We start from the raw sequence: 57,671 nt of genomic DNA, 5'->3' as shown, positions 1-57,671 counted from the left end.
TATGAGGAAACAGACTATGCTGATTCTCATATAAACGTATTTTCATACTGGTTGTATCATTTTCTTTCGTTTTTTCTTCATGTGAGAAAAAGTGTTCCAGCAAAGCGTAGCAAGTAAACACGACCACCAACATCATAAAGAGAATCGATGACCAATTGACAGGCGAGTGACGAAGATGAAGGACATCCAAAATATAGATGAAGCAATGTCCGATTGCAGCAACGACCACCCATGGTGCACATAAGACATAAAAATGGTTCTTTTTGACTGCTTCATAAATCGCAGCAAAAGAAGTGATGAAGGTACTGGCGATATTCAGTAATAAAATATAATTCATCATATTTGGCATTTGCTGTGGATAGATGAGTCCTCCGGAAATGGCAGCAAGTCCAAATAAATAGTGGAACAAGACCCATTTTCCATAATACTTGCGACCATAGATCATTTTAGAAAAATAAAAACCAATCAAACACATCGGTGTGAGAATCATGAGTATGTTTAGTATCAGTGAATTGTAAGAAGAGCGAAACAACAAGCCACCTAACATATCGCCAAAACCAGCTTCCAAGCCAGCAAAAAGCGCAAAGCCACTGAAAAGCAAAGCGGACAAACGGATTTTCCTTTGACGCATATACACCCATAAAACATAAAAGACATTGAAGATACAGATCAGACCTGTCAGCAATAAGATGAAGATATTCGGAATAGAGTGCTGAAAAATATACGCAATCAATGCGTTGGCTGTTCCAAAATAAATCTCTGCTGGAAAACCAGCGAAATTGTCGAATGGACTGGATACATAGATACGCAACGTTTTTCCTTGGTAATCTTGAGGTAAGGTTACAAAGGACAACGTTTTACCTGGATGACTCGTCATAAAACTACCAGGCGTGTAATCGTTTGTATAAAATTGTTCGTCATCAAGATAAGCAGTGAGCCGTTGATGATCGCCAATCATCAGTAAGGTCGGATACTGGTAATCGCTGGTCATTTTTCGCTCCATAATAAATGTTTCGTTCGCTTTGACGTTTGGTAAAACATTCACATAATTACTGGTAAATGTCGCCTCAGGCTGCGAGTCGGTGTAGTAAAGCCAATCCTCTTTTTTTTCAATCGATGCTAAGTCAGCAGTAGGAAAAAATGCCTGCGCAATAAAAAAAATGATCAAACCCATAAATGTCATAGCCAAAAGAAAAAAAGGAAGAACCGATTTTAAATTTATATTGTTATTTAATTTACCCATGAAGGAAGCTCCTTTTTATTATTCATTTTTAGAATAATATAAAAAAGATGATAAAGTCAATTATATTTAGAAATTCAGAAAATTAAAATAACTCGTAGATTTATTTATAGTCATTTTTTATTTATTTTTCTTTGTTGTAAAAAATAATTATATGTTATAAAATAGAATAGACAAGTATCGATAGAGTGGGAGGATAAGATGAGACGTTTTTCCAAACAAAGCATCAAGCTCTCGTTTGCATGTTTAATGATCATGCTCTGTTTATTATTGGTGATTGTTGTACCGAAAGTGCTTGGTTTCACAATAACTGTGGTTACAACAGATGCCATGATGCCAACCTATGCAGAAGGAACAGTGCTTTTTGTTAAAAATGTAACGGAAGATAACCTAGTTGTCGGTAATGAAGTGACCTATTATATCAATCAAGGAAAAGAGATGCAGACACGCAGGATCGTGGCAATCGAAGATGATCAATCGATGATTTATACGATTGGTGACAATCAACATCAGTTGGAGCAAAGCGGCATCAAAAAAAGTCAATTGATTGGTCAACCCATTTTTTCTATTCCCTATGTGGGAGAATTGGTCCATCAACGAACCATCACTGTAGTCTTCATTTTATATGGGTTGTTCGCTTTATATGTTTTAGCGGCAACTATTTTTGTGACACTCTATCAAATCAAAACCGGCTGGTTAAAAAGGACCATTTCATATTGAAATGGTCCTTTTCATGCGCATGTCATTATAAGTAGATCGTGCCAATCGCACTGCCTGCCAAACAGCAAAGCAGAAAGACCCAATCTAACTGAGAAATCACGAAAGTCTTTGCGTAACTTCGTTTTGCTGCAGCATCAAAGCCTCTAGAGGTCATTGCATCAGCCAATAGTTCTGACCAGCGTACTGATTTGACGAGTAAAGGAATCAAGAAGGTCATAGAAAAAGGGCCAGCATTGATTCCTCTGGATTGCAGACTGTGTTTGATGTTTTTTGATTCAGTTGGCAAAATAGGCGCCATTTGAAAAGCCGCCATCAATCCGTAAGCAAAGACCGGTGTCAATCCCAGTTGTTGCTGCAGTGAATATATCAAATCGACGATTTCTGTGGATGCCGTGAAAGCCGTACCTAAGATGCCGAAGCAATACACTCTGGCTGCCATGGCTAACCCATATTGAATGGCCTGTTTTTGGTTGTCTTGGGCGGTTTGATCATGATAAAAAATCATGCCTGTAAAAAAAACGCCGATAGCAGACAGGGACAAAACAGTGAACAATAGAAGGAATCTCTTGGGGCTAAGATCTTTGAGAATCAACAACAAGAAAACAATCGTGACGATCACTGTCAGTCTGCTATTTGTTTGAAAAGAAATGACCAATGCGAGCGCTAAAATCACGAATAGCTTGACGGTTGGATTGAGTTTTTTCATAAGGTTCCTCCAAAAGATAGTGATTGAAATCAATGATCTGACTGCAAAATGCCTGCAGAAGATCCGTATCATGACTGACAATGAGCACAAGGGTGCCAGCATTGGCTTTTTCTGACAACATCTGCATGATTTGCCATGCTTGTTTGATATCTTGGCCATAGGTTGGCTCATCGACGAGCAGCACGGGTACTGACCGAGACAAAAAGCTGGCAACCGCCAATCGGCGTTGCTGTCCTTGACTCAACAAAAAGGGGGAGGTTTGACTTTTTCCTTGTAGATCCAGCTGGGCCAACTGTGTATCAAGGGGAATCTCTTGTTGGCCCGCCCGTAACTCATCAGCAACAGTTGCGGCAATAAATTGGTCTTGCGGATTTTGCATGATCCAACTCATTTGTTTGAAGGCTTGTTTGGTAGATATCACTGGTTTTTGATCAATAGACACAGTTCCTTCATATGGGTGTTCTTGCAGCAAGACTTTCAAAAAGGTCGATTTGCCAATGCCGCTTTTTCCAACGATCCCGATCATGCCGCCAGCAGGAAAAGCATAAGTGGGTAGACTGATCGTATGTGTTCCTGCTGGGAAACGAAGATGTTCGATGAGAAGACGTTCGTCTGAAAGATTTTTTTTCTGTACGGGTCTAGGAACTTCAGGTATCGACAGTGTCTGACGGATCGATGCTTCTAACGCAAGAATGGTTCCTTGATCAACTGAAAGGAACTGCTGGTCGATCAATAACCAACGATCCACCCATTCTGTCACATAAGCTATCTGGTGATCGATCAGCAAGATCCCAATATTGCGGGTACGCTGCAACAAACGTAATTTTTGGATCAAGTGTATCCGTGTTTGTTCGTCCAAATTGGCAAAGGGTTCATCTAATAATAAGTAGCTACTGTCCATCACCAAGCAGCACGCCAAAGCAACAAGTTGTTTTTGGCCACCAGATAATGTACGCAGTGGTTGATCAGCCAATGCTTCAATATCGCAGAATGACAGGGCTTCTGTGACACGTTGGGGCATATCCTCAGGGGATACAGCTCTATTTTCTAAACAAAACAGTAGTTCTTCTCTTGGTGTATGCATGCAAAATTGGGTGTCTGGATTTTGGAATAGTAAACTGATGTTCGAAGCGCGTTCACTGATCGATAATTTGTCCACTGTGTGACCATTGATTGTGTAGGTTCCAGACAAGAAACCTTCTTGGCTCAACCCAGCAAGGATCCGAAAGAGGGTGCTTTTTCCTGACCCGGAAGGACCATAGATAGCGATAGTCTCGCCGGGTTGCAGAGTGAAAGAGACTGTAAGTGTCTGTTGATCACAAGGAAACTGACAGCCGTCGACATGCATACTCATTGCATAGTCTTTCCATTGGCAGAAAGTGTGGGATCCGCTGCAATTGGGTAGCTGTTTAAGACACCCATACGTGCTAAATGATCACAGACGATTTTCACCAAAAAGGCGGAGAAGAACAGTGCAGAGCATAAACGAATTACAAAGATCGTCAATAATAGCTGCCATTGCAGATCAACAAAATTTGCCCGGATGATGCCCCAAATGAAACTAGTGATCGTGGCCCCAATCGCACCCGTAATCAAAGGAAACCAGCCATAGCGTCGATAACCGCCCAATGCAAAGCCAGCTTCGGTACCGATACCTTGGACAAAACCGCTAATAAAAATGATTGGTCCATAAAAATTACCCATAAAGACTTCCAGTAACGCTGCAATCATTTCGGTAATTGTGGCTGCACCGGGTTTACGTAAGACATAGCCCGCAAATGCTGCCGCCATGAACCAGACGCCAAATATACATTCATTGGCTAAGACGGAGAGACCCAATGGGGTGAGGAGCGTGCCCAATAGCAAACCGAAATGGACAGCGCCCAAATAGATGACACCAAAGATCAAAGAGGCGATCCCCACCATGATCACGTCTTTCAATGCCCATTTAAACATGGTCTGGCACCGCCTTTGAGGGACTGTTCACAGAAATCGTCGCTTCTAAGACATAATGAGATAGGTGCTTGTGGGCATAAGCCAAAGCTGCTTCAAAGTATTGGAACAACTGGCTGGCTGAGCCGGACAAGAGGGTCACATAATGGGCAGATTGTGGATGCAAGCCATATTCATCTGCTAAAGCAACGATTGCTGCGATTTCTTCCATATAGTTGTTTTCCCCAAATGCGTAGAAGGAATATTTGCAATCAACCGCAAATGTCCCTTTGTTTTGGTTGTTCACTATGTTAGGTGTTGCTTGTTGACCGTTTAGGTAACTATCCCCGGCATGATCACCTGGGCAACCTTTCGAAAAGGTAAATTCGCCAACGAGATGTGTCTGTGGATCCCGCGCATTGATAAAGAGCGCAGCCGCCGCATCAACTACGCTTGCAGGTTCACCTCGGTACAACGTGCTGAAAAGATCTGTTTGCTGCCAAACAGCACTGGTGTTGGTTTCGTTGATACTGGTTAAAATGTGGTTTGCGAATTGATCTTTCATCGGATAAAGACTCACCCGGCATCCTGTAATATCGATTGTTCCAGTTTGACATGTGTCCATTTAATATTCTCCTCTCATTTTGTTTCTGTCCGCAAAAAAAAGCGTTCCCCCTTTAACTATCCACATGCAGACAGAAAAATGGGAACGCAAAAAATATGTGCGCCGCCACTTCCCTACGTTGGTACTAACCAAATCAGGTTCTAAGGGACCAGACCAAAGTCTATCTCAGCAAAAAGCGCCCCTAGTGGATATCTATTCAATTGAATGACCACAGTGTAGCACATCTCATTTGAAAGAACAACTGCGGCAAGAGAGAAAGTCACATGTACAGCACCAAACGAAGTGGCCGTTACACGAAGGGTTATATGAAGATTCTATCATATAAAAAAACATGAAAATATATATTGACACTTATGAAATTGTTGTGTAAAGTAGGAATTCGGAAGTAAAACGTAATCTTTACGTTTTGTTTTTGTAAATCGTAATTGGTTTCATCGTATTTTCTATTGTAAACAAGAAAGAAGGAAAAAGAAAAAAGGAGTGTACAAAAAATGAAGAGGTTTTTTAAAATAACGTTACTTACTGTAGCTGCACTAGGATTGGCCGCCTGTGGTCAAGGGGGAACAGATAGCACGAATCAATCGGAAGCTGCAAGTACTGAATCAGCAAGTACTGAAGCTACAAGTGAACCGATCCAAGTGATTGCTACATTTTATCCAATGTATGACTTTACCCAGCAAATCGTTGGTGACGAAGGGGAAGTTACATTGTTGATGCCCGCTGGCACAGACTCTCACGATTATGAACCTTCCGCAAAAGATATGGCAGCGATCCAAGATGCCGATGTGTTCGTATATAACAATGAAAATATGGAAATGTGGGTCCCATCGATCGAAACGACGCTTACAGACGGGGATGTGAATGTGGTGAAAGCGACTGAAGGCATGATTTTATTGCCGGGAGATGACGATCATGATCATAGCCACGATCACGATCATGACCACGAAGATGATGGTCATTCTCATGAATTAGATCCACATGTCTGGTTGGCGCCAAGTTTAGCAATCAAGCAAGTCGAAGCGATCCGTGACCAATTAAGTGCGGCTTATCCTGACAAAGCCACAGCATTCAATGACAATGCAGCCGCTTATTTGGACGAATTGCAAGCGCTGCATGAATCCTATCAAGAAGCCTTCAGTGATCCCGCACAAAGTCATTTCGTGACACAACATGCTGCGTTTGGTTACTTGGCATTAGAGTATGGATTGACACAAGTGCCGATTGCCGGATTGTCCCCTAGCGAGGAGCCTTCTGCTTCTAGAATTGCTGAGTTGAAAGAGTTTGTTAACGAAACTGGCATCGAAACGATCTACTTCGAAGAAAATGCCAAAGACAGTATTGCACGGACATTGGCTTCAGAAGCTGGTGTGGATCTGGCAGTGTTAAATCCTTTAGAAGGATTGACACAAGAGCAAATGGACAATGGCGAGAACTATATTTCAATCATGGAACAAAACCGTGACGCGTTGTTGAAAACAACAAATGTTGCCAATGACAAAGAAATAGCTGACACGGAGAAGGAAAAAACGGTCTACAATGGCTACTTTGAAGATAGTGCAGTAGAAGACCGACCTTTATCCGATTGGGCAGGAGATTGGCAATCTGTTTATCCTTTCTTAGCAGATGGCACTTTAGATCAAGTCTTTGATTTTAAAGCAAAACAAACACAAAAAATGACAGCAGAAGAATATAAAGCGTACTATACAACTGGTTATCAAACCGATGTTGCCAATATCATCATTACCGACCAAACGATGACCTTTGTATTTGATGATGGGACAGAAAAAGAAGCAACGTATACCTATGCCGGTAAACAAATTTTGACTTATGAAGCTGGCAATCGCGGTGTGCGCTACCTGTTTGAAACGACAGATGAAAATGCTGCTTTCAAATATATTCAATTTAGTGATCATGCCATCGCATCAGAAGATGCGCATCATTTCCATATTTATTTCGGCAATGATAGCCAAGAAGCATTATTGGAAGAAATGGAACACTGGCCTACTTATTATCCAACTGAGATGGATGGATTAGAAATTGCACAGGAAATGCTGGCTCACTAAAAAAAAGATTGACATTTACCGCTCTTTTCGTCAAAGTAAAGCTGATAGGAAGGAGCGGTTTTGTTTTGGAAAAAACGTTAAAAAAATTAGCAAAAGTGATCGATCGAATGATGGATCATGTCGATCTTTATGGTGGACCCTCTATTGTCAGTGATGATAATCTGGAACACTATTTGGATCCGGTTTTTTATCTGATTTTTTGTGCAGAAACTGCTGGTGGTCTCAGTAAGTTGAAAGATAAGGCATTTGTGACGGAGATCTATACAGAGTTTCTGCCACAAGAACTTCCTTATAACTTGCGTTATATACCATTTGCAAAGAGTGTGATGGAAGATTTTTATTATTGTTTATACAAAGAAAAACATATAACAAAAGCACAATATTTAGAAATGGCGTTTATCTTCGCAGAAAAGCAGACGACTTTTTTTGCCCGTATGACGATCCCGCAATTTTGGTCAGAGGAAAAGCAAGATGAGATGATGGCTAGAATCATGGAGGAAGAACCAGAGGAGCATGATCTTTTACCCATTGACGATCCACGTATTGCAGCTGTATCAAAGAAAGTGGTTCCTTTTCCAAATCAAAAAACTGTTTTCGATGAAGAAGATGACCAACCTGCAGCGTATCAGATTCGCATCGATCTCGAAGGCTATCGTCCGCCGATCTGGCGACGATTGGTGATTCCGGCTGGTATTAGCTATGAGCAGCTGCATCTCCTGATTCAAATCGCTTTTGAGTGGATGAATGAACATTTATATCTCTTTTTTGCTGGTCAAAAATCTTTTGGCGTCGGTATCTCCGCTGCCAGCGAAAAAGCAACGATCGACCAAGATTTTCAAGAATGCAAATCACTGACCTATATTTACGATATGGGTGCTGATTGGACCCATAAAATCAAAATCGAGAAGATATTGAAAAAAGAAGACATCACCGTTCCTTATTATCCAGTTTGTATCAAAGCAGTCGGTGATTCACCGGTGGAAGATATGTTTGAAGACTTGCGGGAACCATTGGATCGGGAAATCTTAAATGAACAGCTCGCTGATTATTGGGAAACAGGTGAACTTTTCTAAAGAAACTGGCATACAAAAGGATCTGGCATACAAAGCGTATGCCAGATTTTTTGCGTATTCTTCATTTTCGATGGTTTAGTGGCTGGATGGGCTGATTTTGCGGACATAGTCAGAAACAGGTTTACTATACTGTGAGAAATCTGCTCTCTGCTGGCCGCTCTGATTGAATGAACTGGCAAGCAGGTAGCCGATATAAGGACCGGTGGTTAAGCCAGAAGAGCCCAATCCGCTAGCGGCATACAGTATACCTTGACCAGAGACATCGCCAAAAAATGGCGCAAAATCTGATGTATAGGCACGGGTTCCCACGCGAAAAGAGAGGGGTGTTTGATAAAGTAAGTTTGGCTCTTCTAAAAAATCATGTATACCGGTCATTAATTGTTGTTTGGCTGCTTGCGTTGGCGTCAGATCCCACTTGGCATCATTTTCATGGGTGGCGCCTAATAAAATATTGCCGTTGGCAAAAGGAATCAAATCGCCTTCGCCAGCCAACATCGCTACTGGCCAGTCATCAGTTTTGAACGGCGTTGCAAAAGATAAAAGCTGTCCTTTTTGCGGACGAACATCGACTTGGTAACCTAAAGGAGCCAAAAGCCCATGGACGCCGGGGCCGGCAGTCAAACACAGAATATCTGAGTGCAGGCTTTGTCCATTCACTAAGACATCCCAGCTACCAGAATATTTTTGGATCATTGCTTTTCCTTCGATAAATTGGACGTTTCTTTGTTTGGCGATCTCTCTTATATGAAGCAGATAGGCACGCCCATCTAAACGCCCGCCACCACTGATAAATAGGGTGGGGCGTGCTTTTAACAAAGGTAGAGCTTGTTTGGTTTGCGTCCTGTTTAAAAGCTGAATCTCACCGATTTCTGGGGCCGCTTTTTTGCGGGATTCTGCTAACGCTGCTAGTGCTAAAAGTTCTTCTTCTGGCCGCAGGATCAAGGTACCAGAAGGCGCATAAATCCTTCGGTCCAACGCAAAATCTTTGACCAATTTTTCGAAGAATGCCGCGCCATCTTGAGCCAGATGATACCATTTTTTGTTGCGTCTTTTGGATAGCCACGGAGAAATGATGCCGGCACTGGCGCTGGTTGCCTGACCAATATGTTGGTCGACGACTGTTACTTCATATTGGGTGGGATCGAGATAAACAGCGAGGGTCATGCCAATGATACCACCGCCGATGATTGTAATTGTTTTCATGTCTTCACTCCTTGTATCAATAGAGCTGCGAGCAAGTTCGTATCTGAGATGAACTTCTTCTCATAGCTATTTTCTTTGCGTACTTAATTGCGTATAATAAAACAGTGGAAAAGAGGGTATTATGGACATTCATTCAGTATTAAAAGAACATTTTGGTTACACGCACTTCCGAGAAGGGCAAGAAACCATTATCCAATCTATTTTAACACAACAAAATGTTTTGGGAATCATGCCGACGGGTGGCGGAAAATCGATTTGTTATCAGTTGCCCGCACTCTTATTAGACGGTGTGACCTTAGTGATCTCCCCGTTGATTTCTTTGATGAAAGATCAAGTGGACAGTTTGCGGGACATGGGTATCCCAGCAGCATACATCAATTCAACATTATCGAGTAGCGAAATCAATCAACGGATGCAACAAGCCAGAAATAGACAATTGAAGCTTTTGTATGTCTCGCCGGAACGATTAGATTCTGAGGCATTTCGTTTTTCACTGAAACAGGTGCCAATCTCATTGATTGCGGTCGATGAAGCCCACTGTATTTCTCAGTGGGGACATGATTTTCGACCAAGTTATTTACGTTTGGCAGAAACGATCAGTCAACTTGAAAGTAAACCAACGATCGTCGCACTAACGGCAACCGCCACACCGAAAGTAGCAGAAGACATTGAGCAGTTATTATCTATACCAGCACAAAATCAGGTCAAAACCGGATTTGCTAGAGAAAATTTGGCATTCCAAGTGGTCAAAGATCAAAAGGATACATATATTAGCACCTATCTTAAAATGAATCAAGGCCAGTCTGGCATCATTTATGCGAGCACTCGCAAGGAAGTTGAACGGATCTATCATTTGCTGAAGCACGATCAAATAGCAGTTGGGTATTACCATGGCGGTTTGTCAGAAGAAGAACGCTCCTACTTTCAAGAAGAGTTTCTTTATGATCGGATCCAAGTGATGGTCGCAACAAATGCCTTTGGGATGGGAATCAATAAGAGCAATGTCCGTTTTGTGATCCATGCCCAGATGCCCGGCAATATTGAGTCATATTATCAAGAAGCAGGCCGTGCAGGTCGGGACGGCGAACCCAGTGATGCCATCTTGCTGTATGCGCCGCAAGATATGCAGATTCAACAATTCTTCATCGATCAATCAGAGTCAGATCTTCATTATCGTCAAAATGAATACTTGAAGTTGCGAGAAATGAGTCAATACGGCCATACACAACTCTGCTTACAACGTTACATTTTACGCTATTTTGGTGAAGATGGTCCTGATTGTCAACGCTGCAGTAATTGTTTGGATGAACGTGAACAAGTTGATATCACCGTCGATACCCAAAAAGTTTTATCTTGTGTCAAGCGGATGGGGGAACGATTTGGTAAATCCTTAGTAGGTAAAGTCTTAACCGGTTCTGCTGACCAAAAAGTCAAGCAATGGGGCTTTGAAAAATTGCCAACGTATGGTTTGCTCAAAGACTGGTCGCAAAAAGATGTCAATCAACTGATTGACTATTTGACCGCTTCCGGGTATTTGCTGCCTTCAGAAGGACAGTACCCACTACTGAGCGTCACCAATGCCGGCGTCGATGTCTTGTTGGGGAAAATCCATGTCTTTCGTAAAGAAACCAAAGTCAAACAACTGGTTGTTGATGATGCATTATTTGATCAGTTACGAGCCTTGCGCTTATCCTTGGCCCAAGAGCAAAACTTGCCGCCTTATGTTGTCTTTTCGGATAAGACCCTCAGGGAGTTGGCTGAAATACAACCTAAATCACCCATCGAGTTTTTACAGATCAAAGGGGTCGGACAGAACAAGTTGGATAAATATGGCGATGCTTTTTTGGGGTTGTTGGCGGAGTACCGCGGCTAAAGGCATGTCTACTTTCTTCTTGAACATCTCTTATATTTTCAAAAAAAGCAGGTTTCATTCTAATCTGAAGGTGACCAAAGGATAAGAGATGTGTTACAGTGAAACCAGATGATAACTTAGGAGAGATCAACATGTCTTTTTTCGGAAAAATAGATTTTAATGAACTGTCGGAAACAGATCGAGCGATTTATCACTATATGGCAAGTCAAAGTGACAAGATTCCATACATGCGCGTGCGAGAAATCGCCAAAGAATCTCATACATCTGCTTCTTCTGTCATGCGCTTCATCAGAAAGCTGGGTTTTGAAAGCTTTACAGAATTTCGGACCCATTTTAAAGTGCCTGACTTTGAAAGTGCTGATTTTTTGAGTAGTTTAACTGTTTTAAGCGCCGAGCATTTTCCTAGAGACATTGAAGGGAAAATTACGAGAATTGCTGAAAAGATGATTGCCTGTGAAAATATCATCTTTTATGGAATAGGGGCATCGGCATCGATTTGCGAATATGCTGCGCGGCGGTTTGCGACCATTGGCTTTAATAGCTTTGCCTTGGTTGATCATACATACCCGATTGGAGCGAAATTAAAAAATACATCAGAAAATATGCTGATTGCTTTATCCGTAACAGGAACTACGACAGAAGTCGTTGAAGTTGTAAATGGTTTTCGTAATAATCCAGATTTTACAACTGTTGCGATTACTAGTGATGCGAATAGCACATTGGCAAAAATGTCTGATTACATGTTAGATTATTCTATAGATGTCCAAAGAATCAATAAACATGAAGATTTGACGAGTCAAATTCCAAGTATGTTTTTAGTGGAATCATTATCTGAGGTTGTCAGAAAAATAGCAAATGCTTGATCGAACACGCTCTGGTACACTACGTACCATGATGCGTGTTTTTTCTTTTTTTGTGATAGTGAACCAGTTTCAGCAAATCGACCAAAACTGAAAACGTTTTTATGTATACTGGAAGTAACAAGTTGAGAGGATGGGGAAGATGAACGATTTTCCAAAGAATTTTTTGTGGGGCGGCGCAGTAGCTGCCCACCAAATCGAAGGCGGCTGGAATGTTGATGGCAAAGGTCTCAGTATAGGCGACGTCATGACAAATGGAGGAAACGGTATTGCAAGACAAATAACAAAAGGTGTCGAAGATCAGTATTATTACCCAAATCATGAGGCAATCGATTTCTACCATCGCTATCGAGAAGACATCCTATTACTGAAAGAACTTGGCTTGAAGGTCTTTCGTACGTCGATACATTGGTCAAGGATTTTTCCATTAGGGGATGAGCAAGAGCCTAATGAACAAGGGTTGCAGTTCTATGACGACCTATTTGATGCATTGCTGGAAAATGGCATTGAACCAGTGATTACTTTATCTCATTTTGAGATGCCGTATCATTTAGCTGAAACGTATGGCGGCTTCAAAGATAAGCGCGTCATCGAATTTTTCGCGCACTATGCTGAAACTGTGATGCATAGGTATAAAGATAAAGTGACATACTGGATGACTTTCAATGAAATCAATAATCAAGCGGATGGGCAACATGACTTACATACCTGGACGAATTCTGGTATTTTGTTCGAGGACAATGAAACGGAATCTGAAAAAGAAGCAATCATTTTTCAAGCATCGATCAACGAATTGATTGCAAGTGCAAAGGCGGTCCAACTTGGCAAAATCATCAATCCAGATTTTCAGATAGGCTGTATGATGGCTTACGTTCCTATCTATCCTTATTCTAGTAAACCCGAAGATCAAATGGCTGCGCTAAAAGTCATGCAACGTCGATTTTTCTATAGTGATATTCATGTGCGAGGGACAGTACCAGCTTATGCGAAAAAACGTTGGCTGCAAAAAGGGATCAACATTGATCTGTCGGCTGAAGAAGAAAAGATTCTTCAACAGGGAACTGTTGATTTTATTGGATTTAGTTATTACATGTCAGGAACAACTACCACTATAGAAACAGTCGATGGCCAACCAATCAGCGATTTTGAACATAGCAAAATGCTGACTAATCCATATGTGGCATCGAGCGACTGGGGATGGCAGATTGATCCAGTTGGTTTAAGATACACATTAAATATTGTGTATGAACGATATGGATTGCCGCTCTTTATAGTAGAGAATGGGTTTGGAGCGTATGATGATGTACATGAGGAAATCATCCAAGACAACTACAGAATCGATTATTTAGCTGCGCATATCATCCAAATGAAGCTGGCAATCGTTGAAGACGGAGTTGATGTCTTGGGCTATACAACATGGGGAATCATTGATATTGTCAGTTTTGGCTCGGGCGAGATGGACAAACGCTATGGCATGATCTATGTGGATAAAGATAATCAGGGCCACGGTACTTTGAAACGGAAAAAGAAAGCATCATTTCATTGGTACCAGAAAGTAATCGCTACAAATGGGGAGGATATATAAAATGACAGAAAAACATTTACATGAACTAATGGAACAGATGACACTAGCAGAAAAAGTGGGTCAATTGGTGCAACTTATGCCTGATTTTTTTGCCCAAGGCGGTGAAATTACGGGACCCATGCAACAATGGCAGATGAGTGAAACCCAATCTTATCAAATCGGTTCGATTTTAGGCACGCACACTGCTGAGCAAGTCTATACGATCCAAAAGCAATACTTAGAAAACAGCCGATTGAAGATTCCATTGGTTTTTATGGCAGATGTGATTCATGGTTATGAAACGATATTTCCGATTCCACTCGCTATGGCTGCTTCATTTGATGAACAATTGGTCGAACATGCCGCGGAGTTGGCCGCAAAAGAAGCTGCAGAAGCAGGCATCCATGTGACGTTTTCGCCAATGGCAGACTATGTCAAAGATGCACGATGGGGGAGGGTGCTTGAAAGCAATGGCGAAGATCCGACCTTATCTTCAGTATTGACAGCGGCATATGTGAGAGGCTATCAAGGAGCGCAAAAGCAGTTAAGCAAAGATAAAAAACGGATTGCCGCTTGTGTCAAACACTTTATCGGTTACGGTGCTGCAGAAGGCGGTCGGGACTATCATACAGTCGATCTATCAGATCTAGAAATGTATCAAAATTATCTACCAGCATTCAAGGCAGCAATTGATGCAGGGGTTGCTTTGGTGATGACGTCCTTTAACACTGTTCATGGGATACCGGCAACTGCCAATCAACCGTTGATCCAAGATGTCTTAAGAAAAAAACTTGGATTTGAGGGATTGGTTATTTCTGATTGGGCTGCAGTGGCAGAATTGATGGCACATCGTGTAGCTGCGGATGGTGAAGAAGCAGCGAGAAAAGCTTTCCAAGCAGGAATCGAAATGGATATGATGAGTGATTGTTACCTGAATACACTCGCACAAATCATTACCGCTGCACCTGAACTGCAGCAACATTTAGATCATGCAGTTTACCATGTATTGCAATTGAAAGATGCATTGGGCTTATTTGATGATCCTTATCGCGGATTGGCTGCTGCAGATTTAGCTGTTCATTTAGATCCAGCTATTCGCAGGAGTACCAGAGAGGCGGCAGAAAGAACAGCTGTTTTATTGAAAAATGAAGGGGTTTTACCACTATCTACATCTCAAAAAATAGCACTGATTGGACCAAAAGCTGATTCTACGGATATTTTAGGCGCTTGGTCTTGGATTGGTAAAAAAGAAGAAGCAGTATCTTTAAAAGAAGGATTGATCGGGAAAAATCTAGATCTGTCAGTCCTTCCTTATGCAGATGAACAAGCCCTCTCTGATGAATATATTGAAGAAGCATGTAAACTTGCCCAACACAGTGATGTTGTTTTGCTTGCAATTGGCGAATCAAGTGAAGAGTCTGGGGAAGCTGCTAGTCTGACCAAATTGACCCTGTCAAGACGACAAGATGTACTGATCCATAAGGTAGCGAAAGTCAATCCGAATATTGCTGCAATCCTTTTTAATGGCAGACCTCTGGTATTATCAGATGTTGAGGAGTCTTGCAAAGCTATCTTGACTGCATGGTTTCCAGGTTCAGAAGGTGGACATGCGTTAGCCAATTTGCTTACTGGTGAAGTTGAACCTCAAGGACGATTGCCGATGAGCTTTCCGCGGTCTGTTGGCCAACTGCCTTTTACTTATGGCCAATTATCAACAGGCAGACCAAAAACGGCAGACAATCAAGACCAAAAGTATATTTCAAGATATATGGATGAAGATAACGATGCGTTGTATCCTTTTGGTTATGGTTTGGGGTATAGTTCATGTGATATTGAAGAAACAACGGTCTTGACCATATCGGCAGAACAAGGGATTTTTGAGGTCAAAGCACGCATAGTGAATCAAACAGATAGAGCGCATCATACGGTATTGCAATTATATAGTAAAGATTTGGTAACGGAAGTTGCAAGACCTGTCCGCGAGTTGAAACAATGGCAAAAAGTATATATCCCAGAACATTCTTCTTTAGATGTCACATTCAAGATCAATCAAGCATGTTTTGCTTATATCCATTCAGATTTGTTATTGAAAAATGATCCCGGGAAAATTGCCTTATACCTTGGATTTGATGCAAAACAAGCAAAAAAAATTGGAGAAATCTCTATTTAAAAGCCTTTTATAGGCTTTTTTTTATCTGGTACAGGTTGTTCCACGATGGTAACGTATACCAAATAGTTGGTACGTTAGTCAATCGACTTGCAACATATTGTTTTTGAAAACGTTTTTATATATAGTTGATTTATCGAAGGAAAACACAAATGTTCACTTCGACATTCTTATGTTTCAAAATAAAAACGTTTTTATGCGAGGTGAATGGTGATGGCAAATCGGACAACGATTAGAGATGTTGCCAAAGAGGCCAATGTATCGATTGCAACGGTGTCCAAAGCGCTGAACGGCATCGATGTTGTTCGTCCTGAGACAAAGGAACGTGTGGAAGCAGCTGCAGACAAATTGCATTACGTACCTAATCTAATGGGGAAACAATTAAAGAACAATCGTACCAAAATGATTGGGTTTTATACTACGAGTATTAGTGGTCCCTATTTCAGTATTTTGGTTGAAGCCATTGCCAGAGAAGCTGAAGCGTTTGGATATGCGGTGAATGTCTTTTTATCTACCGATAAGAGAGTGGTACTAAACAGTATCTTAGGCGGCGTGGTCGATGGCATCATAGGTTTTGAAGATTTTTTAAACAGTGATGATTTGGCAGCCATTCGGCGAGAGCAAATCAAGGCGGTCTTTATTGATCGTAATATTCAAGATGAGCATTTTGGCAGTGTCGTCTTTGATTCTTACAATAAAGGCAAAGCTGCAACCGACTATCTGCTGCAACTTGGTCATCGGAATATTGCGTTTATAACAGGAATCGAAGGTGTCTATGACAGCGACGAACGTTTGAAAGGATACCAAGATGCGTTAAAAGAAGCAGGGATTCCTTATTGTGAAGATGTGATTATCCAAGGTTTCTTTGAAGAAAACAGATCGAAAGAAGCAGTGGACGTCTTTCTTAAGAATAGAAGTGATTTACCCACCGCCTTCTTAGCAGGAAATGACTTGAGTGCAATAGGTGCGGTAAAGGCCATACAATCAAATGGCTTCGATGTACCACATGATTTTAGTGTCGTGGGTTTTGATGGCATTGAGTTATTAGATTACTTTACGCCGCATCTAACAACTGTATACAATCCAATCGCGGAGCAAGGGCGTCTTGCAGTGCAGCATTTACTGCGCATGGTTGAAAATCAGGAGAAGGGACAAGCCTATGTTTTAGAAGGAACATTAAGGATCAGTCATTCCACAAAAAGAATAGAAAAGTAATGAGGGTGAATACATGTATATCGGCATTGATGTTGGTGGAACGATGACCAAGTATGGAATCGTCAAAAAAGATGGAACAATCGTTGAAAAAGGGAAAATAGAAACAGCCCATGAAAAGGAGACATTTCTAAACAATTTGTTAGCTGTTATCCGAGATTTAGAACAAAAAGCAGGAACTATCAATGGAATAGGCATCAGCGCGCCAGGGATTATCCAAAAAGACGGGACGATGACAACAGCAGGATCAATCAAATCTTTATATGGCATAAATTTGCGGGAAGAGATTGAACACTATGTGCAAGTGCCTGTCATTGTCGAAAACGATGCAAATGCGGCAGCGATTGCTGAAAAATGGATCGGTCATGCCAAAGAGTATGAACATTATATTTGTTTGGTTCTAGGTACTGGTATAGGTGGTGGCATCATTATCAATAATCAAGTCTATCGTGGTGGACATGGTATGGCAGGTGAATTTGGCTGGATGTTGATTGATCAAATACCGAATTCAAGTGAGATAGAATCTGTTTCTTTGAATCAACGGGCTGCAATCGTTGGCGGTCTGTGTCATCAGTATCAGTTGGCTGCTGCACATCTGGAAAATCCAGTAAACGTACAAAGTGCCATTGATATTTTTAGACTAGAAGAACAAGGTGATGCGCTTGCAGCAAAAGTCATTGACAGTTTTTTTCAAGATCTGTCAGTAGGGTTGTTAAATTTGATCAGCAGTTTCGATCCTGAAGCGATATTAATTGGGGGAGCAATCAGTGAAAATGCTGCATTTATGAAAAGACTCCAACAAACGCTCGCTGATTTGAAAAGTCGTCATGAAAGTATTGCTTATTTGCAGCAACAATCGATCGCTCCAGTGATCCCCGCAAAATTAAAAAATGATGCTGGTATGATCGGTGCTGTCTATCGTGTGATCAAGTATATCGATGAAGCGTTGGTTTCATCATGAAAGGGTGGAGATAATGGAAACAAAAGCAATGATGGGAAATGGAAAGCCAAGAAAGCAAAGTTTCATAAATAGGCTGAAAGCACAAAGCTTTTATCAAGCGATGGTTTGGCCAGGTATCATCTTGATGATCATTTTTAATTTTATTCCGCTTTATGGCATTATCATTGCATTCAAAGATTATTCTGTTTTGGATACGATCTCGAATGCAGAATGGGTAGGCACAATGTATTTCCGAGAATTTTTCGGCGATAAAATGTTTTGGACGGTCATGACCAACACGTTAGGTATCAGTTTTTTTAAACTGTTGATTGGTTTTCCAGCAGCGATTGGGTTGGCAATATTGATCAATGAAATCGTCAATGTACGGTTAAAGAAAGTTGTGCAAACGGTTTCTTACCTACCGCACTTTCTCTCATGGGTTATCTTAGGTGGAATGTTTATTACATGGCTTTCTGATACAGGGTTAGTGAACAATCTGCTGATAGGGGCAGGGCTGATCGATCAACCAATCCGTTTCCTTACTGATCCGGATAAATATTGGGCGATTGCAGTTATTTCGGATATTTGGAAAGAAGTTGGCTGGAATACGATTCTCTATATAGCTGCAATGACAGGAATCAATCCAGCACTCTATGAAGCAGCACGAATGGATGGTGCGAATAAATTCCAACAAATTACACGCATCACGATTCCTTCGATCCGTCACATCATTGCATTGACTTTTGTTCTGTCAGTGGGGGGACTATTGGGTTCAAACTTAGATCAGACATTGGTTTTACAAAATCCAGTGAACTATCAGTCAAGTGAAGTCATCAACTCGTTTGTTTATAAGATGGGGATTCAACAAGGTGATTTTTCTTATGCAACAGCTGTTGGTTTATTCGTATCAGTGGTCTCATTGATTTTGGTTGTTGGCAGCCACTTATTGACCAAAAAAATCAGCGATGAATCTGTATTTTAAAGGAGTGAAAACATGAATCAGACATTTTCGAAAGATGAAAAGATATTCAATGTGGTGAACGTCATTTTTATGATTTTCTTTCTTGCGGTCATCGCACTGCCTCTATGGAATATCGTGGCGCTCTCATTCAACGACGCGACGGATGCTGCACGAGGAGGTATTTATTTTTGGCCGCGACAGTTTTCTTTAGAAAGTTATTATACAGTTTTTGAAGATAGCGCTATATACAGAGCATTTGTCATATCTGTTGCAAAAACACTTATCGGAGTTTTGCTGCATACGGCATTGACGGCAATGGTTGCGTACGGTATGAGCCGTAGAAACCTGATTGGTAGAAAGTTGTATATGAATATGGGGATCTTAACGATGTTCGTATCTGGCGGGATGATACCAACCTTTCTATTATTTAAACAATTAGGCTTATTGAACAACTTTTGGGTATATATCATACCGGTATTGTTTTCCTTTTATGACATGGTCATCTTAATGAATTTCTTTCGGAGTATCCCTTATTCGTTAGAAGAATCGGCCATGATGGATGGCGCTAATCCCTTTACGATTTTTGTGAAGATCATTCTGCCTTTGTCATTGCCAGTATTGGCAACGATCGCTCTTTTCCATGGCGTATTCCAGTGGAATGATTATATGACAGCCAATATTTATGTGGATGATCGCACACTATATCCACTGCAAATGCTGCTGTTCCGAATTGTTTCAGAAAACTTATCACCTGCGGTCGCTACGGGAACCAATGTCGTAAGGAATACAACTTCTCAATCGTTACAATTGGCAACAATGGTTGTTACAACTGTTCCTGTTGTTGTGATCTATCCATTTTTACAGAAGTACTTTATTCAAGGCATGACGCTTGGATCGGTAAAAGAATAACCTTAAATTTGAGTAAGAGGAGAGAGAAAAATGAAAGCAAGTAAAGTTTTTGCACTAACAGGTTTAACATTGGCATCGGTAATGGTATTGACGGCATGTGGCGGGTCAAGTGACAATACCTCTAAAGGAGAATCTGCTGCACAAGATTTACCGGAAGCACGCTTTGAAGCAGATAAGGACACACCTAGTTGGGAAAAAGACACAGAACACGAAGCAACCTTGAAATGGTACGTCAACTTCGATTGGTATGCACAACCTGGCTGGGGCAAAGATACTGTGACCAAAAAAATCAAAGAAGATATGAATATCGACGTAGAATTTATTTCTGGGAACGATGAAAACCTCAATACAATGTTGGCGGGTGGCGATTTACCCGATTTGATGACCTTTGATAAGAATTTATCTGCTGCCAACGAGGCGACTAAATTCGCGTTGCCTTTGAATATCTTAGCTGAAACATACGATCCATATTTCCTAGAACATGCAGCTAAACCAGAATCAGTCCAATGGTTCACGCTGGAAGATGGCAATATCTATGGATATCCGAGCTTTTCAACAACCGCACAAGATTATGAAGACGGCAATGTTGTCGGTGATCAGACCTTTATCGTGCGAAAGGATATCTATGAAGCACTTGGCGAACCAGACATGTCCACCCCAGAAGGATTCTTAGATGCATTGCAAAAAGCCCATGAACAGTTTCCAACAGCAGATGACGGGGCAGCATTGGTACCATTCGGTTCGACTGCTTTGGATATTTCCAATGGCGGTGACGGTGCATATGGTGGAACGCTACAAGACTTTTTAAGTATTGCACCAAGTGTAGATGGGGAATTTAACGATCGTGATGCTGATGAAGACTATATCACTTGGATCGAAACATTCCGTAAAGCATATAATGAAGGATACATCACCAACGATCAGTTTTCTGATAACGACAACACAATGAAGGAAAAATTAGGTCAAGGAAGATATTTCGCTTATCTACATTCAAACACCAAAGGCTTGAACGAATTCATGTCTGACAACAATGCAAGAAATGCAGACCAAACCTATATTGCAGTCGATGGACCCAAAAATGCCAATGGCGATGATTCAACGTTTACAGGCGGCAATATTGGTGGTTGGACGCAAACGTTCATTACAACTTCTACCAAAGAACCGCAAAAAGCAATGGAATTACTTACCTACCTAGCAAGTGAATACGGTACTATGGTGTCAACCTTTGGCGTAGAGGGTGAAACTTATCATATCGTTGATGGTGTCGCTGAATATTCTGAAGAAACTGAAGCATTACGAAATGCTGATATTGCACGCTTTGACAAAGAAGTCGGTCTAGGTTCTTACTGGTTTGTCAGCAATGACAACTATGCCATTCAAATGGGACAAAAACCTGCTACCTCGATTCGACAAATGGTCGAATGGTCGCAAGACAAATTAGCGCCTCGATTCGAAATTGAGGACATCGATCCGCGTTCGGGATCAGAAGCTCGTAATCTAACATCAATCAATACTTCCCGCGTCCAAGCATTGGTGAATTTCATCCAAGCTGGCTCAGAGGAAGAAGGGCGCCAGATTTGGGATGATTATCTTCAAGAACGTGAGAACAATGGCTGGTCAACGATCGTTGACTACCGCAATGAAAGAATAGCTGAAAATATCGAAAAGTTAAAATAAGGATGTGACAAACATGTTTGCTTTAGAGAGTAAGTTTTATCATATATGTGAAGTGCTGTATCGTGTGATCGTGTTGAATATTTTGGTAATGATAGTTGTATTTCCAATTATTACTTTTCCCGCAGCATTACGAGCATTAGCAGATATGTATCAATACCCTGAAGCAAAGATTTTGCGCCCATATTTGCGCTACTTCAGACAAGCACTGTTAAAGACCCTGCCATTAGGGGTCTTTAATGGATTGTCCTTTTACTTTTGTTTGATGCTTTGGCGTACAGCTATGAACAGTCAATTATTATTGATTCAGTTTATGACCATTATCTTTCTATTCTTTATCATTGCTTATAATTGTAATCTGTATTTTATACAATCAGCAAATAAGGATACACAATCATACATCTTACTTTTTAAACATTGTTTTATCCTCACCATCATGTATTTCCATAAATTGATCGCTGTGCTTATTGTAACAGGCATATTCTACTTTCTGACGTTCAATTATTTTCCGCTTGTTTTTCAATTATTTTCGATTGCACTTCCGCTGTTTTTTTATCAAAAAATACTTAACTTGTCGCCAAACACATAAAAAAAGCGAATCATTTATGATTCGCTTTTTTTATGCGCTTACATAGTCCAGCAATAGGTGGATGAAACAAATTCCAAAACCTGCAACATATTGATTTGAAAGCGGTTGCTCTATGAATCACGTATTTTATTCCCTATAATAAACCTACAAATACAAAACGAAGGAGTTTCATCAATGAAAGAAAAAGTGATGGATGCAATGCAGAAGTTTTCGAAGGCCATGTTTGTGCCGGTATTGATTTTACCAATTGCGGGGATTTTGATTGCGGTTGGGAATGTATTTACCAATGTCCGATTGATAGAGCGATTTCCATTTTTGGATAACCCAATCACGATTGGGTTCGGTAGTATTTTATCAGCTGCACTTTTACCTATTTTAACCAATTTAGGCATTATATTTTGTGTGGGGATCGCTTTAGGATTAGCGAAGAAGAAGAAAGCCGAGGCGGCATTTACTGCTTTACTAGGCTATTTTGTTTTCTTAAATGCCATGAACAAATTTATGTCATTGCGGGAAATGCTTGTGCCGGCGGATGCCTTGCAAGGTTCCGGTCAAGCGCTTGTTTTGGGGATTCAAGTGCTGGATATGGGTGTTTTCTTGGGCTTGATCTTAGGGGTCGTTACGGCACTGATCCACAACCGTTTTATCGATACGACCTTTTCAAATGCTTTTCAAGTTTATGGTGGTGCCAGATTTGTGTTCATCGTTCTAATTCCAGTGGTTGTCGGCTTAGCGATTCTTTCTACGTTTGTATGGCCAGTTGTCCAAACCGGCATCGATAGTCTTGGCGGTGTGATCCAACAGACTGGAAACTTTGGGATTTACTTATATGGGACTTTGGAACGCCTGTTGATCCCGACTGGTTTGCATCATTTGATCTATACACCATTTTTGTACACCTCACTCGGCGGAGTGGCGGAAGTTGGCGGTCAAGTATTTGAAGGCGCGCGTAATATTTATTTCGCAGAAATTGCCGATCCCGCAGTAAGTATTTTGTCCCAAAGTGTGATCTGGGATGCCAGAGGAATCTCGAAAATGTTCGGGTTGATTGGGGCTTGTTTGGCTATGTACCATACGGCAAAGCCTGAAAATAAATTTAAAGTCAAAGCAATTCTGATTCCAGCTGTGATTACTTCCTTTATTGCAGGGGTCACAGAACCTATCGAATTTTCGTTCATGTTTGTCGCACCAATGCTGTTTGTGATTCATTCGGGATTAAGCGGCTTGAGTATGGTTGCCTTAAATATATTCGGCTCTCGAGCGATTGGACCGAATGGCTTTATCGATTTCCTTTTGTACAATATTCCATTAGGCATCGAGAAAACCCGCTGGCCGATTTATCTGCTGGTTGGGGTCGCGTTTTTCTTCATTTACTATTTCTTATTCCGTTTCTTGATCACAAAAATGAATTTGAAAACTGTCGGACGTGAAGATGAAGGCAATGAAACCAAGCTGTATTCCAAAAAAGAATACAAGGAACAACAGGTAACAGGCAGTGGAGGGCTTGCTACGGCAACGACTACAAGCCAAGATTCAATTTCCGCATTGATCACTGAGGGACTTGGCGGAGGGAACAATATCAAAACCATCGATAACTGTTATACGCGTTTACGCTTACAGTTGAAAGATCCTGAATTGGTGGATGAAACATTGTTAAAAGAGCAAACCAGTGCCAAAGGGGTCATCAAAAATGGCGAAAATGTGCATGTGGTTTATGGTTTGTCGGTACCGAAAGTACGAGAAAATCTAGAGGCGTATCTAGGACGAGAAGGAGAGAATGAATAATGAAAAAATTTTCAGTAGTCATTGCCGGAGGCGGCAGTACCTTTACACCGGGGATTGTGATGATGTTATTAGACAATCAAGATCGTTTTCCATTACGTAAACTTACTTTGTATGATAATGATGAAGTAAGACAAGGAAATCTAGGCGAAGCGCTAGCAATTTTATTGAAAGAACAGGCGCCAGATATTGAGTTTGCTTTTACAACGGACCCAAAAACAGCCTTTACTGATGTTGATTTCTGTATGGCACATATCCGTGTCGGTAAATATGAGATGCGGGAAAAAGATGAGAAAATTCCATTAAAACATGGTGTTTTCGGGCAAGAAACTTGCGGGCCTGGCGGTATTGCGTATGGCATGCGCAGTATTACTGGTATGCTTGAAATCATTGATCATATGGAGAAGTATGCCCCAGAATGTTGGATGCTGAATTACTCTAATCCAGCAGCAATTGTGGCCGAAGCTTGTCGTGTGTTGCGACCTCAAGCAAAAGTATTGAACATTTGCGATATGCCTGTAGGCACATTGCGCCGAATGTCGCAGATCATCGACAAGCAGCCGGAAGAGTTAGAAGTACGGTATTTCGGATTGAATCACTTTGGTTGGTGGACGAGTATCAAAGACAAAGCAGGTCACGAATACATCCAAGAGATTCGATCATATGTTGCCAAAAACGGATATTTGACGCAAGTTGAAGTGGATACCCAACATACTGATCCAAGTTGGCAGGAAACCCACAAAAAAGCCAAAGACCTTTTGGCATTGACACCAGCGTTTTTACCAAATACGTATTTGCAATATTATCTCTATCCAGATGATATGTTTGATCATATGAAGGATCATCCAGAATATACCCGTGCCAATGAGGTAATGGAAGGAAGAGAGAAGCGCGTTTTTGCCCACGCCAAGAAAATCGTAGACAATGGCTCAGCGCAAGGGATTGCCTTTGAAATTGATGCCCATGCAAGTTTTATTGTAGACTTAGCCAGAGCGATTGCCTTCAACACCCATGAGCGTATGATCATGATTGTTGAGAACAATGGTGCAATCGCCAATTTCCCAGATGATGCGATGGTTGAAGTCCCTTGTATCATTGGATCAGACGGTCCTGAAGCTTTGGCACAAGGGAAAATTCCGTCCTTCCAGCAAACCCTCATGTACCAGCAAGTCATGGTGGAAAAGTTGGTTGTCGAAGCATATGTGGAAAAGAGTTATCAAAAGATGTGGCAAGCGTTAACCCTTTCCAAAACCATTCCTAGCGCAAAAGTTGCCAAAGAATTACTGGATGATTTGGTCTCGGAGAATGGCAACTATTGGCCTGATTTGCATTAAAATGTTTCACATTTGCGAAACATAAATTGTTTTATCGGAAGAAAAAAAAAGAAGGTTCCCCAGAGAATCTTCTTTTTGTTTATGATTGCTATGTAAACATGAAACTTTCCTTAATGAAGGATCATAGTAGTTGATTCATGATTCTATGATAAAATAAGAGATATTCTGTAATAGAGCAAAGGGATGAGAAGAGATGTTTTTAGGAATCGATATCGGCACAACGGCCATCAAATTTGGTGTAATCAGCGACCGTAAATTGCGTCACAGTCATTCGATCCAACTGAATACAATCATTGAAGGGGCCAAACAAACCCAATCGGCAGCCGAGATCAAGCGAGCGCTAATGTCAGGTGTTCAAGCGATCCCCCCTGCATTCAAGAGCCAAATAAAGACTATTGCATTCAGTACTGCAATGCATAGTTTGATGCCATTAAAGAATGGACAAGGTGACGACATTTACATTTGGTCTGACAACCAAGCAAGCCGAACGATTGAGAGCTTTCGACCAACGGCAATGGCACGCGCCTTTTATCAGGAAACTGGCACACCGATCCACGCCATGTCACCGTTTGCTAAATTACTACATTTGAAAGAAACGGCTAGCCTCTCAAGTTATGATCATTTTTACGGCCTAAAAGAACTGGCAATGGAGATGTTTAGCGGTACAGCGAGAATCGATCGCAGCACTGCGTCCGCCACAGGATTATATCATTTGCAGGAAAAGACATGGAGTGAAGCTATTCTTAACTACTTATCATTGACAGCGGATCAATTGGCGCCTATGTGTGCGCCAACAGACTGTTTTCCTATCTTGCCGGATATTGCGGATCAACTGGGGCTTTCACAACAAGTGCTGATTATGTGCGGCGCTAGCGATGGTTGTTTGGCAGCTTATGCCGGCTATCAATCGACAGGTATCCCAAACAGTTTAACAATTGGCACAAGTGCTGCAATCAGGAAAGTGACCTCTAGCCCGATTTTTGATGTGGAAAAACAGAATTTTTGTTATTACCTAAAAGACGGGGTCTATGTTGTGGGTGCACCGTCGAACAATGGCGGTTCGGTTTTGGCGTGGACCAAAGAGACGTTTGCCGAAAAAAGGACAGACTTTTATCAATCATTGCCCCATATTTTGGCTGATACGCCGATCGGCAGTCGTGGTTTGCGTTTCTTTCCTTACTTGAATGGCGAGCGGGCACCATTTTGGACAAATCAGATTACAGCTGGCTTTCACCATCTAACGATCGACCATCGACGAGAAGATATGATACGGGCTACAATTGAAGGCATGTTGATGAATCTGCGTTTGTTGAAGGACTTGGTTCAAGTGGAGGATCGCATCACAGTGAGTGGTGGTTTTTTTCAAACGAAGGAGCTGGGTCAATTGGCAGCGGATGTATTGGGCGTGGCTTGTTGTCTGTCTGAAGAGAATGAACCGATTTTCGGCTTATATGATCTGTATCATCAAACCGCGACGCGAACGAATGTTGGCGATACGATCATACCTGATACCCAAGCCGCTACTGCCTATCATCAGCTAGCAAAAACATATTTTCGATCATAGCCCAAAAACACCTCCCGATTCAGTCGTGAGGTGTTTTTTCAGTTGTTGTAAAGACATCTACGATATATTCCATGAGTAGCAGCAGTTTGCCAAAGAAACTGCTGTATTCGATATTTTGGGTGTCAAAAGGGCGCTCATCCGTTACTTCAAATGAGTAAGTCGCCAGTTGATTGGCACTATGTTCTCCGTTGCCGCAAAATAAAATCGTGGGTATGTGATGTGTTTGGGCCAATGCCATTTTTTCAATGACTTTTGGTGTTTCTCCTGATTTTGAGATCGTAATCAACATGCTGATGTTTTCGATATTGTTGCTGATGATGCCGCCTGAATCTGAGGCGCTGACTAATAGCGTTTTGATACCATTGACCAGCATTTTTTTGTGCAGATATTCAGCAATGATGCCAGAAAAACCAGTGGCGTAAATCGTAATAAATTTATCTGTATTGTTCGCGTAAATGCGTTGGATCGAGGCAATCATTTCATCGATACTGGTCGTATCAATTTGGTAATCGATCGTCGCTTCAGTGATCTGTTGATGTTTCAACTGATTCTTTAAAAAGAAAAAGAATTCAGTATATCCAGAAAATCCGAGTTTTTGCGCCAAGCGTACGATGGATGCAGGTGAGGTATAAATCGTTTTGGCAATCTCTCGTAACGGTCGACCATCGATCTCATCTGTGTTGCTGACGAGATAATCGATCATTTGCATTTCATTAGCAGAAAGTGTCTTTCCTTTTGTCAGCACATCCAAATCCATTCATCGGCACTCCTTTACAGTTCTTCTTCATCATACCTTTTTTAGGAAGCAATTGTAAATCAACTTCTTGAAGAAAATGTCAAATATGATTGTAGATTTCTCAAAAAGATATTATAATTTCTTATATAGAAAATAAGAGGTGGATAATATGACTCAAAAACCGTATGGAACAGTGCTGTTGAAAGCAGCATCGATTATGGATCATCTTGCAGAAAATCCAAATCAATCGTTGCAGTTGATTGCTTTGGCAACGGGGATGACCCCGTCAACAACGTTAAAAATTTTAGATACACTGGTATTAATCGGCTATGTGCAGCGAAATAAGGACAAAGACTATCGTTTGGGCTCTAAGCTGATCAAATATGCCAATCAAAGTATCGAAGAATTAGATTTAGTGGAAATCAGTTTGCCTCATTTAGAAGCATTGCAGTCGAACGCTGATGAAACGATCCATTTAGGGGTATTAGCAGCAAATGAGATCTTGTATGTCAACAAATTAGAACCCCAGCATCAAACGATCCGCATGTCGTCTAAAGTAGGCATCACCCGACCGTTGTACTCTTCGGCCATGGGCAAAGCGGTCTTGGCATTGTTTTCAGAAGAGGACCTGGCTGCATATTTAGCGGACACACCATTGACCGCCTATACAGAAAATACGATCACAAACCCCTTTAAGTTGAAAAAAGAACTGGCACGATCAAGAAAAGAACAAGTCGCATTTGATGATGAAGAGATGGAACAAGAAATTTATTGTATTGGTACGGCGTTGGTGCACAACGAAGCCATCGTAGGTGCGTTTTCAGTGAGTTTGCCGAAATATCGGTTAACCCCGTCCTATAAACAAACACTGATTGAAACTATACGAGAAACAAAAAAAGCCATCGAAACATCATTATAAAATGTTAGAAAGCCCTTGCAAAATTATCGGAGAAGGATATAATAAACTTGTAAGTTTCTTTATGATAAATCTTATTTTCCAAATAGGAAATTAAAGGAGGGGCAAGATGGAAAAAGTAGCGCGTTTAATGAAATTGCAAAAAAGTGGTGTAATCGCTGTTGTGCGAGGTGCATCTAAAGAAGAAGCATTCAAAGCGAGTCAAGCAATTATTGAAGGTGGAATTACGGGTATTGAATTGACTTTCACAGTGCCAGAAGCTGCAACGGTGATCGCCGAATTAAAAAATGCCTATCGTGACCACGAAGGAGTTGTGATTGGTGCGGGAACAGTATTGGATGCCGTCACTGCGCGATTAGCGATCATGGCTGGCGCTGAATATGTCGTTAGCCCGACATTCGATCAAGCAACAGCTGAAATCTGCAATCTGTATCAAGTGCCATATCTTCCGGGGTGTATGACGATCTCCGAAATGAAAGAAGCGTTGAAGGCCGGTGCGGATATTCTCAAATTATTCCCAGGCAGTGCCTATGGACCAAGTATCATTTCCGCATTCAAAGCACCGTTGCCTCAACTGAACATCATGCCGACAGGTGGTGTCAGTCTTGAGAATATGGCTGAATGGTTCGATGCGGGTGTCGTTGCCGTCGGCGTTGGGGGTAATTTGCTTGCACCAGCTGCAAAGGGTGATTTTGCTGCAGTGACAGAAGTGGCCAAACAATACGCTGCAAAACTTACAGAGATTCGAGGCGGATAATGATGGCAAAGATTGTGACTTTAGGGGAAATCATGTTGCGTTTATCAACAACTGTTGGCGAACGAGTAGCAAGCAGCAATCAATTTTGTGCCCACTATGGTGGAGGTGAGGCCAATGTTGCCATCTCTTTAGCCAACTTTGGGCATGCAGTATCATTTGCTAGTAAGATTCCTGAAAACGCTTTAGGGGAAGGTGTGAAGCAGCACTTGCAGCGCTACGGCGTCGACTGCCGCTATCTGCTAAGAGGCGGTCAGCGATTGGGCACGTATTACGTTGAAACAGGTATTGGTGAAAGAGCCGCCCAAGTCATTTACGATCGCAAAGGCTCAAGTTTTGCTGAGATGACCAAGAACGAGTGGCCGACGGATATGTTTGAACACGTGGAAATCTTTCATATTTCCGGTATCACACCTGCGCTGTCTAAACATTGGCAGCATACGCTGATCGAACTGGTCAAATCTGCCAAACAAGCAGGGGTCAAAATCAGCTTGGATATCAATTTTCGCGGCAAGCTTTGGACAATAGATGAGGCCAAAGAATATTTGAAACAACTTCTGCCCTATGTAGATGTTTGTTCAGCTGGAAAATTGGATGCACAAGTTTTTATGGATATTCCTGCACCAAAAGAAGAGACAGATGACCAGTATTATTATGACCAAATGAATCAACTGTATCCCAATATCGACCTGTTTTACGGCACCCATCGCGAGGTGATCTCGGCAAGTCATCATCTGCTTACTGGTAGGCTTTGGCATCAAGGTAATTATGTGCTGTCGCCAGTCCACGTCATCGATCCAATCGTTGATCGAGTAGGTGGTGGTGATGCATTTGCTGCAGGTGTACTGCATGGCATCGCCACACAGAGCAGCGATCAAGAATTGATAGACTTTGCTACCGCCGCTTCAGCATTGAAACATACGATCTATGGCGATTGTAATCTTTTTTCAGTATCAGAAATCAACGAATTTATGAAAAACGGATCAGGAAAAATTATCCGCTAAGGAGGAATTCAAACATGCAACATATGGAAACACGTTATACCCACAGTCCACTGGACATCAAGTATTACAGCACGGAAGAATTACGCAGAGAATTTCTAGTAGAGAAAATCTTTACACCGGGTCAGATCATGTTGACATATACCCACAATGACCGGATGATTTTTGGTGGTGTGACACCAACCGACCAAGGACTAGAGATTGAATTGAACAAAGAATTAGGCGTTGAATACTTTTTAGAACGGCGAGAATTAGGTGTGATCAACATTGGTGGGCCAGGGTCGATTTCAATCGAAGGCAATAAAGAACCAATGAAAAAACAAGACGGCTATTATATCGGTAAAGAAACGAAGCATGTGATTTTTTATTCAGATGATCCTGCTAACCCAGCTAAATTTTATCTTTCTTGTGTACCCGCACACAAAAAGTATCCAAATGTCAAAATCAGTATCGATCAAGTGAAGCCAATGGAGACTGGGGAAGGGTTGACGCTGAATGAACGGAAAATCTATCAGTATATCCACCCGAACGTCTGCGAGAGCTGTCAGTTGCAAATGGGCTATACGATTTTAGAACCAGGCAGTGCATGGAATACAATGCCGTGTCATACCCATGAACGCCGGATGGAAGCGTATGTGTATTTTGATTTTGCGAATGAAGACACCAAAGTCTTCCACATGATGGGGAAACCAGATGAAACAAAACATTTGGTCGTTGCTGAAGAACAAGCCATTATTTCTCCTAGCTGGTCGATCCACTCCGGTATCGGAACAAGCAATTATTCCTTCATTTGGTCTATGTGTGGTGAAAATATCACCTATACGGATATGGATATGATTGCGATGGATGACTTAAAATAAAAGAAAGAAGGGTTAAACATGAATTTTTCAATGCATGATTTTCGATTAGATGGCAAAATTGCCTTGATTACTGGCGCAGTATATGGAATTGGTTTCACTTTAGCACAATCATTGGCTAAAGCTGGGGCAACAATCGTGTTCAACAACTTGGATCAAGCCTCCGTGGATCAAGGATTAGCAAACTACAAAGAAGCAGGTATCGACGCCCATGGGTACGTCTGCGATGTGACGGATGAAACCGCAGTGCAAGCGATGGTCAAACAAATTGAAGATGAAGTCGGTGTCATTGATATTTTGATCAACAATGCCGGGATCATCAAGCGGATCCCAATGTTAGAAATGTCGGCAGAGGACTTCCGTCAGGTGGTGGATGTTGACTTGAATGCGCCATTTATCGTTTCAAAAGCGGTCTTGCCGTCAATGATCAAAAAAGGCCATGGCAAGATCATCAATATTTGTTCCATGATGAGCGAATTAGGTCGTGAAACAGTGGCAGGCTATGCAGCTGCCAAAGGCGGATTAAAAATGCTGACCAAAAATATCTGTTCCGAGTTTGGTTCAGCGAACATTCAATGCAACGGCATCGGGCCTGGGTACATTGCAACCCCGCAAACTGCACCATTGCGCGAAACACAACCTGATGGCTCACGTCATCCTTTTGATCAATTTATCGTAGCAAAAACACCAGCAGCGCGTTGGGGTGAACCAGTTGATTTAGCAGGTCCAGCCGTTTTCCTTGCGTCTGATGCATCAAACTTTGTCAATGGGCATGTATTGTATGTCGATGGTGGTATCTTGGCCTATATCGGCAAGCAGCCTGAATAAACTTGGCAAATCAGTGACATGTAAAAAAACGGATCCATTCATCATCTGATGAGTGGATCCGTTTTTTGGTTTTGCTTTGTCATTCAAAGATATCTAAATCAGCTTGCTTGAGCGCATCGGCAATGATTTGGGCGATCACAGTTGCTCCGTGATCATTTAGGTGGGTATTGTCATTGATGCCTTTGGGATAGTTGGGGTGTATCCCAGCAGGCAGATGTAAAAAATGACTTTGAGCTTCTGTCTCTGATAATTTATTGAAATGTGTTTGGGTTGCTGTAAAAATGTCTAAGCAAAGAATGTCAGATTGCTGAGCAAAAGCTTGCATCGCAGTAGGATAGTCGCCAACTGCCTTTGGATCAAGACGATTGCCTTTATAATAAAGGCGAGTGATGGATGTCAGTAGAATCGGGCGTGCGCCTTTCTCTTGTGCTGCTTGGCAATATCTGGCTAGATTTTCTTGATAATCTTTCAGCGAAGTACCTCGAACATCATGGACTTTTTGATCGTTATGTCCAAACTGAATCAAGAAATAGTCGCCTTTATCGATTGTAGCGATCGCTTTATCCAGCAGTCCTTCTGCGATAAAACTTTTGGTGGACGCACCATTTTTTGCGAAGTTGATGACTTTATAGGTAGAGGGAAGAAAGCCAGTAAGCTTTTCTCCCCATCCTGTTTCCGGGCGTGCCAGATTGAATTTATTGGCCGCCGTTGAATCGCCGGCAATGATTATATTTGTCATCAGCGCATCTCCTGGAATTGGAAATAGCGGGCTGCATTGATGTAGCAGATGTTTTCTATCAAGGGTTTGAGTTCTTGAAGATCTGTTGGTGCTTCGCCCCGAAGTACGATTTCCGCCAGCCATTCGCATAGAACCCGTCGGAAATATTCATGCCGGGTATAGGAAAGGAAGCTGCGAGAATCTGTCAACATGCCCACAAAATTGAAGAGGACACTGCCATCGGCAAATTTGGTCAATTGTTGGCGCATCCCAGCGCGGGTGTCATTGTACCACCAACCAGATCCCAACTGTAATTTGTTGGCCCCTTTATTTTGGAAACAACCCATCAGTGCCACTAAGGCATCGTAATCATTGGGATTCAATGAATATAGAATCATTTGCGGCAGCTGCTGAGAGTGATCGGCGTGATCCAACAACTGTTGCAAGTCTTTGGTGATTGGTTGATCATTGATGCCGTCGTAACCAGTATCCGGACCTAACGCCTGATACATCCGCTGGTTACAATTACGGTAGGCATGGAGATGCAATTGCATCGTCCAGCCTGCTTGATGATACGCCTTCATCAAGTCTAACAACACTGTGGTTTGATAGACTGCCACTTCCTTGTCGGTTAAAGGTGTCTTGGTCAAGGCCTTTTCAAAGACGTCAGCGGCGGATAGCGCTGTGGGGTCGATAAAAGTCAATGTATCGATTCCGTGATCAGCCAAGCGACAATGGTTGTCTGAGAAATAGCTGATTCGTTTGGCTAACGCATTCACCAGATCTTGATAAGTAGTGATGGTTTGATTTGAAGCAATGGCCAGTTTGTCAATGTAAGTCAAAAAATCTTTCTCGCCGATCTTGATTGCTTTGTCAGGTCTGAAGGTAGGCAAGACGGTGAATCGATCTTCTGTTTGGTGGAGTTGCTGGTGATAATATAGATCATCGATGGGATCATCCGTCGTACAAACGATTTTGACTTGACTATTGGCAATCAACCCACGACGGGTAAAGTCTTTTTTCTGCAATGCTTGATTGCATGTTTCCCATAACGTTGCTGTATTGGCTTCATTGACTGGCAGATCAATAGCAAAGAAGCGTTGCAATTCTAAATGAGTCCAAGTGTACAATGGATTGCCAATCAACTTGGGTACCGTTTGGCACCAAGCCGCAAATTTGTCATAATCAGATGCTGTGCCAGTAATTTTTTCTTCATCAATGCCGCAAGCCCGCATCAAACGCCATTTATAATGATCACCAGCAAGCCAGGCTTCGGTAATGTTTTTGAAAGGTTGATCCTCGTAGATTTCTTTCGGATCTAAATGGCAATGATAGTCAATGATCGGCAACCCTTTGGCATACTCGTGATAGAGCGTCTGGGCGACGGTGTTCGTGAGCAAAAAATTTTCCTTAAACAATGCTTTTCCTACTTTCTTTTGATTTATAAGGTGACACCATTTTTGAAAATAGCGATTTCCCGCACATTATTGGCTTCATTACGGGTAGCTTTGCCGCTGGCTGTTTCAATGATTGCTTGAATAAAATCAGCCAGAACAACCTCCATTGATTCTTCTAGTAAACGACCCGCATTAAAATCCATCCAATGGGGTTTCTTTTGATAGATTTCTTTGTTTGTGGCCACTTTCATCATTGGTACGTAGGCACCAAATGGTGTACCACGGCCTGTAGTGAACAAAACGAGTTGACAATCAGCGGATGCCAATGCGGAAGCAGCTACTAAATCATTCCCTGGTCCTTCTAATAAACTTAAGCCGGGCTTCCGCAATTTTTCGCCATATTTTAAGACGTCCACGACGGCCGACGTACCTGATTTCTGGGTACAGCCTAGTGATTTGTCTTCTAATGTCGTGATGCCGCCTGCTTTGTTTCCGGGAGAGGGGTTTTCATATACGGGTTCTCCGTAGGCCAAGAAATAGTCCTTAAAATCATTGATCAAATGTAGGATCTTTTCAAAGGTTTCTTCATCTTGCGCGCGCCCCATCAAGACTTGTTCTGCACCAAACATTTCTGGGACTTCGGTCAACACTGTACTGCCGCCTTGTGCCACCAAAAAGTCCGAAAAGGCACCTAACAAGGGATTGGCTGTAATGCCAGAAAACCCATCGGAACCACCGCATTTCAAGCCTATCTTCAATTCACTTAGCGGCACATCTTCTCGGTGATCATCTTTGGCTGCTTCCATCAGTGCTTCCAGCAATCCAACACCCACGCTGATCTCATCTTGACTTTCTTGCGCCACCATAAATTTCACACGCTTTTGATCATAGTCACCCAACTTCTTTTTGAACTCGGGCACCGTATTGTTCTCACAGCCAAGTCCGAAAACAAGGACACCCCCTGCATTGGGGTGCTGTACGGCATCAATCAGGATTTGCCGCGTATTTTGGTGGTCTTGTCCCAATTGTGAGCAGCCATAAGGATGTTTCAAGATCGTGACATGGTCGAAAGCCCCAAGATCTGGGTGAAGTGCTTTGAATTCTTCAACAATGATCTCAGCGATGCCATTGATACAACCGACAGTCGGGACGATCAATAAATCATTTCGGATACCGACTTTGCCATTGGCACGGCGATAGCCTTTGAAAGTCAAATCAGTTTTCGGATAATGCACGGGGTGCAAATCAGGAGTGTAGGTATAAGACAATGTCCCAGATAGGTTGGTTTTGACATTGTGGGTATGAAGCCAGCCACCAGGTAACACATCTGTTATAACATGACCAATCGGATAGCCGTATTTAATGACATGGTCATCTGCTGCTAAAGCGTGCAAGGCGATTTTATGTCCTTGGGGAATATCCTCTGCGATAGGTAAGGTATATCCTTCAAAAAACAGCTGACTATCTTTGGGGATGGGCTGCAAGGCAACTGCGACATTGTCCTTTGGATGTAACTTCAACAGCTGTGCTGGTGCTTCAATCAGAGCCTCTTTCATAGTGTTCTTCCTTTCTTTTTTGACGTGAACGATCATGCAGTAGACCCAATCCGACTAGATAGGTGTTGCATAGTCATTCTGTTCTACATAGTGAAGCAATGCACGAGGACCGTCCTGAGACAATAGTGCCACCATGTCGGTGATTTCAGCAGTCAAAAACCGCAAGTCTGTTTGCCACAGTGCGTCACTGCCTAACAAAAAGTCTATTTGTTGCGAAGGCGCCATCTCTTGGGCCTGAGCGAAAATCGCAGTAACAGAGGCATCATCTTCGAAGGGACAGGTTAAATAACGATAGAGTAATGCCGCTAGGGAAGCAGTGATCCGCTTAGGGAACTGTTGCTTCTTTTGGGAATAGCGCATCAATACGGGCAGCAATCGCGCGGTGAACTTGGACACACTGTTTAAAGCAATCGATTGTAGCTGATGATGAACATAAGGGTTTTTGAAGCGTTCCTTGATTTCTTCAGCATAGGCTGTTAATTGCGACTCTGGTAAATCTAGCATAGGGATCAATTCCTCTTGGAATAAATGATCAAGGTACAAGGCAAAATCAGGATCATTCACGACATCTTCAACGGTTTCAAGTCCTGCAAGACGGCCCAATGAAACGATGGCGGTGTGGGGACCGTTGAGCAAGTGGACTTTTTGTTCCCGATAAGGGGTCATATCATCTGTAACGATCACGTTAAGACCAGCTGCTTGCAGCGGTAGTTTCTCTTCAACCTTTGTCCCTTCGATCACCCATAGCATGAAGGGTTCCGCAGTCACCATCAATTGATCATGATAGCCTAGCATGGCTTCATATTCGGCTGCCGTTTCTCTAGGATAGCCAGGTACGATCCGGTCGACCAGACTGCAGCAGAACTGATTGTCTGTGTCGAGCCACTCGATAAATGCAGCAGGCAACGCCCATAGGCGGGCATAAGCCAATACAGCTTCCTTCAATTTCTCACCATTGCGATCAATCAGTTCACAAGGAATAATGGTGAATCCAGGTTTTTCCAATTGGAACCGACGATATAAAAGGGCAGTCAATTTTGCTGGAAAACTGCTTGGCGGTGTATCCATGAAGGCATCTGATTCATCAAAGCGAATACCAGCTTCTGTTGTATTGGATACAATCACGTCTAACTGTTCATTTTCCGCTAATGCGAGAAATGCTTGCCATTGCTGATAAGGATTGATGACACTATGAATGGTGGAAATGATCTCAGTTGTTTGAACAGGTGCGCCTTCGACTAAACCTTCCAGAATCACTGTATACAAATGATCTTGCTGATCCAAAAGCGGTTTTAAGCCCTGTTCAATAGGTTGGACAACGATGGCACTTCCTTGAAAGAGTCCTTGTTTGTTCATTTGTGCCAATTGCCAGTTAAAGAATCCCCGCATAAAATTTCCTTCACCAAATTGGATCACACGTGGTGGGTAGGTGGTGACAGGTTGTTTATTGATGGTTTGCATGCTTTCGCCTCCGTTGGTTTAAAATATATATGCACACGTTAACATTTTAAGGCAGCCCTTGAATCGTTTTACAAGGACTGACGGATCGTTAACGATGTATCCAAAAAGAATTGTGTGGGACTATCTGCTTCGGTTGAACTTGACAAAAGAAGTTCTGTCGCCCGTTTGCTCATCTCATAGACGGGTTTGCTGATTGTTGTTAAAGGAGGGTAGGTGAATTGAGAGAACGGAATATCGTCAAAACCGATCACTGCGATGTCCTTAGGAATAGTCAAACCTGCCTGCAAACAATAATTGATCGCCCCAATGGCCATATCATCATTTGAACAAAAAATAACTTCTGGCGGTTCAGCAAGAGCCAGTAATCGTTTCGCCCCTTTTTGCCCGCTTGCCAATGAAAAATCGCCTGAGACGATATATGCTGATGGATAAGTCAGGCCTGCTTCTGCTAATGCCTGATCAAAACCTTTCCTTCTCTCGATACTCGATCGAAAAGAAGGGATTCCCTCAATCATAGAAAATTTGGTATAGCCTTGCTCAATGGCATAATTGATCATTTGATACACGCCTTGGGCATCATTGCTGGTGACATTTTTGAATTGAGGTGTGTCTAGTTGTCGATTCAAAACAACTAACGGAATCTGCTGTTTGGCCAAAGTTTCGATAAAGGCATCGTCTTGATCACTTTGGCTCATAACGATGGCACCGTCGATTCGATTCAGGTTATCGAGGTCTTGGGCGACTTCTTGTAATTCATGTACGGCCAAACTATATTCTTTAGGCAATGTATCATTGATCCCTTTGATCACATCTCCCAAAAAACTGTTAGATGTTCCTTTAGAAAGGTGTGAGAAAAATAATTCAATAATGTAGGATTTTTGATTCACCAAACTTTTTGCATTGACATTTGGGATGTAATTTAATGTCTCTGCGATCTCATGTATTTTCTTTTTGGTTGCCGGTTTGATCAATGGGCTGTCATTCAGCGCTCGGGAGACCGTGGTATGAGACACACCAGCTACCTTCGCAATATCTTTGATTGTGACCATGAAACTGCTTCCACCTTTCATTTGTTTTAGCATATATCTTTATTCGATAAATGTCAATATACCAATCATGCACACGTGAAAAAAATAAATAAGCCATAGGCATTGTATAAAATCTATGATAGTATAAAAAGAGGATGAAGTGAGATGGGGGAGGGCTTATGAGATTTATGACTAGGCTCAAAAAAGAGAGTACATTGTTCAAACAAATATTTTTTTCAGTTTTTGTAATTGGAAGCGTTTTAATTATCGGATTCGGTTCCGTTATTTATCAGCGCACTTATACGAATATTCAACAAACTTTTTTGCAAAAACATCGAGAAGCTGTTAACCAGGTAAAGTCAAATCTGGAACATAAGATACAAATGGTTGAATATGCCTTCTCGACCTATAGTAATACCCAGCATTTCAAAGCGAATTTGCAAGCAGATTACGCAGACATGCAATTTCGAGATGTGCAAACAATCAATTCGCAATTGGCGTATATCAGTATCATGGGGATCGAAGAGGCCAGTTATCAATTGATCAATGTGGAAAAAGCATGGAGAATCGATCAAGGATCCTTGAAACGTTTGTCGGAAGAAGAGGTTTCGATGTATCAGGCAATGGGAAATCAAGACCGTTATATCGATTGGCAGTCAGAGGAGAACCACTTAAAGATGGTGATGACATTGCCTGTATTTAGTCAAGATACACACGCTTTGGGGATTGCTGAAATCAATAAACAAGCCATTGCCCAACTGGTGGCCCATCAATCTGATTCTTTTCTTAACATCATCAATACCGAAGGAACCGTATTATTCAATGATGGTGATACGATCGATGGGCAATTAGCCAAGAAAATCATGGATGATCATACAGCCACAGGCATGATTAAAGGTACTGACCAGCAGTCATATGTTTATACGCAGTCTGAATATAACAATTGGTTCTATGTCATGCGCTTAGCACCAAAAGAAGTTTCGGCTGCTATGGGCTCATTTCGGATCAGTTTGATAGGCATCGCAGCCTTCTTGGTCGCTTTACTTGCTTTCTTAGCCTATCGTATTGCCAGAATCGCCACATCACCCATCAACCGGATCAGTGATGTACTGAAATCTAAGCAGGTCGGCGAAAAAGTTGAAGTCAATCAAGTCATCTCTGAAATCAATCAGATTCTAAGCCATAATCAAGTGCTATCAGGGGAGATGGACCGCCAGAAACCCGAATTGGCTTCATTATTTTTGTTGAATCTTTTTCGCGGCTGTATTGCAGAAAAGGATATTCCAACGAAAGTACAGCATTTTGGCTATCAAGTTTCTGAGCATGATCATTTTCGTGTCATGTTGATCCAAATCGACGATTTAGGCAACAGAGACCCAATCAATGGGGATGTCTTTTTATTGGCGCTGCAAAACTTAGTTGCTGAAATCATCCCTGACACGTTGCGCTTGCAACCAATCATGTTTAGACAGGATATTCAAGGGACACTTTTGAAGTTTCCAAATGAAATCAGGCAAAGTGATATTTTCGACTATTGTCAGAAAATCAGAAAAGCTGCGAAAGACTATTTGAAAATCAAAATCAGTATTGGTGTATCTGATAATTATCAATCGTTGCATCTGACCAAGGAAGCAGTCAAAAATGCAGAAGAATCGCTGCGGTACCGATTAAATTTAGGGGAAGAGGTCATTATTTTCTTTGATGACATTGCCACACGTTTTGATAAATCAGCTGTGATCCAGTATCCCACTGATGCTGAGACGATCTTTTTAGATGCGATGCGCAGCGGTGATCTGGCGTTGATCAATGAAACTTACGCACAAGTCGTGCAGCAAATCATTCATGACAATAAGAACCCAATGACTATTGAGAGTGCCTTCTTTCAATTGATCAATAATATCATTCGATTAGGTCAACTGTTAGGTGCTGATTATACTAGTTTGGAAAAAAGCCGCAAAGTGTATCAGCAAGTGCTGAACCAAAATCATCTATTTAAAATCGAGCAAAGTATTTATGATGAACTTGTGCTACCAATCGTTGAAACAATTCAGATCAAGACTGATCGAGAGATCCGGTCATTGTCGGACAAAATCGTTGTCTTGATCCATCAGCAATATGATCAGGATTTATCATTGGACAAAGTGGCAGAGCAGCTTCATTATAATGCTAATTATTTGAGTAATGTTTTCAAAAAGGAAATGACAGTCACCTTTGCAGATTATCTGCAAAATTATCGATTGAAGATCGCGAAGAAGTGGTTAGAAGAAACAGAGATGACTATTAAAGAGATCGCTACTCGGTTAAAATATACCAACTCACAAAATTTTATTCGGTTTTTTAAGAAGAAAGAACAGGTCACACCGGGTGAATATCGGAAGAAATTTAGCTAAAAAAGAAACCTTTCCGCTGTGGAAAGGTTTCTTTACGCTTATCCTTTGACCGAACCAACCATTGCGCCTTTGACAAAGTACTTCTGTACAAAAGGATACGCAATCAGCATGGGCATCGTTGCCACCATGATGACGGCCATTTTCACGGATTGTGCTGGCGGTACAACATCCACGCTGGTAGCATCCGCATTCATACCGCTGGAAACAATCACGATTTGGCGCAACAATACTTGAATCGGCCACTTAGCCGAATCGTTGATGTAGAGGATCGCTGATTGATACGTATTCCAATAACTGACTGCATAAAAGAGAGAAATCGTTGCGATCGATGGCAGAGACAGCGGCAGGATGATTCTAAAGAAGACGCCCCAATCAGAGCAACCATCCATTTTTGCGGACTCTTCAAGACTATCAGGAATTCCTTGGAAAAAGTTACGCATGATGATCATATTATAGGCGCTGACTGCACTTGGCAAAATCAATGACCAAATGGAATCAATCAGACCTAAACTCTGCACAAGAATAAATGTTGGAATCATGCCTCCGCTGAACAACATCGTAAAGACAACAATAAAATTAAAAATTCCCCGTCCGTGCAGGTATTTTCGCGAGAGAGCATAGGCCATAAAAGCCGTCAGGACCATTGATAGAAAGGTACCAGTGATTGTAACAATCAATGAGACGCCTATACTTTGGAAAATGGTCGGGGTAGAAAGAATATAGCGATACGCATTTAAAGTAAATTCTCTCGGAATGATAATGAACGTCCTCGTCGCAATCTCTGCCGGTGTCGCAAAAGAACTACCTAGAATATTCAGAAATGGAATCAGACACATCAAGGTGAATAACAATAGAAAGCCGATGATAAATCCTTGTACGAGTCGATCACTTTTAGAATGGTACTTTTTTTTCTTTGCTTGTTGCATAGTTGATTTCCTCCGTCTCTTATTGAGATTAGTAGTAACTAAAACGTAACATGAGGGAGTGAGAACGTATATAATCAGTTTTACATGTAAGCGCTTTTGTATTTTTAGATATAATCATGTGTTGATTTTCACAAGTGTAGAAATGATTATATACGGAATAATGCTTTCAAGCTACGATATAGACATCAAACAGACATCAAACAAATCAAATGTCATCGGAGGAATAGCTATGGAAACAAAAATAGACACTGCTTTCTCGCCACCGACGGGGAAAGAACTGAAAGAACGAATGAAAAAGAAGAAGTGGGCCCAAATCAGGAAAAATAAAGCACTCTATATCATGCTGCTTCCGGGCATTTTATACTTCGTCGTCTTTAAGTACATCCCAATGGGCGGGTTGATTATCGCGTTTCAAGATTACCAGCCTTTTTTGGGTATTTTAGATAGCCCGATGGTGGGGATGACCCATTTTATTCGTTTGTTCACGGAAGATACCTTTGTGATGCTGATGCGCAATACATTGATCATGTTTTTCTTGAATATCACCATCTCATTCCCATTCCCCATTTTATTGGCGCTCTTGTTGAATGAAGTCAATAATCGTCGTTTGAAGAAATCGATCCAAACAATCATTTATTTGCCTCACTTCATGTCGTGGGTCATCGTTGTGTCTATCTTTTACGTTCTATTAACGACGGAAGGCGGCGTGATCAACAATATCATTGAAAGTCTTGGCGGAGAACGGATTGCCTTTCTGACGAGTAAGGCCTGGTTGCGGCCAATGTATATTTTCCAAGATCTTTGGAAAGGTGCGGGCTGGGGAACCATCGTTTATTTAGCAGCAATCACCAATGTCGATGAACAATTATATGAAGCAGCCGATATGGACGGTGCTGGCAAGCTGCGTAAAATGTGGCACATCACCTTACCTTGTATTCGACCAACGATCGTTACGTTACTGATCTTAAAAATCGGTTCGATCTTAGATATGGGCTTTGAGCACATGTTCTTGTTAATGAACTCAATGAACCGAGAAGTGGCACAAATCTTTGATACCTTTGTCTTTACTGCAGGTATCCAAAATGGACAGCTAAGTTATTCGACAGCTGTTGGATTGTTTAAAGGTCTTGTCGGGTTGATCTTGGTGGTATTTGCCAATCGATTGGCGAAAAAAATCGGTGAGGATGGTATTTATTAAGAAAGAGGTGTTCCCATGGATCTTGACAAAATGTTACGGGTCAATGATTTCTTACTCGCTGTGTTTAAAGTGGTTCTGCTGCAAATACTTTGGCTTTGTATAACGTTGCTGGGGGGTGTCATCTTTGGCATCGGGCCTGCGACATATGCGCTGATGAAAACCTATGACCGCTGGTTGCGTTTGAAGGAACAGCCAGCTGTGATTCGCCAGTTTTTTCTTTATAGCAGAGAACGTTTTCGTCAATCTGTATTGATCAGCTGGCTGATCGGGATTTTATTGGGTATCGTAGTCACCAATCTCTTCACAGCAGGATCGTGGTATGTTCAAATGGCCAATTTGCTGTTTCTGATTGCGTTGCTTTTCATGTTTACAAATGTTTACAGTGTCATGGCAGCAGTCAAATATCCCTCATTAAAAGATATTTTGAAAGGCAGTTTGTTGCTAGGGTTTGGCTATTTGCATTATTCAATCATCACTTGGACGATTTTGATTGTCGGCTATTTGCTGATTGCGACATACTTGCCGATCATCATTGTGGTTGCAGGTGTCAGTATGTGCGGATTCGTTATTGCAACTTCCGCAAAAAAAATATTCAATGATATTCATATCAAGGAATCTCACACAGCAGATATGACTATCGGATAACAAGAAAGGAACAAAGAGAGTGATGACAAATTATGCGCAGATCGCGTTAGATACACTATTTGAACGCTATGATCTTTTACCAAAGGAAAAAAGATACCATGGCAAATGGTCTTATGATATTGGCGTGGTGTTGCTAGGGGTCAAAGCAGCCTATGAACAAACCAACGAAAAAAAGTATCTAGCGTATATCAAAGAAACGATGGACTTTTACATTCAATCCGATGGAACGATTCGTGGCTATTCTTTTGATGCAATGAATATTGATTATATCAACAATGGCAAGCTTTTATTTCTATTATATAAGGAAACAAAAGCAGACAAATACAAGGTAGCGTTAGATCTTTTGTATCGGCAATTGCAAGAAATGCCCCGTACAAAAGAAGGCAGTTTTTGGCACAAGAAAATCTATCCGAATCAAGTCTGGTTAGATGGCTTGTATATGGGGGCGCCTTTTTTGGCAGAATATGCGGTCACCTTTGATCGTCCGGCTGATTTGACAGACGTGGTCCAGCAGTTTACGCATTGCTATCAACAGACCTGCGATTCCAACAGCGATTTGCTTTACCATGCGTGGGACGAGGCGCGAATACAGCCATGGGCAGATTCAGAAACGGGTTGCTCCGCGCATTTCTGGGGTCGATCGATTGGCTGGTTTATGATGGCATTGGTGGATACGATTGCTTTGCTGCCAGATGAAGCAGCAACATCATCGCTGTCGCAGATGTTTGAACAAACGCTCAAAGCATTGGCCAATGTGCGTTCTGCAGAGCATGTCTGGTATCAAGTGTTAGACCAGGGAGAGAAGACGGGTAATTATCTTGAAGCATCTGCCTCTTCAATGATTTGCTATGCAGCAGCAAAAGCAATCAAATTAGGCGTGATTTCCCAGGAATGGCAAGGGTTTGTCGATGAAACATATCAAGGAATCATCAACGAATTTGTCTTTATCACAAATGAAGGCTGGCTCAATTTGATTCGCAACTGCGAAGTTGCTGGACTGGGCGGTCCGGATAAACGAGATGGTTCATTTGTCTACTATATTAGTGAGCCGATCATTACCAATGATTTCAAAGGATACGGTGCCTTTTTACAAGCAAGTTTATTGCTGCAGCCGTTATCAGAGGAAGGATAAAACATGGACATTCAATTACAAGCAGAGCAGTTAATAAGAAAAGACGGGCAAATGACCGCAGCCATCCAAAAGCAGATCGAACACCTCTTCAACAATGGCGGGGGGCGACTGACTTTCACCGCCGGCACGTATCAGACAGGTGCGTTGTTTCTAAAAAGCAATGTTGAACTGCATGTGATGAGTGGGGCACGATTGGTCTTCTCAGATGATCCGAAAGACTATCCGGTTGTGACTTCCCGGTGGGAAGGTGTCAAACGGTCAGTCTATGCGTCGTGTATTTACGCCGAGCAGGCGGAAAATATTGCAGTCACAGGTTTTGGCACAATCGATGGTCAAGGGCAGAAGTGGTGGGCGCTTTTTCGACAAAATCCTGAACAGTTGGACTATCCGCGACCGAAGTTGATTAGTTTCGATGATTGTCGCCGTATTCATCTGAAAGATGTGCATCTGATCAACGCACCTAGTTGGACGGTCAATCCGATTTTATGTGAAGATATCACGATCGACAATCTACGGATCAAAAATCCAGCGGATTCACCAAATACTGATGGCATTGATCCTGAGTCTTGTAAAAATGTTCGTATCATGAATTGCGATATTGACGTGGGGGATGATTGTATTGCAATCAAAGCTGGAACAGAAGATACCATTGAACGGGTCTCGTGTGAAAATATCACGATCAGTAATTGCCAAATGCGTCACGGACATGGAGGGGTTGTTCTAGGCAGTGAAATGAGCGGTGATATCCGGAACGTGACAATCAGCAATTGCATTTTTCAAGACACCGATCGTGGCATTCGATTGAAATCCCGTCGTGGCCGGGGCGGCATCATTGAAGATATTCGTGTCAGTAATGTGGTCATGGATCAGGTGATTTGTCCCTTTACTTTAAATCTATATTACTTCTGTGGCCCTCGGGGCAAAGAAAAATATGTTTGGAATAAAACACCGTATCCAATCACGGATGAGACACCGCATTTCAGACGTATCCATTTTGCCGATATCACCGCGCGGAATGTTCACGCAGCGGCCGGATTTATTTATGGCTTGGCAGAACGATCGATTTCAGAAGTGACCTTCCATGATATAGCAATCTCGATGGCCGAAGATCCGATCCCTGGCAAACCGGCAATGATGACTGGTATTGAAGATATGACCAATGAAGGATTTTATCTTGGCTTTGCCAAAAATATTCACTTCGATCGGGTGGATCTACAGGGGGTGAAACAAGGATTCCATATGGAACATACACAAGACATTCAGGTGAGCCGCTGCTATGCGAATGGTCAATTGCTCAATACAGAAAGTGCTGTATATGATGAAACAAATAATCGTTGACTGTCTCGGTCCAGAGATGAAAACAACACCTGAAGTGGTGCATCGAACAGTCATTGTTTATGACCAATACACATTAGAGCATTTGCTGCTGAGACTCAATCAAGAAGAATTGGTTCCTGCCTATTTTGCCTATCCCCATGGTTTGAAACCTGTACCCATTGTCTTATTCAATCATTCCCACGGGGGAGATTTTACTGCTGGTAAAACAGAATTGATCTCAGGCGCGGACTATCTGCAATCTCCCAGTTTTTTGGAGACGCTGATTGCAGATGGCTATGCGGTCGGTTGTATCGATATGTGGGGCTTTGGTGAACGATCGCAAGGTGAAAGTCAGTTGTTCAAACGATTTCTTTTGCAAGGGAAAACGTTGTGGGGACAACGTGTCTATGACAATCAGCAATTTCTAACCTATTTGCTTTCCCGTCAAGAAATCAACAAAGAAGCAGTTGCGACGATCGGTATGTCAATGGGCGGCTTGATGAGTTGGTGGTTGGCGGCTAGCGATCCGCGTATCACAGCAGTGGTGGATATTGCTGCCCAAGTCGACTATCAAGCACTGATTGAAGAAGATTGTCTCGATAAACATGGATGTTACTATTATCTTCCTGCATTTTTGACAAAATGGCGGACCGCCGATATCCAGCAATTGATTGCGCCAAGACCGAGATTAAGTTTGGTGGGGATCGCGGATAAAGGCTGCCCAGCAAGTGGTGTCAAAAAACTTGATCATTCTCTGAAAGAAATCTATATCCAAATGGGGCAACCAGCGCACTGGCAATCCTTGCAGTTATCGGGAGGACATGAAGAAACAAAGGAGATGAGAGGTTTGTGGCGCAGCTTTTTGAAACAACAGTTAGGGCATTGACGGTTACTGTCGGTAAAGATCCGCAAAAAAATGATTTTGTCACATTACAAGCAGCGGTTGATTATGCGGCAAACACAAAGGGGAGTTGCCGAATTGAGGTGGGAAGCGGCGTATATCAGGAAACTGTCAAAATCTATCATGATCACTTAACGATTATTTGTGAGAAAGATACAGTGTTGCAAGGGCGTTTATCAGCCAATCAACTGATTGCGGGTAACCCGAGAGGGACCTTTCAAACCGCGACGCTTTTCATCAATAGCAGTGATGTGCTAGTTGAAGGGTTGACAGTCAAGAATACTGCTGGTTCGGGGGATCAAGTGGGACAAGCAGTAGCTGTCTATTTGGAAGGCAATGATATGTATTTCAAAGATTGTCGCTTCGATGCCTATCAAGATACCCTTTGTTTGGGACCTTTGCCCCCACAAACCAAAGAAGGGATGCCACTGATCAGTCCATGGTGTCAAAAAATCTATTCGCAGCAAAATCGCTTCTTTATTCATTGCGTCATCAGTGGTACCGTTGATTTTATTTTTGGTGGCGGAGATGCCTATTTTGATCATTGTCAGCTTCATTGCAAGCATTCACCACAACATAACTACATCACTGCGGCTGCCACATCAGCGGAAGCGGGAGGGTTTGTCTTTGCGAACTGTCGGATCACTGGCGAAAAAGCCTATGCACTTGGCAGACCTTGGCGAATACCTGCAAAAGTCCGCTTCAAAAGGTGTCATTTCGACGAGGCACTGGTTGAAGTTGGCTGGTCTGATTGGGGAAAAACGCCACAACGAGACCAAGTCGTGTTCGCAGAGCATGATTGTACGTATACCAAACCGCAGCAGCGGGCAGCTTGGATCGATATGAAAGGAATGAAGGTAGAATGAAACAGAGTATTGAACAATGGCTCGGCTGGATCGGCATGGGATTGTCTATTGTGTTTTTAGGCGGATTTACATTGGTGATCAATCAGATGACAGTGGATCAGTTTAGCGACCTATTTTCAGAAGTCTTCCCTTCGATTTTTAGTCAAATGACAGATGAAGATGCCTTCGTACAATTTCAAACCTTAGGTGCTTGGTTCGGCTTTACTTTACTGTTACTGATTGTTTTGATCGTGGTGGCTAATTTCTTGATCACCTATCGCAATTATCGCAAACCGGCTGCCGGCGTTTTTGTTCTTACTGGTTTGGTCTGTCTGATCGGTACCCAATATTTGGCTTTTCCGATCGCCTTTTTGTTCTTTGCAGCAGCAGCCTTGTGTGTGGTCCGCAAACCTAAACCACGAAACATGCATCCGCAAAAGGAGTGTTTGAATTAATGGGCAAAATCGAAAACCCTATTTTACCAGGGTTTAACCCTGATCCTAGTATCTTACGTGTTGGATCGGATTATTATATCGCTGTTTCTTCATTTGAATGGTTGCCAGGAATTCGAATCTACCATTCTACTGATTTGGCACAGTGGCAGTATTTGACTGATATTCTGCATGATCAAGTCGATCTGAGAGGGAACGCTGCGGACGGCAGTATTTGGGCGCCGCAAATCAGTTATGATCAAGGTGTATTTTACTGTGTTTATACCAATGTAAGAAATACGACCCGCCCATTCAAGGATTGCCGTAATTATCTGATGACCGCACCAAGTATCACTGGACCATGGCGCAAGCCAGAATATTTGAACAGCAGCGGATTTGATCCCTCGTTGTTTCATGATCAAGATGGACGGAAATGGCTCTTGAATGCCTTGTGGGATTACCGCATGGCGACACCCAATAAATCAGCGGGCATCGTGATGCAAGAATACAAGGAAAATCAAGGACTTGTCGGGCCTGTCACTCAGATTTTTTCTGGGACTGAATTGGCCAAAACAGAAGCGCCGCATCTCTATCGTTATCAAGGATATTATTATCTGTTAACAGCAGAAGGCGGCACCGGCACAGGACACGGGGTGACTGTTTGCCGTAGTCAAGACATTAACGGTCCTTATCAAGTTGATCCTGAGTATCCAATGATGACGGCAAACGGTCGCCCAGATTCCCCCTTTCAATGTACCGGTCATGGCAGTTTGGTTCAAACTGAGGAAGGAAACTGGTTCATGAGCTACCTCATGACGCGTCCAATTCAAGGTGCCGCAATATTAGGACGTGAAACAGCGTTGCAAGAAGTCTTTTGGGATGATCAAGGGTGGTTACGATTAAAGAATGGAGATACGATTCCAGATCGCTATTTGCAGGTACCCGGCACAATTATCGAGAACAAGAATCAAACGTCCTTCAGTGATGATTTCGATCGAATATTGCATCCAGAGTGGAATGGCCGCAGACTGATACCCAACGAAGCATGGTGTCGATTAAACGAGCGGCCGGGATATCTGAGATTGATTGCTGGCGAGTCATTGCAATCAAACTTTGACAATCATCTATTGGCTATTCGGCAAAAGGATGTTGACTGTGAAGTTGAAACGCTGATGGACTATACACCAATTCATTTTAATCAAATGGCAGGGTTGGTTTTATTTTTGAATGAATACAATTACATCTATTTGTTTGTAACGCATGACGAAGATCAAGGCGTTGTTTTAAGAATGATGCACTGTCAAAAAGGGCAATTTACCCTTGATGATGCCTGCTATCCGCTGAAGAATCGACCGATTCAGTTGAAAGTGGTCATTTCAAAGGGAGAAGCGCAGTTTTTATGGCGCCAAGGTCAAGTATGGCAGACATTCGCCTTACGATCGATTCTCTTTTTAGCAGGGGGATTCACAGGCAATTTTATCGGATTGTGTGCACAGGATTTAAACTATTTTTCAGGCAGTTATGCTGATTTCGCTTATTTTAGGTATCAAGGGGGGCGTCAATCGTTTGACGATTCCATTATATAAAAGAAAGAAGGTTAATGTATGAAAAAGAAACAGTTAGCAGGGTTACTATGTGCAGCAGGCTTATTCATGGCGGCTTGTGGTGATAGTAGTGGAGGCAGCGGCACAGAAGAAACGGCAGCAGCGGAAGAAAAAACCAGTATCTCTTGGATGGCGATGCTGCATACGGCGGCACCACCATCGGGAGAAGTGACGGAAAAGCTGGAAGCATACACAGGTGTTGATATCGACTTTACTTGGGTACCTGATGCATCCAAAACAGAACGACTAAACGCCGCTTTGGCATCAAAATCATTGGCAGATATTGTCAGCTTAGCTGAAATCACCAACACTACCGTCCGTAGCTCTTTGGCTTCCGGTATGTTTTGGGATGTAGAACCATACCTGAAAGACTATCCAAATCTAGCTAATATCTCAGAAGACCGATTAGAATCCTCACGAATCGATGGGAAAATCTATGGCGTACCTTACCAAAAGCCAATCGCCAGATATGGTGTTTTGGTCCGCAAAGATTGGTTAGACAATTTGGGCTTAGCAGTTCCGTCGACTCTTGAAGAACTTGAAAAAGTAGCACAAGCATTTACGGAAGACGATCCTGATGGCAATGGAGTTGATGATACCGTCGGATTTGTCGAACGAGACGAATCATTCAATGTCGGTTTCCGTTCACTATCTGGCTATTTTGGCGCAGATAACTGGTTCACGGTCACTGATGACAATGAAGTGATGCCGTCATTTATGCAACCTGAATACAAAGAAGCGATGGAATGGTTCCGTAACATTTATGCCAATGGCTGGATGAATTCAGACTTTGCTGTGATGGCGAAGAATGACCAGAAGAACTATATCGTCCAAGGAAAAGGCGGTATTGTATTGAGCGGATTGCAAGAAGTTCGGAATTATGTTGATGAAGCAGCAGGTACAGCTGAAGAGCATATGGAATGGGAATTGATCAACGACATCACATACGGCGATATAGAACGCCGCATTCTTTCAGACACCAATGGTGGAATGGGCGGTTGGTTAGCAATTCCGAAAGACAATGTCAAAACGGAAGATGAACTGAAAGTCGTGTTGAAATTTATCAACGATTTGATGGATGAAGAGCCATTTACATTGATGACCCAAGGGATCGAAGGCGAACATTATGAAATTGACGATGATGGCGTATATGTCCGCTTAGATGACACGAAATGGCAGCAAGAAGTGCAACCATTCTCTTCTTCACGGCCATCTGAATTGGTCACAGTATTCCCATCAAGCAATCCTTATGTCAACTTAGCCAATGATAAAATTTCTGAGAATGAAGCTTTCGCAGTCATCAATCCAGCCCAAGCATTGACTTCTGAAACTTATGACAAATCATGGTCTAGTTTGATCGAGGGCGTAGCAGATGCCTACTATCAGTACATGACTGGAGAAATCGAGATGGATGGCTTTGATAAAGCGGTGGAAACATTCCGCAAAAACGGCGGCGATCAAATCATCGAAGAATATACGGCTGATTATCAATCACAGCAATAGAATCAAGAAACATTGATTGACAATGAACGCATGGGTTTGCAATCAGGCCAATTGGGGAGCAATCACCATTTGGTCTTTTTTGCATAGCTGCCAAAATACATCAACGAGGAGAATGACTATGTGCCAATTTGCCGTTCGCGGACACGATATGAAAGATTGTCAAACACCCAAGGAACTTGCCCAGACTATTGCCCGACACCAACTGACCAATGTTCAGTTTGCACTAACGAAATCTTTTCCTGATAGCGGAGATATAACCTCATTGAATCCTGGTATGGGTACTTATTTCAAACAAACATTCGCAGCAGAAGGAGTTCAGATTGCCTTATTGAGTTGTTACAGCAACCTGATCCATCCAGATGCCAAGAAACGCGAAGCAATTTTGACACGCTTTGAACGATACTTGGCACATGCCAAATATTTTGGGGCGGTCATGGTTGCCTCAGAAACAGGCTCAGTATTGCCGCAGATGGGATATACTGAAGAAAATTTCAGCGATGAAACATTTGAGGACTTGGTTGGTGTGATCCAACGATTGGTGGCTTATGCAGAAAAGCATCATATTTTGTTAGGTATCGAGGCAGGATTGAATCACCCCTTGTATTCTCTTGACCGAATCGCGATGCTGCTAGATCGTGTACCTTCAGAATGGTTAGGGATCATTTTCGATCCCACGAATTTGATTACAATTAAAGACTATCAGCAGCAAGTGGCACTAACTGAAGAAGCCTTTGCGCGGTTTGGCGATTCGATCGTTTGTCTGCATCTAAAAGACTACCAAGTCATCGACAATAAAATAGACGTGGTACCGTTAGGTGAAGGCTGTATGGATTATCAAAAAATCTTGCAAATCACCGCACGCCACAAGCCATACTGTTACGTGGTGCTTGAGGGAACCACAGATGCAGCTTTGCCGCGAGCGCTTGCGTTATTGCAAAAGGAAGATCATTGAGCAAATTGAACGTCAGAATCAGTGATGAGCATTTTTGTTTACTTACAAAAAGTTAGTGTTACAATATAAGTAACAAGTAAGGATAAATAAGAATGAAAAGAGGACACACAAATTGACGACGATTATACCAAACTTTCAAATCAATGAGACAACTCATATAGGAATCGTGGCTTTAAAAGTAGCAAATCTATCGAAGATGCGTGATTTTTATACACAGATCATCGGATTGACCCTGTTAGACCAAACCGAAGATTCAGTGGCATTAGGCACGAAAAACAATGTTTTATTAACGTTACAAAAAGTCGAACACCCATTGCCAATTACACGAAAAACCGGTTTATTTCATGTGGCGTTTTTATTGCCAAGCCGAAAAGATCTCGGCAATACATTGATTCATTATATTGAATCTAACGCACCACTAGACGGTGCTAGTGACCACGGATATAGTGAAGCACTTTATTTAACCGATCCAGAAGGCAACGGCATAGAGGTCTATCGAGACAAGCCACGTTCAGAATGGGATATTCGCGAGGATGGCGAAATCGTAGGTATCACGATCGAAATGGATGCCCAAGGGGTCGTCGACACTGCAGATCGTCAGCAAACCCATTTTCCTGAAGGAACCACAGTTGGGCACGTTCATTTGAAAGTGGCTGACTTGCAAAAAACAGAAGATTTTTATACCCAAGTCTTAGGTCTGAACCTGACCAGTAATTTCGGGGCACAAGCAAAATTCTTCGCTGCAGGTAGCTATCATCATCATATCGGCGCAAATATTTGGATGGGTCAACATACCCCGCCGATGGCAGAAAATGACCTTGGCTTAGCCTATTATAGTTTTGTGGTCCCAGACACAGCGGCATTGTCGGAGTTGAAAGATCATTTGACAACTCTATCGGTTTCATTTAAAACAGAAACGACGGAGCAAATGAGTTTATATGATCCAAACGGTATATTGATCAAAATCTCTGTCGAAACGAACCGTTAGAAATCAGTCTAAAGGATGAGGATATGGATCAATCGATATGAGAAGATGAAACAAAGCTTATAAAGGAGCATCATTATGGCGCGTAAAATGCAAAGGCTTCGCTTATTTTTATTGATCCTATTGGGTCTATATCTACTATTAAAAGGAATCCAATTGTTTATGTTGGGTGTTTCCTCATTGGTGTTGATTGCTTATGTGGCTTTCGCAGGCATCGTGGGTGTGGGGATCTATGGATCTATCGCCTTGTTTCGTCCAATGTGTAAGAAAGTGCTTTGTTCTTGAGAAATGAACAAATGTGCCCACAGCATAAAAAAGGAATGGAGAAATCCATTCCTTTTTTGCGTCCAACGAGTGCGCCAAAAAAAGACCAAAATGATCAATACAGTTGAAATTTTTCGATGATCAACGCTGCGGTAGCTTCAGGTGACAGTTGCGTATTATTGATTTGTAATGTATGGACATGAGGGAAACAGGCTGCCAATTCGTCCTGTTCGCTTTCTAAACGATTGGCTGCGTAGGAGGATAGTAGCTCAGATTCTGAGAATGCTAGATCTCTTTTTGAAGGTTTGGCTTGCAAGCGGCTTTCATGGGCATTGCGCTGTAAGCGCACATCAAGATCAGCGACCAATTCTATGAAATAGACATCTTCCTGTGCTTGAATAAAGGTAGATGCAATGCTATCCAAAAATGCGATATCTTCAGTTGCTGCAAAATCGATCAACACTGTAAAAATCAGTGATTTGATTGGATTGTGGGGAATATTTTCCACAAAGGCATCAAAGAGGTCCAAACGTAATTGATTGGATAATTCAAACGCTTTGGGAATAAACCCTACATATTCAGCAAAAATATCAAGTGTTTGGTGATTGAACAATAATTTGGCATCCATTCTTTTTTCTAATTCGCGTCCAACGGTCATTTTTCCAGTTGCTTGGGCCCCGATGAGTACAATAAAAGCCATGTAATCACTCCTTTGTTGGTGATTTTGTATGAAAAAAAATTTAGCGTATGTCCGTATGTTCACCTTCAACGATCATCACTTGATGATTGCTAAGGGGAATCAACTCATAGTCTGCTTGATAGGTACGTAAAATCGTTTCGGCAGCTTCTGCGAAATAAGCTGCTTGATAGTGAGGGACGATTGCAAATGGTACTACATTCAGTGCTGGATAGGTGTCAGCTGCAGGGACTTTTGTTTTGTCGTCCATTACTGCGATATAATCGATGGATTCCGCGGCGATAACACTGCCTGCAGATTCGCCAACATAGATTTTTCCTTCAGCAATTTGTTCCAAGATCAACGCAAAAGCACCTGATTGTTTCAACACATCCAGCAAGTAAAAAGTATTGCCACCAGAAATATAGATAAAGTTGTTTGATTGTAGCGTCTCCGCAATCTCAGATGGTGTACTGGCGGCCAAATCAAGGACATCAATGGAGAAACCCAAACGTTTGAACAGCGCTAACGCTTCGCCAACATAAAAAGTCACGTCCTCTACTAGGCTGGCTGCTGGGATGAAGGTTACACTTTTTGTGTGAGACTTATTGTTTATATATTCAGTAAATTGCGCCTCTACATCTGTAAAAGAGGAGGAGAGGAATAATTGTTTCATAGGACACCTCGATTTCTTTTTTATTATCATAGCAGTTGTAGGGGGGACGGTCAAACGTATGTTCTGAAACGCCAGAATATACCCAATTATTCATCTTAACTATGTATCGCCGTTTAGTGTTTTCTCAAAATAAACAAAATGCATACCTGCTGTATCGGAGGACGCACAATCTGTGAGGACATATCCACATGATTCATAAAAGTGAACCAAATGCGCCTCCTCTTTGATGGTGCTTAAAATGGCTTTTCTAGCAGGAAAGATTGATTCAGCTAGGAGTAAGGCTGTTTTTCCATACCCTTTTCCTTGATTAACAGGGAGTAGGGCGATTGGCGCGATTCTTATCGTTTCCGTTTCAATATCCATTGTAATTTTGATGAAGCCAATGTTTTCCTCTTTTCTCTGGATCAGAAAGTAATGATAGTTGGGTTGATTAAATTTTCTTTGTAGTTTCTCCAAGGTTTCTTTAAACGGAGAGGTTCTTTCATCTTGATAGGTTTCATATAATGAACGGAAGGCTGCTTTTTGAATGAGATAAATGATAGACAAGTCTTTTGCATTTGCCTCAATCAGTGAGATGGTCATAGGGATAGTCCTTTCGATGGTATGGCGTAAATAACAGATCAATAGATAAGTGTCTCTGTCTTTTATTTTTTAATTACTGTTGTGAGTATTTTTTTGTGGTTTTTATAAAAAGATCATTCGCTCAGGTGTTTCAGTATAGTAAAAATAAATTTGTTAATTGAAGTGTATAGCTAGTTGATTATACAAAAAAAAGCCAAAAAATGGCTTTGATCATTACAAGTTTTCCCAAAATCCTTTAGCCAACCCGCTAAAAAAGGCAATGAGTGCCGGTACGGATACAGAAATACTTAGGAGAATAAAACAGACTTTCTGGATGGAATTGAATGTTGAAAAGAACGCTTTTTTTTGTAGAAACAAGACGATTAAACTAATCACGCCAATCAAACTGAGCACTTCTTGAAATAATAGCATGTCTTCACCTCAATTAATGATATCATAAAAAAATGATACGATAAATATTTATTTTTAAAGTGAGCGAAAAAATTTTTACATGCCCTCGATTATGATCGGATCTCTTAGATTTTCTAATAACAGATAAAGAAAATAATCTAAGAATAAAAGATACATTCCTGTGCTGACAATCATGATTGCAGCAGAACGACTGACTTTGGAAAAATCAGCCTGCAATGAAATGTGCCCACTTTTGATGATAAAATTGAAAACAAGATAGCTTATAAATCACTGTTATCTCCACTTACGCAATTTATTGGATATTTGTTTTTTTGCGATGAGAATTTTAAATAAAAAAAGAGTAAACTACTAAAAGTAATCTACTCCAAATCTATATGCAGACGATGGGATTTGAACCCACACGAGCTAAGCTCACACGCCCCTCAAGCGTGCGTGTCTGCAACTATCTGTTAGAGGGTGTGTGGAAATCATAGCATTTCAACTGTTATTAATCGTTGGTTATCAAAAGTCAATTTAGCTATCAAAGACTGCCAGAACGCCTTTTTCTCTATTCGAGACATATCAGCATAGTAATGATTTAAATCACAGTTAAGAAGCTTTTCGTAGCCTTCGATTTTCTGTTTTTCTACATTAGGTTTAGCAAGGCGAGTCAGTTCTTTTTCAAATTCAGCTTTATCTATTTTGTATTCTTCTAAAGTTATTATCTCGTTTAGATATGCTAATTTTAGCCGTTCAATTTTCTTTTCAAGAGTTTTAATACGAGTCTGAGTATTCTTGGTGGAGTTCTTTTGTTTCTTCAAAGAGTTGATCGTCAATTGAAGCAATGCTGGTAGATTCTCAATTAAATATTTTTCAAGGAGATGTTCACGAATAACTTTTGTGTTTTCGCATTTAGGTAATTGATAGGCGTATCTGCAGGTGTATTCAGGAAGTGGGGGATAAACGATACACGTACCGTCCTTTCTTTTTGGAGATCGATTGGATTTCCTTCCAGAATTCATTTTACGAGAACAGTTTCCGCAGCATAGTAAACCTGAAAAAAGATAGTCGTGCTTTACATTTGATTTTGTATTCATTTTTAATTTCCTGTTGACTGATTCAAATAAATCTCTTTCTATGATAGGAGGGTTGTAGTTTTTATTTTGGCGATACTCACCAATGTATTTTGTATTCTTAAGCATACTTCGAATTGACTGGGGTGTTCTCAGGATTCCATGTTTATCTGCTAGAAATTTAGTAGTTTGATTTAAATTTGTATGGAGGTCATAGTAGTTAAATACCTCGATGGCAATGCGAGAGTCCTCATTAGGTATCAACTTTTTGTCTTTGATTGAATAACCCAGTGGAGTGCTGCCTGTGATCACTTCGCCTTCTTTTACTTTGTTAGCATTTATAGATATTATACGTTCACTTGTCATCTGTGCTTCTAGTTCAGCAAATGACATTACCTGGTTGATAAACGTCCTTCCATAGGGCGTAGTGGTATCGTAATAAGGCTGTGACACGGCTATCCAGTGAACTTCGTATTTTTCCAAAATGTCTTGAGTATTAAGGTAGTGTTTCAATGATCGAAACCATCTGTCTAGTTTAGTGAAAAGTATCATATCAATAGATCCAGCGGCAATGTCATTCATCAATCGAGTAAATTCATCACGCTTTAATTTTTGACCGCTTATCCCATCATCGATATAGGTGGAAAAAATGGTCATATTTTTGTTTGAATTAACATATTCGTTGAGTGTATCTTCTTGTTCACGCAAACTATCACCGTTCTTTGCTTGCTGATCACTTGATACACGAATATATAATGCTACATTCTTCATTGCTATCAACTCCGCTAATTTGATACAATAGGATAAGAAATAGACCCATTGTTTATTTTGATATACACGCTCTCTGTCCGTCAAGATTGAGGGGCGTGTTTTTTATTTAATAATCATCCCAATTTTTTTCTTGAGTTGATTCAAGCTCTTTTTCTCTTTTTTCAAGA

At 41.7% G+C, this 57,671-nt stretch carries 53 protein-coding genes and 1 riboswitch (2 of these 54 only partly in view); of the genes, 34 read left to right on the top strand and 19 right to left on the bottom strand.

What is annotated here, in order from left to right; genetic code table 11:
* On the bottom strand, window positions 1-1,243 hold the 5' portion of the coding sequence (locus A5886_RS15850; RefSeq protein ID WP_218776638.1) for an ATP-binding protein. 572 nt of this gene lie to the left of the window's left edge; 1,243 of the gene's 1,815 nt are visible here — the first part of the coding sequence; it begins with the start codon at window positions 1,241-1,243; the stop codon falls past the left edge of the window.
* A gap of 198 nt (window positions 1,244-1,441) precedes the next feature.
* Between A5886_RS15850 and A5886_RS09500 the strand changes: the two genes are divergently transcribed.
* The gene (locus A5886_RS09500) at window positions 1,442-1,960 is read left to right on the top strand and encodes a S24/S26 family peptidase (protein ID WP_086274858.1); all 519 of its coding nucleotides are present in this window, start codon (window positions 1,442-1,444) and stop codon (window positions 1,958-1,960) included.
* 25 nt (window positions 1,961-1,985) lie between these two features.
* Here the strand turns inward: A5886_RS09500 and A5886_RS09495 are convergent, their stop codons facing one another.
* From A5886_RS09495 to A5886_RS09480, 4 genes are read right to left on the bottom strand one after another with little or no spacing between them, the layout of a single operon-like run.
* Window positions 1,986-2,666 (bottom strand): energy-coupling factor transporter transmembrane component T, encoded by a 681-nt coding sequence (locus A5886_RS09495; protein WP_086274856.1) that lies wholly within the window; start codon window positions 2,664-2,666, stop codon window positions 1,986-1,988.
* Complete coding sequence (locus A5886_RS09490; protein ID WP_086274855.1) at window positions 2,590-4,020, bottom strand: ABC transporter ATP-binding protein; 1,431 nt, start codon at window positions 4,018-4,020, stop codon at window positions 2,590-2,592. The genes A5886_RS09495 and A5886_RS09490 overlap by 77 nt, the downstream gene beginning before the upstream one ends.
* Window positions 4,017-4,622 (bottom strand): ECF transporter S component, encoded by a 606-nt coding sequence (locus tag A5886_RS09485; RefSeq protein ID WP_086274853.1) that lies wholly within the window; start codon window positions 4,620-4,622, stop codon window positions 4,017-4,019. The genes A5886_RS09490 and A5886_RS09485 overlap by 4 nt, the downstream gene beginning before the upstream one ends.
* Window positions 4,615-5,223 (bottom strand): YkoF family thiamine/hydroxymethylpyrimidine-binding protein, encoded by a 609-nt coding sequence (locus tag A5886_RS09480; protein WP_086274852.1) that lies wholly within the window; start codon window positions 5,221-5,223, stop codon window positions 4,615-4,617. The genes A5886_RS09485 and A5886_RS09480 overlap by 8 nt, the downstream gene beginning before the upstream one ends.
* A 93-nt stretch (window positions 5,224-5,316) precedes the next feature.
* A riboswitch (TPP riboswitch) is annotated at window positions 5,317-5,416 on the bottom strand.
* A gap of 298 nt (window positions 5,417-5,714) precedes the next feature.
* Between A5886_RS09480 and A5886_RS09475 the strand changes: the two genes are divergently transcribed.
* Complete coding sequence (locus A5886_RS09475; RefSeq protein WP_086274850.1) at window positions 5,715-7,286, top strand: metal ABC transporter solute-binding protein, Zn/Mn family; 1,572 nt, start codon at window positions 5,715-5,717, stop codon at window positions 7,284-7,286.
* Window positions 7,287-7,351: 65 nt separating this feature from the next.
* Window positions 7,352-8,359: a plasmid pRiA4b ORF-3 family protein gene (locus A5886_RS09470; RefSeq protein ID WP_086274848.1), complete on the top strand. Its 1,008-nt coding sequence runs from the start codon at window positions 7,352-7,354 to the stop codon at window positions 8,357-8,359.
* Between the two features lie 75 nt (window positions 8,360-8,434).
* Here A5886_RS09470 and A5886_RS09465 read toward each other — a convergent pair whose 3' ends face one another.
* Window positions 8,435-9,562 (bottom strand): NAD(P)/FAD-dependent oxidoreductase, encoded by a 1,128-nt coding sequence (locus tag A5886_RS09465; RefSeq protein ID WP_086274846.1) that lies wholly within the window; start codon window positions 9,560-9,562, stop codon window positions 8,435-8,437.
* A gap of 121 nt (window positions 9,563-9,683) precedes the next feature.
* Here A5886_RS09465 and recQ point away from each other — a divergent pair, with 121 nt between their 5' ends.
* The 13 genes from recQ to A5886_RS09400 all read left to right on the top strand — a co-directional run bounded on the left by recQ (window position 9,684) and on the right by A5886_RS09400 (window position 26,991).
* Window positions 9,684-11,435 carry a DNA helicase RecQ gene (recQ, locus tag A5886_RS09460; protein ID WP_373404590.1) on the top strand — a complete coding sequence of 584 codons (1,752 nt, stop codon included), beginning with the start codon at window positions 9,684-9,686 and terminating at the stop codon, window positions 11,433-11,435.
* 131 nt (window positions 11,436-11,566) lie between these two features.
* A complete protein-coding gene (locus A5886_RS09455) occupies window positions 11,567-12,298 on the top strand; it encodes a MurR/RpiR family transcriptional regulator (protein WP_086274842.1) in 732 nt (243 codons plus the stop codon).
* Window positions 12,299-12,437: 139 nt separating this feature from the next.
* Window positions 12,438-13,880: a 6-phospho-beta-glucosidase gene (locus A5886_RS09450; protein ID WP_086274840.1), complete on the top strand. Its 1,443-nt coding sequence runs from the start codon at window positions 12,438-12,440 to the stop codon at window positions 13,878-13,880.
* 1 nt (window position 13,881) lies between these two features.
* Window positions 13,882-16,029, top strand: coding sequence for a glycoside hydrolase family 3 N-terminal domain-containing protein (locus tag A5886_RS09445; RefSeq protein ID WP_086274839.1), 2,148 nt, complete (start codon window positions 13,882-13,884; stop codon window positions 16,027-16,029).
* 210 nt (window positions 16,030-16,239) lie between these two features.
* On the top strand, window positions 16,240-17,241 hold the full coding sequence (locus A5886_RS09440; protein WP_086274837.1) for a LacI family DNA-binding transcriptional regulator: 1,002 nt from the start codon (window positions 16,240-16,242) through the stop codon (window positions 17,239-17,241).
* Window positions 17,242-17,254: 13 nt separating this feature from the next.
* Entirely contained in the window at window positions 17,255-18,199 is a 945-nt protein-coding gene (locus tag A5886_RS09435; protein WP_086274835.1) for an ROK family protein, read from the top strand.
* 28 nt (window positions 18,200-18,227) lie between these two features.
* Entirely contained in the window at window positions 18,228-19,160 is a 933-nt protein-coding gene (locus tag A5886_RS09430) for an ABC transporter permease (RefSeq protein ID WP_373404602.1), read from the top strand.
* A gap of 12 nt (window positions 19,161-19,172) precedes the next feature.
* On the top strand, window positions 19,173-20,048 hold the full coding sequence (locus A5886_RS09425; RefSeq protein WP_086274831.1) for a carbohydrate ABC transporter permease: 876 nt from the start codon (window positions 19,173-19,175) through the stop codon (window positions 20,046-20,048).
* Between the two features lie 30 nt (window positions 20,049-20,078).
* Complete coding sequence (locus A5886_RS09420; protein WP_086274829.1) at window positions 20,079-21,725, top strand: type 2 periplasmic-binding domain-containing protein; 1,647 nt, start codon at window positions 20,079-20,081, stop codon at window positions 21,723-21,725.
* Window positions 21,726-21,738: 13 nt separating this feature from the next.
* On the top strand, window positions 21,739-22,311 hold the full coding sequence (locus A5886_RS09415) for a YesL family protein (protein ID WP_086274826.1): 573 nt from the start codon (window positions 21,739-21,741) through the stop codon (window positions 22,309-22,311).
* A gap of 174 nt (window positions 22,312-22,485) precedes the next feature.
* Window positions 22,486-24,096, top strand: a complete 1,611-nt coding sequence (locus A5886_RS09410) for a PTS transporter subunit EIIC (protein ID WP_086274824.1) — start codon at window positions 22,486-22,488, stop codon at window positions 24,094-24,096.
* Window positions 24,096-25,427: a 6-phospho-alpha-glucosidase gene (locus A5886_RS09405; protein ID WP_086274822.1), complete on the top strand. Its 1,332-nt coding sequence runs from the start codon at window positions 24,096-24,098 to the stop codon at window positions 25,425-25,427. The genes A5886_RS09410 and A5886_RS09405 overlap by 1 nt, the downstream gene beginning before the upstream one ends.
* Before the next feature lie 193 nt (window positions 25,428-25,620).
* The gene (locus tag A5886_RS09400; RefSeq protein ID WP_086274819.1) at window positions 25,621-26,991 is read left to right on the top strand and encodes a gluconokinase; all 1,371 of its coding nucleotides are present in this window, start codon (window positions 25,621-25,623) and stop codon (window positions 26,989-26,991) included.
* A gap of 19 nt (window positions 26,992-27,010) precedes the next feature.
* Here the strand turns inward: A5886_RS09400 and A5886_RS09395 are convergent, their stop codons facing one another.
* A complete protein-coding gene (locus A5886_RS09395; RefSeq protein ID WP_086274817.1) occupies window positions 27,011-27,748 on the bottom strand; it encodes a MurR/RpiR family transcriptional regulator in 738 nt (245 codons plus the stop codon).
* 148 nt (window positions 27,749-27,896) lie between these two features.
* On the opposite strand from A5886_RS09395, the gene A5886_RS09390 reads away from it, so the two are divergent.
* The 5 genes from A5886_RS09390 to A5886_RS09370 all read left to right on the top strand — a co-directional run bounded on the left by A5886_RS09390 (window position 27,897) and on the right by A5886_RS09370 (window position 32,083).
* The gene (locus tag A5886_RS09390; RefSeq protein WP_086274815.1) at window positions 27,897-28,646 is read left to right on the top strand and encodes an IclR family transcriptional regulator; all 750 of its coding nucleotides are present in this window, start codon (window positions 27,897-27,899) and stop codon (window positions 28,644-28,646) included.
* Window positions 28,647-28,752: 106 nt separating this feature from the next.
* Complete coding sequence (locus A5886_RS09385) at window positions 28,753-29,400, top strand: bifunctional 2-keto-4-hydroxyglutarate aldolase/2-keto-3-deoxy-6-phosphogluconate aldolase (protein ID WP_086274813.1); 648 nt, start codon at window positions 28,753-28,755, stop codon at window positions 29,398-29,400.
* A 2-nt stretch (window positions 29,401-29,402) separates the two neighbouring features.
* On the top strand, window positions 29,403-30,401 hold the full coding sequence (locus A5886_RS09380; protein ID WP_086274811.1) for a sugar kinase: 999 nt from the start codon (window positions 29,403-29,405) through the stop codon (window positions 30,399-30,401).
* Between the two features lie 14 nt (window positions 30,402-30,415).
* Window positions 30,416-31,258 carry a 5-dehydro-4-deoxy-D-glucuronate isomerase gene (kduI, locus tag A5886_RS09375; protein ID WP_086274810.1) on the top strand — a complete coding sequence of 281 codons (843 nt, stop codon included), beginning with the start codon at window positions 30,416-30,418 and terminating at the stop codon, window positions 31,256-31,258.
* A gap of 18 nt (window positions 31,259-31,276) precedes the next feature.
* Window positions 31,277-32,083 (top strand): gluconate 5-dehydrogenase, encoded by an 807-nt coding sequence (locus A5886_RS09370; RefSeq protein ID WP_086274807.1) that lies wholly within the window; start codon window positions 31,277-31,279, stop codon window positions 32,081-32,083.
* Between the two features lie 79 nt (window positions 32,084-32,162).
* Here A5886_RS09370 and A5886_RS09365 read toward each other — a convergent pair whose 3' ends face one another.
* From A5886_RS09365 to A5886_RS09345, 5 genes are all read right to left on the bottom strand, one after another.
* Window positions 32,163-32,822 (bottom strand): rhamnogalacturonan acetylesterase, encoded by a 660-nt coding sequence (locus A5886_RS09365; RefSeq protein WP_086274806.1) that lies wholly within the window; start codon window positions 32,820-32,822, stop codon window positions 32,163-32,165.
* On the bottom strand, window positions 32,822-34,219 hold the full coding sequence (gene uxaC / locus A5886_RS09360) for a glucuronate isomerase (RefSeq protein WP_086274804.1): 1,398 nt from the start codon (window positions 34,217-34,219) through the stop codon (window positions 32,822-32,824). The genes A5886_RS09365 and uxaC overlap by 1 nt, the downstream gene beginning before the upstream one ends.
* A gap of 23 nt (window positions 34,220-34,242) precedes the next feature.
* Window positions 34,243-35,754 (bottom strand): UxaA family hydrolase, encoded by a 1,512-nt coding sequence (locus tag A5886_RS09355; protein WP_086274802.1) that lies wholly within the window; start codon window positions 35,752-35,754, stop codon window positions 34,243-34,245.
* Between the two features lie 54 nt (window positions 35,755-35,808).
* Window positions 35,809-37,215 carry a tagaturonate reductase gene (locus tag A5886_RS09350; RefSeq protein WP_086274800.1) on the bottom strand — a complete coding sequence of 469 codons (1,407 nt, stop codon included), beginning with the start codon at window positions 37,213-37,215 and terminating at the stop codon, window positions 35,809-35,811.
* Window positions 37,216-37,283: 68 nt separating this feature from the next.
* Complete coding sequence (locus tag A5886_RS09345) at window positions 37,284-38,264, bottom strand: LacI family DNA-binding transcriptional regulator (RefSeq protein ID WP_086274798.1); 981 nt, start codon at window positions 38,262-38,264, stop codon at window positions 37,284-37,286.
* 362 nt (window positions 38,265-38,626) lie between these two features.
* Between A5886_RS09345 and A5886_RS09340 the strand changes: the two genes are divergently transcribed.
* On the top strand, window positions 38,627-40,633 hold the full coding sequence (locus A5886_RS09340) for a helix-turn-helix transcriptional regulator (protein WP_256926194.1): 2,007 nt from the start codon (window positions 38,627-38,629) through the stop codon (window positions 40,631-40,633).
* 38 nt (window positions 40,634-40,671) lie between these two features.
* Here the strand turns inward: A5886_RS09340 and A5886_RS09335 are convergent, their stop codons facing one another.
* On the bottom strand, window positions 40,672-41,559 hold the full coding sequence (locus tag A5886_RS09335; RefSeq protein ID WP_086274794.1) for a carbohydrate ABC transporter permease: 888 nt from the start codon (window positions 41,557-41,559) through the stop codon (window positions 40,672-40,674).
* Between the two features lie 229 nt (window positions 41,560-41,788).
* On the opposite strand from A5886_RS09335, the gene A5886_RS09330 reads away from it, so the two are divergent.
* From A5886_RS09330 to A5886_RS09275, 12 genes are all read left to right on the top strand, one after another.
* Window positions 41,789-42,757: an ABC transporter permease gene (locus A5886_RS09330; protein WP_086274792.1), complete on the top strand. Its 969-nt coding sequence runs from the start codon at window positions 41,789-41,791 to the stop codon at window positions 42,755-42,757.
* Between the two features lie 15 nt (window positions 42,758-42,772).
* On the top strand, window positions 42,773-43,402 hold the full coding sequence (locus A5886_RS09325) for a YesL family protein (protein ID WP_086274790.1): 630 nt from the start codon (window positions 42,773-42,775) through the stop codon (window positions 43,400-43,402).
* Between the two features lie 22 nt (window positions 43,403-43,424).
* Window positions 43,425-44,534, top strand: a complete 1,110-nt coding sequence (locus tag A5886_RS09320; RefSeq protein WP_086274788.1) for a glycoside hydrolase family 88/105 protein — start codon at window positions 43,425-43,427, stop codon at window positions 44,532-44,534.
* Between the two features lie 3 nt (window positions 44,535-44,537).
* The gene (locus A5886_RS09315) at window positions 44,538-45,872 is read left to right on the top strand and encodes a glycoside hydrolase family 28 protein (RefSeq protein ID WP_086274786.1); all 1,335 of its coding nucleotides are present in this window, start codon (window positions 44,538-44,540) and stop codon (window positions 45,870-45,872) included.
* On the top strand, window positions 45,850-46,737 hold the full coding sequence (locus A5886_RS09310) for a dienelactone hydrolase family protein (protein ID WP_086274784.1): 888 nt from the start codon (window positions 45,850-45,852) through the stop codon (window positions 46,735-46,737). Before A5886_RS09315 ends, A5886_RS09310 begins: the two co-directional genes overlap by 23 nt.
* The gene (locus A5886_RS09305) at window positions 46,701-47,618 is read left to right on the top strand and encodes a pectinesterase family protein (protein WP_086274782.1); all 918 of its coding nucleotides are present in this window, start codon (window positions 46,701-46,703) and stop codon (window positions 47,616-47,618) included. The genes A5886_RS09310 and A5886_RS09305 overlap by 37 nt, the downstream gene beginning before the upstream one ends.
* Window positions 47,615-48,052: a DUF4064 domain-containing protein gene (locus A5886_RS09300; RefSeq protein WP_086274780.1), complete on the top strand. Its 438-nt coding sequence runs from the start codon at window positions 47,615-47,617 to the stop codon at window positions 48,050-48,052. The genes A5886_RS09305 and A5886_RS09300 overlap by 4 nt, the downstream gene beginning before the upstream one ends.
* Entirely contained in the window at window positions 48,052-49,614 is a 1,563-nt protein-coding gene (locus A5886_RS09295) for a glycoside hydrolase family 43 protein (RefSeq protein ID WP_086274779.1), read from the top strand. Before A5886_RS09300 ends, A5886_RS09295 begins: the two co-directional genes overlap by 1 nt.
* A gap of 18 nt (window positions 49,615-49,632) precedes the next feature.
* The gene (locus A5886_RS09290; RefSeq protein WP_086274777.1) at window positions 49,633-51,135 is read left to right on the top strand and encodes an extracellular solute-binding protein; all 1,503 of its coding nucleotides are present in this window, start codon (window positions 49,633-49,635) and stop codon (window positions 51,133-51,135) included.
* 118 nt (window positions 51,136-51,253) lie between these two features.
* Window positions 51,254-52,087: a sugar phosphate isomerase/epimerase family protein gene (locus A5886_RS09285; RefSeq protein WP_086274775.1), complete on the top strand. Its 834-nt coding sequence runs from the start codon at window positions 51,254-51,256 to the stop codon at window positions 52,085-52,087.
* Between the two features lie 112 nt (window positions 52,088-52,199).
* Window positions 52,200-53,075 carry a VOC family protein gene (locus A5886_RS09280; RefSeq protein WP_086274773.1) on the top strand — a complete coding sequence of 292 codons (876 nt, stop codon included), beginning with the start codon at window positions 52,200-52,202 and terminating at the stop codon, window positions 53,073-53,075.
* Between the two features lie 75 nt (window positions 53,076-53,150).
* Window positions 53,151-53,357 (top strand): hypothetical protein, encoded by a 207-nt coding sequence (locus A5886_RS09275; RefSeq protein ID WP_086274772.1) that lies wholly within the window; start codon window positions 53,151-53,153, stop codon window positions 53,355-53,357.
* A gap of 94 nt (window positions 53,358-53,451) precedes the next feature.
* Here A5886_RS09275 and A5886_RS09270 read toward each other — a convergent pair whose 3' ends face one another.
* The 6 genes from A5886_RS09270 to A5886_RS15845 form a co-directional block, all read right to left on the bottom strand.
* Window positions 53,452-54,036: a DEAD/DEAH box helicase family protein gene (locus tag A5886_RS09270; RefSeq protein ID WP_086274770.1), complete on the bottom strand. Its 585-nt coding sequence runs from the start codon at window positions 54,034-54,036 to the stop codon at window positions 53,452-53,454.
* Between the two features lie 40 nt (window positions 54,037-54,076).
* Window positions 54,077-54,688, bottom strand: coding sequence for a Type 1 glutamine amidotransferase-like domain-containing protein (locus A5886_RS09265; protein WP_086274768.1), 612 nt, complete (start codon window positions 54,686-54,688; stop codon window positions 54,077-54,079).
* A gap of 99 nt (window positions 54,689-54,787) precedes the next feature.
* Complete coding sequence (locus A5886_RS09260) at window positions 54,788-55,270, bottom strand: GNAT family N-acetyltransferase (RefSeq protein ID WP_086274766.1); 483 nt, start codon at window positions 55,268-55,270, stop codon at window positions 54,788-54,790.
* Between the two features lie 213 nt (window positions 55,271-55,483).
* Entirely contained in the window at window positions 55,484-55,681 is a 198-nt protein-coding gene (locus A5886_RS09255; RefSeq protein WP_086274764.1) for a hypothetical protein, read from the bottom strand.
* A 467-nt stretch (window positions 55,682-56,148) separates the two neighbouring features.
* Window positions 56,149-57,504 carry a recombinase family protein gene (locus A5886_RS09250; protein ID WP_086274762.1) on the bottom strand — a complete coding sequence of 452 codons (1,356 nt, stop codon included), beginning with the start codon at window positions 57,502-57,504 and terminating at the stop codon, window positions 56,149-56,151.
* A gap of 106 nt (window positions 57,505-57,610) precedes the next feature.
* Window positions 57,611-57,671, bottom strand: the 3' portion of a protein-coding gene (locus A5886_RS15845; RefSeq protein ID WP_179190016.1) for a hypothetical protein. Its footprint extends 101 nt past the window's final position; only the last 61 of its 162 coding nucleotides appear in the window; its start codon lies beyond the right edge, outside the window; its stop codon occupies window positions 57,611-57,613.

Source organism: Candidatus Enterococcus testudinis (genome assembly GCF_002140915.1).
In the GTDB taxonomy this organism is placed as follows: Bacteria; Bacillota; Bacilli; order Lactobacillales; family Enterococcaceae; genus Enterococcus_D; species Enterococcus_D testudinis.
This window is presented reverse-complemented; position numbering and strand designations above follow the sequence as displayed.

Coding starts and splice junctions, on each gene's coding strand:
- A5886_RS09485 (WP_086274853.1), bottom strand. CDS start 4,622: ATGTTTAAATGGGCATTGAAAGACGTGATCATGGTGGGGATCGCCTCT.
- A5886_RS09345 (WP_086274798.1), bottom strand. CDS start 38,264: ATGGTCACAATCAAAGATATTGCGAAGGTAGCTGGTGTGTCTCATACC.
- A5886_RS09335 (WP_086274794.1), bottom strand. CDS start 41,559: ATGCAACAAGCAAAGAAAAAAAAGTACCATTCTAAAAGTGATCGACTC.
- A5886_RS09440 (WP_086274837.1), top strand. CDS start 16,240: ATGGCAAATCGGACAACGATTAGAGATGTTGCCAAAGAGGCCAATGTA.
- A5886_RS09300 (WP_086274780.1), top strand. CDS start 47,615: ATGAAACAGAGTATTGAACAATGGCTCGGCTGGATCGGCATGGGATTG.
- A5886_RS09465 (WP_086274846.1), bottom strand. CDS start 9,562: ATGAAAACAATTACAATCATCGGCGGTGGTATCATTGGCATGACCCTC.
- A5886_RS09285 (WP_086274775.1), top strand. CDS start 51,254: ATGTGCCAATTTGCCGTTCGCGGACACGATATGAAAGATTGTCAAACA.
- A5886_RS09355 (WP_086274802.1), bottom strand. CDS start 35,754: ATGAAAGAGGCTCTGATTGAAGCACCAGCACAGCTGTTGAAGTTACAT.
- A5886_RS09445 (WP_086274839.1), top strand. CDS start 13,882: ATGACAGAAAAACATTTACATGAACTAATGGAACAGATGACACTAGCA.
- A5886_RS09385 (WP_086274813.1), top strand. CDS start 28,753: ATGGAAAAAGTAGCGCGTTTAATGAAATTGCAAAAAAGTGGTGTAATC.
- A5886_RS09270 (WP_086274770.1), bottom strand. CDS start 54,036: ATGGCTTTTATTGTACTCATCGGGGCCCAAGCAACTGGAAAAATGACC.
- A5886_RS09380 (WP_086274811.1), top strand. CDS start 29,403: ATGGCAAAGATTGTGACTTTAGGGGAAATCATGTTGCGTTTATCAACA.
- recQ (WP_373404590.1), top strand. CDS start 9,684: ATGGACATTCATTCAGTATTAAAAGAACATTTTGGTTACACGCACTTC.
- A5886_RS09455 (WP_086274842.1), top strand. CDS start 11,567: ATGTCTTTTTTCGGAAAAATAGATTTTAATGAACTGTCGGAAACAGAT.
- A5886_RS09450 (WP_086274840.1), top strand. CDS start 12,438: ATGAACGATTTTCCAAAGAATTTTTTGTGGGGCGGCGCAGTAGCTGCC.
- A5886_RS09490 (WP_086274855.1), bottom strand. CDS start 4,020: ATGAGTATGCATGTCGACGGCTGTCAGTTTCCTTGTGATCAACAGACA.
- A5886_RS09365 (WP_086274806.1), bottom strand. CDS start 32,822: ATGACAAATATAATCATTGCCGGCGATTCAACGGCGGCCAATAAATTC.
- A5886_RS09415 (WP_086274826.1), top strand. CDS start 21,739: ATGTTTGCTTTAGAGAGTAAGTTTTATCATATATGTGAAGTGCTGTAT.
- A5886_RS09410 (WP_086274824.1), top strand. CDS start 22,486: ATGAAAGAAAAAGTGATGGATGCAATGCAGAAGTTTTCGAAGGCCATG.
- A5886_RS09260 (WP_086274766.1), bottom strand. CDS start 55,270: ATGACCATCTCACTGATTGAGGCAAATGCAAAAGACTTGTCTATCATT.
- A5886_RS09405 (WP_086274822.1), top strand. CDS start 24,096: ATGAAAAAATTTTCAGTAGTCATTGCCGGAGGCGGCAGTACCTTTACA.
- A5886_RS09480 (WP_086274852.1), bottom strand. CDS start 5,223: ATGGACACATGTCAAACTGGAACAATCGATATTACAGGATGCCGGGTG.
- A5886_RS09395 (WP_086274817.1), bottom strand. CDS start 27,748: ATGGATTTGGATGTGCTGACAAAAGGAAAGACACTTTCTGCTAATGAA.
- A5886_RS09275 (WP_086274772.1), top strand. CDS start 53,151: ATGGCGCGTAAAATGCAAAGGCTTCGCTTATTTTTATTGATCCTATTG.
- A5886_RS09400 (WP_086274819.1), top strand. CDS start 25,621: ATGTTTTTAGGAATCGATATCGGCACAACGGCCATCAAATTTGGTGTA.
- A5886_RS09430 (WP_373404602.1), top strand. CDS start 18,228: ATGATGGGAAATGGAAAGCCAAGAAAGCAAAGTTTCATAAATAGGCTG.
- A5886_RS09475 (WP_086274850.1), top strand. CDS start 5,715: ATGAAGAGGTTTTTTAAAATAACGTTACTTACTGTAGCTGCACTAGGA.
- A5886_RS09265 (WP_086274768.1), bottom strand. CDS start 54,688: ATGAAACAATTATTCCTCTCCTCCTCTTTTACAGATGTAGAGGCGCAA.
- A5886_RS09435 (WP_086274835.1), top strand. CDS start 17,255: ATGTATATCGGCATTGATGTTGGTGGAACGATGACCAAGTATGGAATC.
- A5886_RS09295 (WP_086274779.1), top strand. CDS start 48,052: ATGGGCAAAATCGAAAACCCTATTTTACCAGGGTTTAACCCTGATCCT.
- A5886_RS09425 (WP_086274831.1), top strand. CDS start 19,173: ATGAATCAGACATTTTCGAAAGATGAAAAGATATTCAATGTGGTGAAC.
- A5886_RS09390 (WP_086274815.1), top strand. CDS start 27,897: ATGACTCAAAAACCGTATGGAACAGTGCTGTTGAAAGCAGCATCGATT.
- A5886_RS09320 (WP_086274788.1), top strand. CDS start 43,425: ATGACAAATTATGCGCAGATCGCGTTAGATACACTATTTGAACGCTAT.
- A5886_RS09310 (WP_086274784.1), top strand. CDS start 45,850: ATGATGAAACAAATAATCGTTGACTGTCTCGGTCCAGAGATGAAAACA.
- A5886_RS09325 (WP_086274790.1), top strand. CDS start 42,773: ATGGATCTTGACAAAATGTTACGGGTCAATGATTTCTTACTCGCTGTG.
- A5886_RS09290 (WP_086274777.1), top strand. CDS start 49,633: ATGAAAAAGAAACAGTTAGCAGGGTTACTATGTGCAGCAGGCTTATTC.
- A5886_RS09250 (WP_086274762.1), bottom strand. CDS start 57,504: ATGAAGAATGTAGCATTATATATTCGTGTATCAAGTGATCAGCAAGCA.
- A5886_RS09370 (WP_086274807.1), top strand. CDS start 31,277: ATGAATTTTTCAATGCATGATTTTCGATTAGATGGCAAAATTGCCTTG.
- kduI (WP_086274810.1), top strand. CDS start 30,416: ATGCAACATATGGAAACACGTTATACCCACAGTCCACTGGACATCAAG.
- A5886_RS09350 (WP_086274800.1), bottom strand. CDS start 37,215: ATGCAAACCATCAATAAACAACCTGTCACCACCTACCCACCACGTGTG.
- A5886_RS09315 (WP_086274786.1), top strand. CDS start 44,538: ATGGACATTCAATTACAAGCAGAGCAGTTAATAAGAAAAGACGGGCAA.
- A5886_RS09255 (WP_086274764.1), bottom strand. CDS start 55,681: ATGCTATTATTTCAAGAAGTGCTCAGTTTGATTGGCGTGATTAGTTTA.
- A5886_RS09500 (WP_086274858.1), top strand. CDS start 1,442: ATGAGACGTTTTTCCAAACAAAGCATCAAGCTCTCGTTTGCATGTTTA.
- A5886_RS09420 (WP_086274829.1), top strand. CDS start 20,079: ATGAAAGCAAGTAAAGTTTTTGCACTAACAGGTTTAACATTGGCATCG.
- A5886_RS09340 (WP_256926194.1), top strand. CDS start 38,627: ATGGTTGAATATGCCTTCTCGACCTATAGTAATACCCAGCATTTCAAA.
- A5886_RS09330 (WP_086274792.1), top strand. CDS start 41,789: ATGGAAACAAAAATAGACACTGCTTTCTCGCCACCGACGGGGAAAGAA.
- A5886_RS09495 (WP_086274856.1), bottom strand. CDS start 2,666: ATGAAAAAACTCAATCCAACCGTCAAGCTATTCGTGATTTTAGCGCTC.